Origin of the sequence: Bacillus sp. NPDC077411, from assembly GCF_044543425.1 — a bacterium.
In the GTDB taxonomy this organism is placed as follows: domain Bacteria; phylum Bacillota; class Bacilli; order Bacillales; family Bacillaceae_G; genus Bacillus_A; species Bacillus_A bruguierae.
On sequence record NZ_JBITWA010000006.1, the window covers coordinates 115,344 to 173,014 of the forward strand.

General features: G+C 36.9%; 63 protein-coding genes and 1 pseudogene (1 of these 64 only partly in view). 14 read left to right on the forward strand and 50 right to left on the reverse strand.

Annotated features, from left to right (window positions below; translation table 11 throughout):
• Positions 1 to 133 precede the first annotated feature (133 nt).
• Together ACIGHG_RS10435 and gpr are read right to left on the reverse strand one after the other, a co-directional pair.
• Entirely contained in the window at positions 134 to 475 is a 342-nt protein-coding gene (locus tag ACIGHG_RS10435) for a DUF3679 domain-containing protein (protein ID WP_336471200.1), read from the reverse strand.
• Between the two features lie 21 nt (positions 476 to 496).
• Positions 497 to 1,600, reverse strand: a complete 1,104-nt coding sequence (gpr, locus tag ACIGHG_RS10440) for a GPR endopeptidase (protein WP_336471199.1) — start codon at positions 1,598 to 1,600, stop codon at positions 497 to 499.
• 182 nt (positions 1,601 to 1,782) lie between these two features.
• On the opposite strand from gpr, the gene rpsT reads away from it, so the two are divergent.
• Positions 1,783 to 2,040 carry a 30S ribosomal protein S20 gene (gene rpsT / locus ACIGHG_RS10445; RefSeq protein ID WP_020062230.1) on the forward strand — a complete coding sequence of 86 codons (258 nt, stop codon included), beginning with the start codon at positions 1,783 to 1,785 and terminating at the stop codon, positions 2,038 to 2,040.
• Positions 2,041 to 2,121: 81 nt separating this feature from the next.
• On the opposite strand, the gene holA is transcribed toward rpsT, so the two are convergent.
• Positions 2,122 to 3,135, reverse strand: coding sequence for a DNA polymerase III subunit delta (holA, locus tag ACIGHG_RS10450; RefSeq protein ID WP_336471198.1), 1,014 nt, complete (start codon positions 3,133 to 3,135; stop codon positions 2,122 to 2,124).
• A 367-nt stretch (positions 3,136 to 3,502) separates the two neighbouring features.
• Here holA and ACIGHG_RS10455 point away from each other — a divergent pair, with 367 nt between their 5' ends.
• Positions 3,503 to 3,637: a YqzM family protein gene (locus ACIGHG_RS10455; RefSeq protein WP_020062228.1), complete on the forward strand. Its 135-nt coding sequence runs from the start codon at positions 3,503 to 3,505 to the stop codon at positions 3,635 to 3,637.
• Here ACIGHG_RS10455 and ACIGHG_RS10460 read toward each other — a convergent pair.
• From ACIGHG_RS10460 to ACIGHG_RS10470, 3 genes are all read right to left on the reverse strand, one after another.
• Positions 3,624 to 5,981, reverse strand: coding sequence for a DNA internalization-related competence protein ComEC/Rec2 (locus ACIGHG_RS10460; protein WP_336471197.1), 2,358 nt, complete (start codon positions 5,979 to 5,981; stop codon positions 3,624 to 3,626). The two genes, ACIGHG_RS10455 and ACIGHG_RS10460, sit on opposite strands and share 14 nt — an antisense overlap.
• A 19-nt stretch (positions 5,982 to 6,000) precedes the next feature.
• On the reverse strand, positions 6,001 to 6,558 hold the full coding sequence (locus ACIGHG_RS10465; RefSeq protein WP_336471196.1) for a ComE operon protein 2: 558 nt from the start codon (positions 6,556 to 6,558) through the stop codon (positions 6,001 to 6,003).
• A 67-nt stretch (positions 6,559 to 6,625) separates the two neighbouring features.
• A complete protein-coding gene (locus ACIGHG_RS10470; RefSeq protein WP_336471417.1) occupies positions 6,626 to 7,219 on the reverse strand; it encodes a helix-hairpin-helix domain-containing protein in 594 nt (197 codons plus the stop codon).
• Positions 7,220 to 7,301: 82 nt separating this feature from the next.
• Here ACIGHG_RS10470 and comER point away from each other — a divergent pair, with 82 nt between their 5' ends.
• On the forward strand, positions 7,302 to 8,126 hold the full coding sequence (gene comER, locus ACIGHG_RS10475; RefSeq protein ID WP_336471195.1) for a late competence protein ComER: 825 nt from the start codon (positions 7,302 to 7,304) through the stop codon (positions 8,124 to 8,126).
• A gap of 95 nt (positions 8,127 to 8,221) precedes the next feature.
• On the opposite strand, the gene ACIGHG_RS10480 is transcribed toward comER, so the two are convergent.
• The 8 genes from ACIGHG_RS10480 to ACIGHG_RS10515 form a co-directional block, all read right to left on the reverse strand.
• A complete protein-coding gene (locus tag ACIGHG_RS10480) occupies positions 8,222 to 8,971 on the reverse strand; it encodes a methyltransferase domain-containing protein (RefSeq protein ID WP_336471194.1) in 750 nt (249 codons plus the stop codon).
• On the reverse strand, positions 8,968 to 9,324 hold the full coding sequence (gene rsfS / locus ACIGHG_RS10485) for a ribosome silencing factor (protein ID WP_090916730.1): 357 nt from the start codon (positions 9,322 to 9,324) through the stop codon (positions 8,968 to 8,970). The genes ACIGHG_RS10480 and rsfS overlap by 4 nt, the downstream gene beginning before the upstream one ends.
• Entirely contained in the window at positions 9,321 to 9,890 is a 570-nt protein-coding gene (gene yqeK / locus ACIGHG_RS10490; RefSeq protein ID WP_336471193.1) for a bis(5'-nucleosyl)-tetraphosphatase (symmetrical) YqeK, read from the reverse strand. The genes rsfS and yqeK overlap by 4 nt, the downstream gene beginning before the upstream one ends.
• On the reverse strand, positions 9,880 to 10,449 hold the full coding sequence (locus ACIGHG_RS10495) for a nicotinate-nucleotide adenylyltransferase (protein WP_090916734.1): 570 nt from the start codon (positions 10,447 to 10,449) through the stop codon (positions 9,880 to 9,882). The genes yqeK and ACIGHG_RS10495 overlap by 11 nt, the downstream gene beginning before the upstream one ends.
• Positions 10,450 to 10,552: 103 nt before the next feature.
• Complete coding sequence (gene yhbY, locus ACIGHG_RS10500; RefSeq protein WP_335514217.1) at positions 10,553 to 10,852, reverse strand: ribosome assembly RNA-binding protein YhbY; 300 nt, start codon at positions 10,850 to 10,852, stop codon at positions 10,553 to 10,555.
• A gap of 4 nt (positions 10,853 to 10,856) precedes the next feature.
• Positions 10,857 to 11,690 carry a shikimate dehydrogenase gene (gene aroE / locus ACIGHG_RS10505; RefSeq protein WP_336471192.1) on the reverse strand — a complete coding sequence of 278 codons (834 nt, stop codon included), beginning with the start codon at positions 11,688 to 11,690 and terminating at the stop codon, positions 10,857 to 10,859.
• Positions 11,691 to 11,704: 14 nt separating this feature from the next.
• Entirely contained in the window at positions 11,705 to 12,811 is a 1,107-nt protein-coding gene (gene yqeH / locus ACIGHG_RS10510; RefSeq protein ID WP_336471191.1) for a ribosome biogenesis GTPase YqeH, read from the reverse strand.
• A 3-nt stretch (positions 12,812 to 12,814) separates the two neighbouring features.
• Positions 12,815 to 13,327: a YqeG family HAD IIIA-type phosphatase gene (locus ACIGHG_RS10515; protein WP_090916742.1), complete on the reverse strand. Its 513-nt coding sequence runs from the start codon at positions 13,325 to 13,327 to the stop codon at positions 12,815 to 12,817.
• A 384-nt stretch (positions 13,328 to 13,711) separates the two neighbouring features.
• Here ACIGHG_RS10515 and sda point away from each other — a divergent pair, with 384 nt between their 5' ends.
• Positions 13,712 to 13,867: a sporulation histidine kinase inhibitor Sda gene (gene sda / locus ACIGHG_RS10520; protein ID WP_139207688.1), complete on the forward strand. Its 156-nt coding sequence runs from the start codon at positions 13,712 to 13,714 to the stop codon at positions 13,865 to 13,867.
• Between the two features lie 143 nt (positions 13,868 to 14,010).
• Here sda and ACIGHG_RS10525 read toward each other — a convergent pair whose 3' ends face one another.
• The 3 genes from ACIGHG_RS10525 to ACIGHG_RS10535 form a co-directional block, all read right to left on the reverse strand.
• Positions 14,011 to 14,790: a phosphatidylserine decarboxylase gene (locus tag ACIGHG_RS10525; protein ID WP_090916743.1), complete on the reverse strand. Its 780-nt coding sequence runs from the start codon at positions 14,788 to 14,790 to the stop codon at positions 14,011 to 14,013.
• 217 nt (positions 14,791 to 15,007) lie between these two features.
• A complete protein-coding gene (gene sigK, locus ACIGHG_RS10530; RefSeq protein WP_336471190.1) occupies positions 15,008 to 15,721 on the reverse strand; it encodes an RNA polymerase sporulation sigma factor SigK in 714 nt (237 codons plus the stop codon).
• A 144-nt stretch (positions 15,722 to 15,865) separates the two neighbouring features.
• Positions 15,866 to 17,350, reverse strand: a complete 1,485-nt coding sequence (locus tag ACIGHG_RS10535; RefSeq protein WP_336471189.1) for a YcdB/YcdC domain-containing protein — start codon at positions 17,348 to 17,350, stop codon at positions 15,866 to 15,868.
• Positions 17,351 to 17,788: 438 nt separating this feature from the next.
• Between ACIGHG_RS10535 and ACIGHG_RS10540 the strand changes: the two genes are divergently transcribed.
• Entirely contained in the window at positions 17,789 to 18,439 is a 651-nt protein-coding gene (locus ACIGHG_RS10540) for a GTP pyrophosphokinase (RefSeq protein WP_336471188.1), read from the forward strand.
• A 30-nt stretch (positions 18,440 to 18,469) separates the two neighbouring features.
• On the opposite strand, the gene ACIGHG_RS10545 is transcribed toward ACIGHG_RS10540, so the two are convergent.
• Both ACIGHG_RS10545 and ACIGHG_RS10550 read right to left on the reverse strand, forming a co-directional pair.
• Positions 18,470 to 18,949, reverse strand: coding sequence for a hypothetical protein (locus ACIGHG_RS10545; protein WP_336471187.1), 480 nt, complete (start codon positions 18,947 to 18,949; stop codon positions 18,470 to 18,472).
• Between the two features lie 62 nt (positions 18,950 to 19,011).
• Positions 19,012 to 20,397, reverse strand: a complete 1,386-nt coding sequence (locus ACIGHG_RS10550) for an alkaline phosphatase (RefSeq protein ID WP_336471186.1) — start codon at positions 20,395 to 20,397, stop codon at positions 19,012 to 19,014.
• A gap of 238 nt (positions 20,398 to 20,635) precedes the next feature.
• On the opposite strand from ACIGHG_RS10550, the gene ACIGHG_RS10555 reads away from it, so the two are divergent.
• Together ACIGHG_RS10555 and ACIGHG_RS10560 are read left to right on the forward strand one after the other, a co-directional pair.
• The gene (locus ACIGHG_RS10555; RefSeq protein ID WP_336471185.1) at positions 20,636 to 21,475 is read left to right on the forward strand and encodes a GNAT family N-acetyltransferase; all 840 of its coding nucleotides are present in this window, start codon (positions 20,636 to 20,638) and stop codon (positions 21,473 to 21,475) included.
• 15 nt (positions 21,476 to 21,490) lie between these two features.
• Positions 21,491 to 22,369 (forward strand): alpha/beta fold hydrolase, encoded by an 879-nt coding sequence (locus ACIGHG_RS10560; RefSeq protein WP_336471184.1) that lies wholly within the window; start codon positions 21,491 to 21,493, stop codon positions 22,367 to 22,369.
• Positions 22,370 to 22,437: 68 nt separating this feature from the next.
• Here ACIGHG_RS10560 and ACIGHG_RS10565 read toward each other — a convergent pair whose 3' ends face one another.
• Together ACIGHG_RS10565 and ACIGHG_RS10570 are read right to left on the reverse strand one after the other, a co-directional pair.
• The gene (locus ACIGHG_RS10565; protein WP_336471183.1) at positions 22,438 to 22,938 is read right to left on the reverse strand and encodes a DoxX family protein; all 501 of its coding nucleotides are present in this window, start codon (positions 22,936 to 22,938) and stop codon (positions 22,438 to 22,440) included.
• A 341-nt stretch (positions 22,939 to 23,279) separates the two neighbouring features.
• The gene (locus ACIGHG_RS10570) at positions 23,280 to 23,855 is read right to left on the reverse strand and encodes a histidine phosphatase family protein (protein WP_396548375.1); all 576 of its coding nucleotides are present in this window, start codon (positions 23,853 to 23,855) and stop codon (positions 23,280 to 23,282) included.
• Positions 23,856 to 24,068: 213 nt separating this feature from the next.
• On the opposite strand from ACIGHG_RS10570, the gene ACIGHG_RS10575 reads away from it, so the two are divergent.
• Positions 24,069 to 24,563 (forward strand): GNAT family N-acetyltransferase, encoded by a 495-nt coding sequence (locus ACIGHG_RS10575; protein WP_396548377.1) that lies wholly within the window; start codon positions 24,069 to 24,071, stop codon positions 24,561 to 24,563.
• 539 nt (positions 24,564 to 25,102) lie between these two features.
• Here the strand turns inward: ACIGHG_RS10575 and ACIGHG_RS10580 are convergent.
• Positions 25,103 to 25,414, reverse strand: a pseudogene (locus tag ACIGHG_RS10580) (translocation protein TolB); the annotation flags it as partial.
• Positions 25,415 to 25,423: 9 nt separating this feature from the next.
• Positions 25,424 to 25,729: a hypothetical protein gene (locus ACIGHG_RS10585; RefSeq protein WP_396548379.1), complete on the reverse strand. Its 306-nt coding sequence runs from the start codon at positions 25,727 to 25,729 to the stop codon at positions 25,424 to 25,426.
• A 268-nt stretch (positions 25,730 to 25,997) separates the two neighbouring features.
• On the opposite strand from ACIGHG_RS10585, the gene ACIGHG_RS10590 reads away from it, so the two are divergent.
• Both ACIGHG_RS10590 and ACIGHG_RS10595 read left to right on the forward strand, forming a co-directional pair.
• On the forward strand, positions 25,998 to 27,755 hold the full coding sequence (locus ACIGHG_RS10590) for an aromatic amino acid hydroxylase (RefSeq protein ID WP_396548381.1): 1,758 nt from the start codon (positions 25,998 to 26,000) through the stop codon (positions 27,753 to 27,755).
• Positions 27,733 to 28,044, forward strand: coding sequence for a 4a-hydroxytetrahydrobiopterin dehydratase (locus ACIGHG_RS10595; RefSeq protein ID WP_098307926.1), 312 nt, complete (start codon positions 27,733 to 27,735; stop codon positions 28,042 to 28,044). The genes ACIGHG_RS10590 and ACIGHG_RS10595 overlap by 23 nt, the downstream gene beginning before the upstream one ends.
• A gap of 55 nt (positions 28,045 to 28,099) precedes the next feature.
• Here the strand turns inward: ACIGHG_RS10595 and ACIGHG_RS10600 are convergent, their stop codons facing one another.
• Positions 28,100 to 28,504: a DoxX family protein gene (locus tag ACIGHG_RS10600; RefSeq protein WP_336471178.1), complete on the reverse strand. Its 405-nt coding sequence runs from the start codon at positions 28,502 to 28,504 to the stop codon at positions 28,100 to 28,102.
• Between the two features lie 155 nt (positions 28,505 to 28,659).
• Between ACIGHG_RS10600 and ACIGHG_RS10605 the strand changes: the two genes are divergently transcribed.
• Positions 28,660 to 29,202, forward strand: coding sequence for a helix-turn-helix domain-containing protein (locus tag ACIGHG_RS10605; RefSeq protein WP_336471177.1), 543 nt, complete (start codon positions 28,660 to 28,662; stop codon positions 29,200 to 29,202).
• A 26-nt stretch (positions 29,203 to 29,228) separates the two neighbouring features.
• Here ACIGHG_RS10605 and ACIGHG_RS10610 read toward each other — a convergent pair whose 3' ends face one another.
• Both ACIGHG_RS10610 and ACIGHG_RS10615 read right to left on the reverse strand, forming a co-directional pair.
• A complete protein-coding gene (locus ACIGHG_RS10610; protein WP_336471176.1) occupies positions 29,229 to 29,738 on the reverse strand; it encodes a GNAT family N-acetyltransferase in 510 nt (169 codons plus the stop codon).
• A complete protein-coding gene (locus ACIGHG_RS10615) occupies positions 29,707 to 30,762 on the reverse strand; it encodes a LacI family DNA-binding transcriptional regulator (RefSeq protein ID WP_336471175.1) in 1,056 nt (351 codons plus the stop codon). The genes ACIGHG_RS10610 and ACIGHG_RS10615 overlap by 32 nt, the downstream gene beginning before the upstream one ends.
• A 59-nt stretch (positions 30,763 to 30,821) precedes the next feature.
• Here ACIGHG_RS10615 and ACIGHG_RS10620 point away from each other — a divergent pair, with 59 nt between their 5' ends.
• Positions 30,822 to 31,577, forward strand: a complete 756-nt coding sequence (locus tag ACIGHG_RS10620; RefSeq protein WP_336471174.1) for an HAD family hydrolase — start codon at positions 30,822 to 30,824, stop codon at positions 31,575 to 31,577.
• Positions 31,578 to 31,828: 251 nt separating this feature from the next.
• Here ACIGHG_RS10620 and ACIGHG_RS10625 read toward each other — a convergent pair whose 3' ends face one another.
• From ACIGHG_RS10625 to ACIGHG_RS10650, 6 genes are all read right to left on the reverse strand, one after another.
• Positions 31,829 to 32,065, reverse strand: coding sequence for a YrhC family protein (locus tag ACIGHG_RS10625; RefSeq protein WP_336471173.1), 237 nt, complete (start codon positions 32,063 to 32,065; stop codon positions 31,829 to 31,831).
• Between the two features lie 298 nt (positions 32,066 to 32,363).
• The gene (gene adhE, locus ACIGHG_RS10630; protein WP_336471172.1) at positions 32,364 to 34,967 is read right to left on the reverse strand and encodes a bifunctional acetaldehyde-CoA/alcohol dehydrogenase; all 2,604 of its coding nucleotides are present in this window, start codon (positions 34,965 to 34,967) and stop codon (positions 32,364 to 32,366) included.
• Between the two features lie 390 nt (positions 34,968 to 35,357).
• Entirely contained in the window at positions 35,358 to 36,491 is a 1,134-nt protein-coding gene (locus tag ACIGHG_RS10635) for a bifunctional cystathionine gamma-lyase/homocysteine desulfhydrase (RefSeq protein WP_336471171.1), read from the reverse strand.
• A gap of 1 nt (position 36,492) precedes the next feature.
• Positions 36,493 to 37,416, reverse strand: coding sequence for an O-acetylserine dependent cystathionine beta-synthase (locus ACIGHG_RS10640; RefSeq protein ID WP_090916782.1), 924 nt, complete (start codon positions 37,414 to 37,416; stop codon positions 36,493 to 36,495).
• Between the two features lie 84 nt (positions 37,417 to 37,500).
• A complete protein-coding gene (gene mtnN / locus ACIGHG_RS10645) occupies positions 37,501 to 38,196 on the reverse strand; it encodes a 5'-methylthioadenosine/S-adenosylhomocysteine nucleosidase (RefSeq protein ID WP_336471170.1) in 696 nt (231 codons plus the stop codon).
• 14 nt (positions 38,197 to 38,210) lie between these two features.
• Positions 38,211 to 38,849 carry a class I SAM-dependent DNA methyltransferase gene (locus ACIGHG_RS10650; protein ID WP_336471169.1) on the reverse strand — a complete coding sequence of 213 codons (639 nt, stop codon included), beginning with the start codon at positions 38,847 to 38,849 and terminating at the stop codon, positions 38,211 to 38,213.
• Between the two features lie 137 nt (positions 38,850 to 38,986).
• Here ACIGHG_RS10650 and ACIGHG_RS10655 point away from each other — a divergent pair, with 137 nt between their 5' ends.
• Positions 38,987 to 39,202, forward strand: a complete 216-nt coding sequence (locus ACIGHG_RS10655) for a YrzA family protein (protein ID WP_336471168.1) — start codon at positions 38,987 to 38,989, stop codon at positions 39,200 to 39,202.
• A gap of 34 nt (positions 39,203 to 39,236) precedes the next feature.
• Here the strand turns inward: ACIGHG_RS10655 and ACIGHG_RS10660 are convergent, their stop codons facing one another.
• The 14 genes from ACIGHG_RS10660 to ACIGHG_RS10725 form a co-directional block, all read right to left on the reverse strand.
• Positions 39,237 to 39,881: a YrrS family protein gene (locus ACIGHG_RS10660; RefSeq protein WP_336471415.1), complete on the reverse strand. Its 645-nt coding sequence runs from the start codon at positions 39,879 to 39,881 to the stop codon at positions 39,237 to 39,239.
• A gap of 84 nt (positions 39,882 to 39,965) precedes the next feature.
• Positions 39,966 to 41,723, reverse strand: coding sequence for a peptidoglycan D,D-transpeptidase FtsI family protein (locus ACIGHG_RS10665; RefSeq protein ID WP_336471167.1), 1,758 nt, complete (start codon positions 41,721 to 41,723; stop codon positions 39,966 to 39,968).
• 95 nt (positions 41,724 to 41,818) lie between these two features.
• The gene (locus ACIGHG_RS10670) at positions 41,819 to 42,523 is read right to left on the reverse strand and encodes a hypothetical protein (RefSeq protein ID WP_336471166.1); all 705 of its coding nucleotides are present in this window, start codon (positions 42,521 to 42,523) and stop codon (positions 41,819 to 41,821) included.
• 285 nt (positions 42,524 to 42,808) lie between these two features.
• Positions 42,809 to 43,285, reverse strand: a complete 477-nt coding sequence (gene greA / locus ACIGHG_RS10675; RefSeq protein WP_090916796.1) for a transcription elongation factor GreA — start codon at positions 43,283 to 43,285, stop codon at positions 42,809 to 42,811.
• Positions 43,286 to 43,565: 280 nt separating this feature from the next.
• Entirely contained in the window at positions 43,566 to 44,204 is a 639-nt protein-coding gene (gene udk / locus ACIGHG_RS10680; protein ID WP_336471165.1) for a uridine kinase, read from the reverse strand.
• A 17-nt stretch (positions 44,205 to 44,221) separates the two neighbouring features.
• A complete protein-coding gene (locus ACIGHG_RS10685) occupies positions 44,222 to 45,502 on the reverse strand; it encodes a peptidase U32 family protein (RefSeq protein WP_090916800.1) in 1,281 nt (426 codons plus the stop codon).
• Between the two features lie 17 nt (positions 45,503 to 45,519).
• A complete protein-coding gene (locus ACIGHG_RS10690) occupies positions 45,520 to 46,449 on the reverse strand; it encodes a peptidase U32 family protein (protein ID WP_336471164.1) in 930 nt (309 codons plus the stop codon).
• Positions 46,450 to 46,455: 6 nt separating this feature from the next.
• On the reverse strand, positions 46,456 to 47,103 hold the full coding sequence (locus ACIGHG_RS10695) for an O-methyltransferase (protein WP_336471163.1): 648 nt from the start codon (positions 47,101 to 47,103) through the stop codon (positions 46,456 to 46,458).
• Between the two features lie 197 nt (positions 47,104 to 47,300).
• Complete coding sequence (mltG, locus tag ACIGHG_RS10700) at positions 47,301 to 48,371, reverse strand: endolytic transglycosylase MltG (protein ID WP_336471162.1); 1,071 nt, start codon at positions 48,369 to 48,371, stop codon at positions 47,301 to 47,303.
• A 230-nt stretch (positions 48,372 to 48,601) separates the two neighbouring features.
• Complete coding sequence (locus ACIGHG_RS10705) at positions 48,602 to 48,889, reverse strand: DUF1292 domain-containing protein (protein WP_090916807.1); 288 nt, start codon at positions 48,887 to 48,889, stop codon at positions 48,602 to 48,604.
• A gap of 12 nt (positions 48,890 to 48,901) precedes the next feature.
• Complete coding sequence (gene ruvX / locus ACIGHG_RS10710; RefSeq protein ID WP_090916809.1) at positions 48,902 to 49,315, reverse strand: Holliday junction resolvase RuvX; 414 nt, start codon at positions 49,313 to 49,315, stop codon at positions 48,902 to 48,904.
• A 3-nt stretch (positions 49,316 to 49,318) separates the two neighbouring features.
• On the reverse strand, positions 49,319 to 49,585 hold the full coding sequence (locus ACIGHG_RS10715) for an IreB family regulatory phosphoprotein (protein WP_035434175.1): 267 nt from the start codon (positions 49,583 to 49,585) through the stop codon (positions 49,319 to 49,321).
• 73 nt (positions 49,586 to 49,658) lie between these two features.
• Positions 49,659 to 52,301: an alanine--tRNA ligase gene (alaS, locus tag ACIGHG_RS10720; RefSeq protein ID WP_396548390.1), complete on the reverse strand. Its 2,643-nt coding sequence runs from the start codon at positions 52,299 to 52,301 to the stop codon at positions 49,659 to 49,661.
• Positions 52,302 to 52,785: 484 nt separating this feature from the next.
• The gene (locus ACIGHG_RS10725) at positions 52,786 to 53,862 is read right to left on the reverse strand and encodes an AI-2E family transporter (protein WP_336471414.1); all 1,077 of its coding nucleotides are present in this window, start codon (positions 53,860 to 53,862) and stop codon (positions 52,786 to 52,788) included.
• A gap of 197 nt (positions 53,863 to 54,059) precedes the next feature.
• On the opposite strand from ACIGHG_RS10725, the gene ACIGHG_RS10730 reads away from it, so the two are divergent.
• Positions 54,060 to 54,275: a hypothetical protein gene (locus ACIGHG_RS10730; protein ID WP_336471160.1), complete on the forward strand. Its 216-nt coding sequence runs from the start codon at positions 54,060 to 54,062 to the stop codon at positions 54,273 to 54,275.
• Positions 54,276 to 54,513: 238 nt separating this feature from the next.
• Here ACIGHG_RS10730 and ACIGHG_RS10735 read toward each other — a convergent pair whose 3' ends face one another.
• The 4 genes from ACIGHG_RS10735 to ACIGHG_RS10750 all read right to left on the reverse strand — a co-directional run.
• Positions 54,514 to 54,642: a YrzQ family protein gene (locus ACIGHG_RS10735; RefSeq protein WP_090916815.1), complete on the reverse strand. Its 129-nt coding sequence runs from the start codon at positions 54,640 to 54,642 to the stop codon at positions 54,514 to 54,516.
• Between the two features lie 17 nt (positions 54,643 to 54,659).
• Positions 54,660 to 54,848, reverse strand: a complete 189-nt coding sequence (locus ACIGHG_RS10740) for a hypothetical protein (RefSeq protein ID WP_020060848.1) — start codon at positions 54,846 to 54,848, stop codon at positions 54,660 to 54,662.
• Between the two features lie 108 nt (positions 54,849 to 54,956).
• The gene (gene recD2, locus ACIGHG_RS10745; RefSeq protein ID WP_336471159.1) at positions 54,957 to 57,287 is read right to left on the reverse strand and encodes an SF1B family DNA helicase RecD2; all 2,331 of its coding nucleotides are present in this window, start codon (positions 57,285 to 57,287) and stop codon (positions 54,957 to 54,959) included.
• Between the two features lie 19 nt (positions 57,288 to 57,306).
• Positions 57,307 to 57,671, reverse strand: the 3' portion of a protein-coding gene (locus ACIGHG_RS10750) for a tetratricopeptide repeat protein (RefSeq protein WP_090916820.1). 292 nt of this gene lie beyond the right edge of the window; 365 of the gene's 657 nt are visible here — the last part of the coding sequence; its start codon lies off the right edge, out of view; its stop codon occupies positions 57,307 to 57,309.

Here is a 57,671-nt window from a genome sequence, read left to right on the forward strand (position 1 = left end):
AACTGGTGTTACGTTATAAGCAAGTACTCTTACTTTTATCATATGCAATTCGTAAACAATAGACAAACCTTTCCTAAAAATACAATAAGCTATCCTACTCGTACGTAGGATAGCCCTTTTTTTACACTTTACATTAATGAAATGCACCTTTTATTTTATCAACAATGGTATATGTTATGCTGCGAGTGACATTTTGCACCAAAGAAGCCAAACCTTTCCCCACACTCTCAAATATATTAAAGCTTTTTAATTCTTCTAGTTGTTTTTGTTTTTCTTCAATGGAAAATGCATTTCCAATAATTGTTTTTTCTATCTCTCCGTAGTTTGTTCCTGTTATGTGAGCAATTTGCTCATATGTCGGATCGTTATAGCCTTTCATTCGTTTCAATCCGCTATTGGCAACTTGTATACCCGCTAACGTTATAAGAAATGCACTAACAACGACAATGATGCATTTGCGTGTAAACTGCTCCACTTCTTATTTCTCCTTTTCCAATCAATGCGTATATGCCCCTGTGTTGTCTTGATCAACTTGATGATGAAGAGCTGCGTTCAAACCACTCGCAATTAGATTCGCCATATCTTCAATAAACGCATCCACTTCTTTAGGTGTTACCATTAAATTATGTCCTAGCGGCGCTAGCACTTCATAAATTAACTTTCTCTTCTCTTCTTCTTCAAGCGTACCAACAACTCCCAAAAACATATTGCGGCTTTTTTCATCCGGCATATCTTCTTCTGTTAACTTCTTCTTCTCTCCAAATGTAAAACCAGCTGGAAGTAAAGAACGAGCTGGTTTTCCCCCTTCACGTATCTCACGTCCAAAATGCTTTAAAATATAATCAATTGTATCACTTGTAATCGAAACCGCATCTACAACAGTCGGAACACCAATTGCAATCACCGGTATACCTAGCGTATCTTTACTCAATTCTTTTCGTTTATTCCCAACACCAGAACCAGGGTGAATACCAGTATCCGAAATTTGGATGGTACTATTTACTCGTTCAATAGAACGAGCAGCAAGCGCATCAATCGCAATTACAAAGTCTGGTTTTGTCTTTTCAATGACACCATAAATCATATCGCTCGTTTCAATCCCTGTAATTCCCATAACCCCCGGTCGAATTGCACTGACAGGCCGAAACCCTTCCTCAACACTTTCCGGCTGCAGCTTAAACAAATGGCGCGTAACAAGGACATTCTCTACAACAATTGGCCCTAAGGCATCCGGCGTTACATTCCAATTACCAAGACCAACAATTAAGCAACTCGCTTCTTCACTTATGCCAATTTCTTTTAGAAAGTGCGCAAATTCCTTTGCAAAAATCCCTTCTACTTTTTGTTGCAATGCGGTATCTTGCTGACGAATTCCTTGTACTTCTAAAGTTAAATAATTTCCAGGTTTCTTTCCCATCGCCGGAGCGGCACTTTCATCAATCGTCACCTTTGTAATTGTAATCCCTTCTTCTTCGCGCTCTTTTACAATTACACCTTGAATAGCAGTTTTTTCTTCTTGCTTCTCTTGCAGCATTTGGTGAGCTTCTAATGCAAGATCTGTTCGAATCCCGTATTTACTTAAATCAAGCGGTTCGCTCATACAATCTCCTCCACTATTTATAATCAATATTCATTAGAATTCCCCAATTTATTTTCAGACATTCTTTTCCTATATTGAAATTTCATCGTTCTCACTATTGCAATTCTCTTCTTCGTTTGATAGAATATCACTTGTTCTATGTAAGAATCGAGTCACTCGATCGCACCAGGGAGGTGAAATATATGGCAAACATTAAATCTGCTATCAAACGCGCTAAACTTAGCGAAGAGCGTCGTGCACATAACGCTTCTATCAAGTCTGACATGCGTACAGCTGTTAAAACTGTAGAGGCTTTAGTTAACAATAACGATCTTGAAACAGCAAAAGAAGCATACAAAGTAGCTTCTAAAAAACTTGACAAAGCAGCTCGTAAAGGTCTTATCCACCAAAACGTTGCATCTCGTCAAAAATCTCGCTTAGCGAAACAAGTAAACGCGTAAGGCGTTTAAAAACGATCCGTATGGGTCGTTTTTTATTTACAAAAAAATGTTCATGTAGTTGTCTACATGAACATTTTTCCACTATTCAATATGATTTAAACGCATGAGAAAAAATTCTAGCACAAGACGTTTATCCATTCTTCCTGTCTTCATATTATAATCTGCCTCAGCAAGTTCGTGAATTACTCGTTTTAACGCTTCAAAGGAAAAAGAATTTGTTTGATTCATAGCCAACTTCACACGATATGGATGCACACCAATATGCGATGCAATTTGATTTTGCCCATAACCACGCTGCTGAAGTTCTTTCACTTGATATAATAAACGAAATTGACTTACAAGAAGCGCAAGCAGTTTAATCGGCTCTTCTTGCTGTGTAAATAAGCCTTCTAAAATACGCATCGCACCTGTGATATCTTTTTTTACTACCTTTTCTGTTAAAGAAAATACATTTTGTTCAACAGACTTTGGAACGAGTTCTGCGACAAGCTTTGCCGTAATTTCACCGCCTGTTCCAACATATAATGTCAGTTTATCCATTTCCTTAGCAAGCATCGTTACATTGCTTCCAACAAGCTCTAATAGTAAACTAACTGCCGCCTCTTCTATTTGAATATGCATTTCTTCCGTGCGGCTTATAATCCATTTACGTACATCTTGCACTTGCATAGCATTTGCTTCTACTACATCCGCTGTTTTTTTCAAGAGCTTCGTGACTTTTTTACGCTCGTCCAATTTTTCAAACGGAGCAATAAACACAAGGATAGAAAACGGTGAAGGTTCAGCAATATATTCTTCTAGCACTTTGACGTTTTGCTCAATTTTTGCTTTTTGCGATGTTAAAAACAACGGTGATTTGACAACAATAATTTTACGTTCTCCAAAAAAAGGAAGCGTCCTTGCGTCCTCAATAACTTCCTCTATGTACACTTCTTCCAAGTCATACGTAACGACATTGAACTCACGATCCTCTTCAACTAACGCTGCTGATGTTAAAAGCCGAAGCGTTTCATTGATAAAATACGCCTCCGTTCCATATAACAAATACAACGAAGCGAATTGCTTTTTCTTTATTTTTTTATGTATATCACTCATGTAACTTCCTACTCCCTAACACTTTATATACTTATAGTAATGTGACAGCTACCGTTTTACAAGTCCAAAGGAACAGGTAGCTACCCGTTCCTTGATCTATATAAAACGTTACAAAATAAGCCCCGGGAATCTTATTTCATAACGATGACCACCTTGACCTTATTGTTTGCACCTACCTTACGGGCTATGAATGACAACTGTTAACACACTTGGAAAAGCATTGCACCAATCAAGCTTTTATGAACAGTTGTCCCCCGCTCTCAAAATCTTGAAAAAGGATCTTACTGCCCACGAATAACGGGATAAATTGTAGATTTTTTTCTGACAATATTTTATACTAAAGTGGAATGTTGGGAGGGATTCAAAGATGAATGAATTTGAAAAAAACGTTCAAAGTAAGCGTAATGACGCTGTCGACTCAGGGGTAGGCTTTATCGTTTCATTCGGATTTTTTACCACTTTATTTATCATCGCAACAGTCGTTAAATTTATCGGTTCTTAAAGACTGCACGTGGCAGTCTTCTTTTTTTCTGTGTTTCATCATATGTTAACTTACTGTGAAACGTTCCCGTTTCTCCTCGGAAAACATAAGAAATTGCCCCTTGTTCATCCGTTCTCCACACTTCAATTCCACGCTCCGTTAGACGTTCTAATACTTCAATATACGGATGACCATAACGGTTTTTCTCTCCAACAGAAATAATGGCTTTTGTCGGCTGAACAGTATCTAAAAACTGTCCAGAAGATGACGTTTTACTACCGTGATGCCCAACTTTTAAAACGTCTGCACGCAGCTCTGGATACCATTGTATGAAGCGTTTCTCACCTACTTCTTCTAAATCGCCTGTAAACAACCATGTTAATCCCCCTATTTTTGTCCAAAGTACAATAGATTGATTATTATCTTCTTTTTCTTCTCCTTCCGGCGATAATACTGAAAACACTGCTTCTCCCACCTTCCAGCTATCTCCCTTTTCTACAATTCGAACAGGTACATTCTTTCGCGCAGCAAGCTGCTGTATTTGTTGTTCAAGTAAGGAGAATTTTATCTTTTTCCCTAACACAACCTCTTTTACCGCAATAGATTGTATTATTTCTTGCACTGCTCCCGTGTGATCCATATCTCCATGTGTCACAATTAACTTATCAATCATCCGCACGCCCTCTTTTTGTAAAAAAGGAACGAGAATATCATGTCCAACAGAAAATTCATGTTTTTTCTGCTGCCATTCTTCCTTCTTTACCGGAAGCGTTCCACCCGTATCAATTAAATACGTCCCTTGGTTGTATGGAAGGCGAATCAAAATGGCATCCCCTTGTCCGACATCAATATAAGTAACACTTCCGTTTGCATTTACATATGGAAATGCATAGTGGCATGTACTAAGAAAGAAAAAGCTCGATAGAAACAACAGGCGATATTTTCTCCAAATAAGCCCTTCCCATGATAAAAGAACAGTTACAATACTGATACAATATAAAGCAACGAGAAATGGCTGGGTTTGTCCAAAGGTAAGACGTACAAACGGTAAAGCTTCGCACATTTGAAGCATTACATTCGAAACATGTATGCATAGGGATAACAGATTAGCTAACCATTGAGACACAATTGGAAGACATATAAGACATACAAGAATGACAATACAAACCGGTAAAACAAGTAAAGATAAAAACGGGACATAAATCATATTAAGAAGGATACTGTAAGGAGAAACATAGCCGAAGTGATAAAGCAAAATAGGTGTACTTGTTAATTGAGAAATAACGGAAAGGTATATAGAATTTTTCACTATACCGTTTTCGTTAGCTAGCAAACGTGATGAAGATAACAAAAGAGAAAAGCTTCCAACAAATGAAAACTGGAATCCAATGTTAAATAATACATACGGATCATAAAAAAGCATGATGATTAATGTCATACTTAAAGCATCCATTCCAGACACCCGCACTGCTCGCGTAAGGGCTCCGAATACAATAACAGCTGCTATAGATGCCCGAACAACAGATGGTGAAGCCCCTGCAAAAAACATATATAACGGAATACAAACAAGCAGAAGCATCGTTGTGCTTTCACGCGTTACACCAATTCGAAGTGATACAAAATAACATATTGCGGTTAACAAAACAATGTGTGATCCTGATATCGCCAACAAATGAACAAGTCCAAACTGTTGATACTGTTCTTCTACCTCAAACGTCATATATTGACGATCACCAAACAATAAAGCATTCATAAAAGCTGCTGACTGCTCAGAAAAGGTCTCTCCTATATAAGAAACGGCTGCTTGTCGCATCGAAAATAACCAATGAACAAACGAAATATCTTCTTGCATACAATTCGAAATCGATTCCGCTTCAAAAAGAGCATGAATATACTGTTTATATAAATAATCCTTATAATCAAATGCATAAAAATTACGAGGAGATGGTGGTTCTTTCAAAGTACCAGTAAACGTACACACCATACCAGAGTTCAACTGCTTCAATTTTTCTTTTAATTCACGAGAAGGGATTTTGTAAAACAACTGGACTGTTTCATCATTGTTCAGTTGCAACTGGAAAGAAAGGCGATTTCCATTTATAATCGGCGTACTTTGAATTGTACCTATTACGTCTGTTTCCCGAAAAGAAAGCATAGAATCATTTTGCGCATCTACATAGATTGCATATACATAGGTAAGTCCAAACACGAGAATAATCAAGGAGAGCATCGGAAGAGAGGTACGTAAAAAACAAACTACACAATAACAACCAAATATAAGAAAAGGAACGATAAAAAAAGAGGAATAAGCTGTTGCAATCCCAAAGATAACTGAGATTGCAACGCAAATCCATTGCCCGCGCAACACGTACTCACCTCACGGTTTATACCATATTTTTTGCCTGCAGTAATACTTGTTGTAACTGTTCTAACGTCACTTCGTCAGTTTGTAAAGAAGACAAAAGCTGTTTTAGCTCCTGCATTTTCTGTCGTTCTTCTAATGTTGTTACGTCAAATGCAAGAGGAACATGTTTTACTCTTACATTTGCTTGCTCAAACAACTCAAGTGCATACGGATGATTTTTATAATCCTGTGCATAATACACTGCTGTAACACCACTTTGAATAATCGCCTTACAGCAATGTAAACACGGAAAATGCGTGACATAAATTTCCGCACCATCTGTTTTTGCACCAAATTTCGCACATTGCAGCAGCGCATTCATTTCTGCATGAATTGTACGCACACAATGATTATCGATCACATAGCAACCTTCATCTATACAATGCACACCGCCGGCAATCGACCCATTATAGCCACCAGCAATAATACGTTTATCACGCACAATTGTCGCGCCAACCGCAAGCCTTGTACACGTGCTACGAAGTGATAATAAATGACTTTGTGTCATAAAATATTGATCCCAAGAAACTCGTTCCATTATCTTCACCTACTTTTAAAATCTGTTTATAGTGTAGCGAAATAAGAAAAAAGTCGTCAATGTTTATTTAATGAACAATTATTTCATCTTTCATTTTTTCCAGCGATTTTTCACCAATTCCATCGACCTCTAATAAATCTTCAATTTTTTGAAAGGGGCCATGCTGCTCGCGATACTTTATAATATTTTCTGCTTTTCTAGGACCAATGCCAGATATTTTTTCAAGTTGCTCCTTTGTCGCTATATTTATTTGTATTTTCCCTTCTGACAAGGGCGATCCATTCGTAGCGGCTTCTCCTTTTTTCGGCACATAAATCATCATTTGATCTTGTACAAGCTGCGCTAAATTTACTTTTGTTACATCTGCTTCCGGTAAAAAACCTCCTGCCTTTTCAACAGCATCTTTCACCCGCGCTCCGCTTTGTAATTCATATATCCCTTCACGATGCACAGCTCCTTTCGTATCAACAATGATCGTTTTCGATTGCAATTTAGGTTCTGTTACCTTTGTTTTCTCCTTTCTTTCTTCCATCCTCGAATTCGCTTCCACTTTCACTGCCGATTGTTCTTGTCCACCTTTTGTTTGCCATACAAACAAAATACTGATGACACCAATTGCTGCAAACAAAACGAACCACTTTCTTGGCAAATTCATCATCATCATTTTGCACCTCTAATTCATAAATTCCAAATAAACTTCATATTGTTTAGGAGAAAGATGTTACGAAGGAGGGGATGAAACATTGAACATAGGAATAATAGGAACAGGAAATATGGGGAGTATACTTATTGATGCATGTATCGAAGCCCGCGCTGTCAAACCTTCGTGTCTTACCATCATTAATCGTACTTTCGCAAAAGCATATCATATAAAAGAGAAGTATCCTTCTATTCATATAGCAAAAACAATTCAAGAAGTAATCGAACGTTCTGAACTGATTTTCATTTGTGTAAAACCATTCGACATACATCCTGTTTTGACAAAACATGCTTCGATTCTTACCAATGATAAATGTCTAATCTCCATTACAAGTCCCATATCTACCGAGCAATTAGAAACAATTGTATCTTGTCACGTTGCTCGCATTATTCCAAGTATTACAAATCGCGCATTAGCTGGAGTCTCTCTATGCACATTTGGGGAAAACTGCTCACAAGAATGGCAAAGACGCATATTGAACTTGTTTCAAAAAATCTCTAAACCTATCATCATTGAGGAGAATATCACGAGAGTAGCATCTGATATCGCAAGCTGCGGCCCGGCATTTTTCAGCTATTTATTACAACGATTTATTGACGCATCTGTAGAGGAAACAAATATTACACGTGAAGAAGCTACTGTTTTAACGAGTGAAATGATTATCGGAATGGGAAAACTGCTAGAAAAACAAATTTTCACCTTACCGACTTTACAGGAGAAAGTTTGCGTAAAAGGCGGTATAACCGGAGAAGGGATTCGGATTTTAGAAGAACATATTGGAGATATGTTTAACAAGGTGTTAAAACGAACACATGAAAAGTACGAAGAGGATGTAGAGCACATAGAACAGCAATTTAATAAACTTTAATATATCTTTTACGACAAAAACAACTATATTCCTTCATAAAATATTTTATTTTTTGCTATATAATAAAAAAGCAACCATTCTCGGTTGCTTTTTTATTATACATTTTTTGTAGCGACAAAGAAAATACGCTCTGTTTGTTCTGTTACTTCTACTCTTTCGAAGTCCCCTGTCACACGACGAACAGTAAAACCAGCTTTTTCAAGCCACTTCGTCAGCTCTTCAACAGAATATGTACGTTGCATATGCAATTCATCAAACCGATGATACACATCCTCTTCTTCATCTCGTACAAAAAATGTCAAATCATGTTCCACACTGTTTGGCTCTTCACCTGGAAAACAGTTCCAAATGAGAGAAACTTCATCTTCATTCATTGTATACGTTTCATTTTGAAATACATGATGAATTTTATAAAGAGAGTGCACATCAAATAAAAATAAACCATCTGGACGCAAATGATGATACACACGCCTGAATGTCTCTTGGATACCTTCTTCTTCTAATACATAATTTAAAGAATCACAAAAAATTGTCACACAATCGAACTCGCCTGGAACATCTAACTCACGCATATCTTGTTGATAAAAAGGAATAAATTGTCCTTCTTCACCTAACTTTTGCTGAGCAATTGTTAACATTTCTTCTGATAAATCTACTCCCGTTACATCGTATCCTTTTTGCACAAGAGGCAACGTAACATTCCCTGTTCCGCAGGCTACATCGAGAATTTTCGCATCTGTTTTACCAATTTGCTCCAAGCTTTGTTCCGTAAATTCCACCCATTTTTCATATGGGACATCATTCATTAGCTCATCGTATAACAATGCAAATTGTTCGTATCTCATTGACCTAACTCTTCTGTAACATCTTCGCGCGGTACATCGCCCCAAAGACGTTCTAAATTATAATAATTACGCTCATCTTTATGGAATACGTGTACAACAACATCACCAAGATCAACTAGTACCCAACGTGCCTCTTCAAAGCCTTCCATGCGTTTTACATCAACTTGCACTTCATGCGCTTGTTCTTTAATTTCACGAGCGATTGCTTGCACTTGTTTATCTGAGTTACCATGACAAATTACAAAATAATCAGCAAGCGGGGAAATCCCTTGCATATTCAACACAACAATATCTTCTGCTCTTTTATCATCAGCTGCTCGCGCTGCCAATACTAATAATTCTCTGTCCTTCATTTCGTAAGGTCCTCCTTAATGACTGCATTATATGTTTGGAATGTTAATGGATAAATCGTTTGATTCTTTTCCATTAAAAATTGTATCGTATGCTTTAAAGCATATAATAACGCTTGATTAAGATCTTCTCGCGCTAACTTCCGTGCTTCTTCAACGCCCGGAAACTTACGACCAGGTTCAATATAATCAGCCACGTAAATCACTTTATCAAGCATCGTCATCTGTTCATGTCCACTTGTATGATACGTAATAGCTTGTAATATATCAGCGTCTGTAATACCGACTTCTCGTTCTACTAAATATGCCCCGACCGGCGCATGCCATAATTCTTTATTATAAAGCAATAAATCTTTTGGCAAATTTTCTCGCTTAATAATCTCTTCCATTTCTGAAATCGGTCTACACTTTGCATAATCGTGAAAAATCGCTGCCATTTCCGCCTTTTTTTCATCAACACCATATTGCTTTGCAAGTTCGATAGCCGTTTCCATGACACCAAGTGTATGAATATAACGCTTTTCATGCATTTGGTGTTTCACAATTTCAAGCGCTCGTTTACGATCCATATAGCTCATTCCTCTCAATGTATTCCTGTACTCCTTTAGGAAGTAAATATTTGCATGTCTTCTTCTTTGTAAAACGTTCGCGCAGAAGCGAAGAAGAAACAGCAAACTCCGGAATTTCTACCGTTACAATGTCATAAGGCGTAGAAAGTGTATAACCAGGACGAGCAACGCCGACAAACGTAACGAGCTTTAACAATTCATCGATGTTATACCATTTTGGTAAATACTCAACCATATCCCCGCCAATAATAAAATAAAATTGAACGTCTGGATGCTCCTTTGTCAATTGTAACATAGTGTCATATGTGTATGACGGACCTTCTCGTTCCAGTTCCGCTAAACAAGTAGAGAAATGCATGTCTTGTTCAATTGCTAAATGAATCATTTCTAAACGATTACGTACACTTGTAACTTCCTTATCTCGTTTATGAGGGGGGATTTGATTTGGTAGAAACCAAATCTCATCAAGTCCCAATGCATCATACACTTCATTTGCAATTAACAAATGTCCATTATGAGGCGGGTCAAATGTCCCGCCAATAATCCCGATTCTCTTCAAAGAAAACGCCCCTTTACCTCGTTCTTATAGGTGATAGTTCTCATTTATGACAAAACGAGAAACCTATACGAACTCGATTGGTTCAACTAACTTTTAGAAATCGTTACTTTGTTTTTGGTAACACAATACGTTTATTTTCTTTTGATTCCTTATATAAGACGATTGTACTTCCGATGACCTGTACAAGTTCAGCTTTTGCACCTTGTGAAACCTCTTCTGCTACTTCATGGCGATCAAATTCACAGTTTTGCAGTACACTAACCTTGATCAACTCGCGTACTTCTAACGCTTCTGCAATTTGTTTTACCATATTTTCATTTACGCCGCCTTTACCAACTTGAAAAATTGGTGTTAAGTGATGCGCCTCTGCACGTAAAAATCGTTTTTGTTTTCCTGTTAACATGTATTTAGCCTCCAAGCTTTTTCATTACTATTTGTTTCATTCGTTCTATATTCGGCAAACGTCCCGTCCAAATTTCAAATGCAAGTGCGCCTTGAAAGACAAACATATCAATGCCATTTTGTACAATCGCTCCATGCGCCTTCGCGTCTTGCAATAACTTCGTTTCAAACGGATTATAAATAATATCAGACACAATGCTTCCTTTTTTCAAATCTCGAATGCGTAGCGGTGTATCTTCTACACGAGGATGCATCCCTACTGTCGTTGTATGGATGATAATATCATACAGTGCTTGTTTATCTGTTGCTTCTTCTAAAGAAAGCGCCGAAGACACGACCTCACTTCTACAATCTGTAATAAGCCGCTCTGCTTTCTCTACTGTACGATTCGCAATGTCAATCTCTTTCACATCAGCATCTGCAAGTGAATAATAAATCGCACGGCACGCACCGCCGGCTCCGAGCAGTAAAATACGTTTGTTCGTTAACGGCTCTTTACTAATAGATTGCAATGAACGAACATATCCAATTCCATCTGTATTATAGCCAATTAATTTCCCGTCTTTATGAAGCACTGTATTGACCGCACCGATTTGTTCTGCCAAAGGATCAATTTCGTCTAGATGCTGCATAATCGAAACTTTGTGCGGTGTTGTCACATTAAACCCAACAACTCCAAGTGCTTTCAATCCCTGCACCGCTTCGCCTAATTCACTCTCTTGAACGAGAAAAGCATGATAATGGGCATCTATCCCTAAATGAGACAATGCATCATTATGCATAAGCGGTGATAAGGAATGTCCAATTGGATTCCCAATTACCCCATATAATTGTTTCATAAGTCCTCACCACTTTAAATTAAAGATTTACGTAATGAAACACTAACTCCTTTTGGTACATGTGCTGCAATTTTTGCGCCCGCTTCATTCACTGTAACCCATCCTAAACCTGAAAATACAACATCTGTTTTCGGTTCATGAATGGTAAACTCATACTTCACGAGCTCAGGCATGTTTTCAAGTTCTTCTGGTGTTGGCGGATTTAATAATCCCCCGGCATGATTTTCATACAACGCATCTGCTTTTTCAAGCTTCGTACGATGAATCGTAAGACGGTTCGATAAATGACAAATAAACGAGCGACGACCACCACTTATATAATCAAATCGTGCTAGTCCACCAAAGAATAACGTTTGCTCTTCATTCAGTTGAAAGACCATCGGTTTAATTTCTTTTGTTGGCGTAATTATTTTTAAGCTTTGCTTTCCAACGTAATGCGCCATTTGATGATGATTAATAATCCCTGGTGTATCATATAAAGATGAATTTTCATCAAGCGGAATGTCAATTAAGTCTAGCGTTGTACCTGGGAAATGCGATGTCGTAATAACATTTTCCGTTTCTTCACTAAACGTTTTAATAATACGGTTAATAAACGTTGATTTTCCGACATTTGTACATCCAACAACATACACATCTTTTCCATCACGGTATTGTTCAATCGCGTTCGCAAGCTCTTCAATACCTTGACCTTTTGCTGCACTAATTAAGAAAACATCTTCCGGCTTTAAGCCAAGTTGCTTTGCACTATAGCGCATCCAATGTGTAAGTTTTTCCTGTTTTACTGATTTCGGAATTAAATCCGCCTTGTTACCGACAAGAAGTACTTTATTATTTCCAACAAAGCGATGCAGACCCGGAAGCCAGCTTCCACTAAAGTCAAAAATATCAACAATTTTAACAACTAATGCATCAGATTGTCCAATTCCATTTAAAATGCGTAAAAAATCATCATCTGTTAATGACACATCTTGAATTTCATTGTAATGCTTTAAGCGAAAACAACGCTGACAAATGATATGTTCTTTCTCTAACGAAGAAGCGGGTGCATAACCAACTTCATTTTTATTTTCTGTTTGGATGGCAACGCCGCATCCAATACATTTAAATGTCTCAGTCAAACTTTATTCCTCCCAATTAATTAAACCTTTTTTCTTCATGTTACGCATAATTCTACGCTCAATCTTTCGATTAAAACGAGTCATAAATCCATCTGTTTTTGCAACTGGAACAACTAAAATCGTATGCAATCCAACACGATTACCTCCAAGCACATCTGTTAATACTTGATCTCCAATCACAACTACTTCTTCCGCACGTAGATTCATTTTCGTTAGTGCTCGTTTAAAAGCACGAACAAGTGGCTTACGTGCACTATGAATAAACGGAATACCAAGTGGATCAGCAAAATCTTTTACACGTTGTTCGTTATTATTCGAAACAACTGTCACTTGAATGCCGTGTTCCTTCATTTTTGCAAACCATTCTTCCAATTGCGGTGTCGCATTCGGACGATCCCATTCAATCAAGGTATTATCTAGATCAGTAATAATTCCTTTTATGCCTCGGTTTTTTAATTCTTCAGGTTGAATATGATACACGTTTTTCACATATTCATTCGGTAAAAATAAACTCAATATCTTTCACCTCTTTGAGGAGTTTTGTAAAGTTCAACTTCCAATTTGAGAGCGGTTTTCTCTCAAATTGGTTAGCTTGAACTTATCGGGCTCTTACAGAAAGTCATTCTTCTCGTAACTTTCTGTAAGAGCGTGATAAATTATCTAACAGTTACTGCCTGTTAAAGTTAGATAAAATTTTTCGACAGCATTTTTCGATTATGCATCTGTGGATAAACTTGTACACAATTTCCCACCTGTTAAATTCAGGGAATTCGAAAATTATCAACAATTTTTACACATCTTATCCACTACAGAATGTGGATAATCAACAGATTGTGACATAAGACAATTTTTGGTACATTAAATGAGACAAATTTCCTTTTTCGCAGGAGGTGAACCGCCTTGACGGCGAAACATATGGAACAGTTATCTACTGAATTACTCACCGAGTCTTATTATAAAGCAAAAGAGCTAAAATTAAATCCTGACTTCATTTTACTTATTAAACAAGAAATCATTAGACGCTCATTAGAGGACAAGCTTTTAAAATCGTCTTGAGTATATATACAGTAAAACTTCCATAGGTGGCATTTAACCGCTTATGATTAGTTGAACGAGATTCCCTAAAGACTTACTGCCTATTATGCCAGAAATAGATACTGCTTCACCTGTAAAAAGAGCCATCTTATAAGACGGCTCTTTTATAATCGAGTTGCAACTTTCTCACCAACACGAACCTCTTGTCCACTAGCTAATGATTGAACGACTTCAACCATACCTTTTTCAAATAATAGCACGACTGTGGAGCCAAATGTAAAATAGGCCATCTCTTCACCTTTTTGCATAGTTTCTCTCTCATGCAACAGTTCAATACTATTCACAAACATTGCACCTACTTTAACAAGCGCCATCCGCTCGCCTTTGCTCTCTATCTCTGTTACAGATCGATAGTTTTTAGATAACGTATCTTTTCCATATTTCATACCTGCTGCATTAACAGGATATGACTTCCTTCCAAGTACAAAGCGCTCTGTCACTGTACCAGAAAGTGGACTGTGAATACGATGGTAGTGGCTTGGACTTAAATAAATAACCATGTATGTACCACCTGCGTAACGCGTTGCCCTTTCGTCCGTACCAAGCATGTCTACAATAGAATACTGTTTTCCTTTGATTTCAAACATTTTTGCCTCATTAATGGGACCATGATCTGCAAAAACGCCATCAACCGGACTCACAATAGTAGACTCTTCTGTATCAATTGATCGTTTACCCTCTTTTAATTTACGCGTAAATAATTCATGAAGCGTTCGATACTCTTTTAAATCCTTCTCCATCTCATCTTGTTTAATTTGAAATACTTTCGCATAAGATGGAATAATAGTTGAGCTTAAACGAGACTGTGCAAATTTACGCAATATATAGGACGTAAAACGACCGTTTGTAAGTTCAATCAATAATCGATATAACGTACGTCGCAAACTGCGAAACCCCCTACTATGATATATAATGTTGGAATAAGACCCTTACATATAGTTTTTCCTATTCTTGTTTCTATATCATAAATTATTAGCACCTTTTAATATTACAGATAGAACCCATCATTTTCAACCGTGAACATAGATTTATCATAGAAGCTTCATTTTATTTAAAGAAGAAAAGTGCCTGCTTTCGAATAAAAGCAAGCACTTTTCTTCTTTAATGTTTCCCTTTCTTTTCCTTCTCCGCACGAACAAATTCATGAAACATCTTCATTAATGCCCGCTTCTCAATACGTGATACATAGCTCCGCGATATACCAAGTGCTTTCGCAATCTCCCGCTGCGTTTTTTCTTTCTCCATACCAAGACCAAATCGGTTTACAATCACTTCTTTTTCCCGTTCATCTAATATGTCGATATACTCTTTAATTTTCTCAAGCTCCATACTCAGTTGAATCGTATCAATTACATCTTCTGATTCTGACTTTAAAATATCGATTAAGGAAATCTCATTCCCTTCCTTGTCCTGTCCAATTGGGTCATGAAGAGAAACGTCTTTTTTCGTTTTCTTTAATACACGTAAATGCATTAAAATTTCATTTTCAATGCAACGAGCCGCATATGTTGCTAGTTTCGTTCCTTTTCCTTGCGAATAGCTTTCAATTGCCTTAATTAAACCTATCGTGCCAATGGAAATTAAATCTTCTGCATCTTCTCCTGTATTTTCAAATTTCTTCACAATATGTGCCACAAGACGTAAATTATGCTCGATGAGGAGATTTCTTGCATGCGCATCCCCTTGCTCCATAAGCTCTAAGTACTTCCTTTCCTCATCAGGCGACAACGGCTGTGGAAATGCATTATTTTTGACATACGATACGAAAACAAACATTTCACGAATCATATATCCAATTGCGGCGAACAGACTCAACCTCTTCACCCCCGCAAAAATAGTGGTCTTTACTATTTGTATGTGAGCGAGTGATTGTTTGTGTCTGTACAGCTTTATGGACAAGGCGAAAAACATTCCTTAATAGTTTGTTTTTTGTTTATTCATTTTCTAGATACAATCATTTCAAACTTTCCACCAAATTGCTTTTCCCGTACTCGCATCTATATAGCGAATTTCTCGTCTACCGCTATAATCTCCATTATATTTCTCATTGATTTCTGCCGTTGTTTGGCTATAAATAAGTTGATACCGAGGAGACTCTTGTTCACCTTCTTCAAACCACCTTAATTCTGCACGAAGCGATTGACAATACCGCTCTAACGCTTGCTCTTTACTCACTTTCACTTCCTTGTCATAAGTGAGCAGCTTTTGAATAAGACTTTGCGATGTACCACTATACATTCTTATTCGGCCGGTTTCTCCATCCACAACGACGCGCACCAACTCACCTTCTATCCGAATACCATTTACATATACGTAAAAATAAAAGTGTCCTGGATCTTCCTCATTCCGATCGTCTTGATTGCTCCAAACCCGAAGATATTGTTCGTAATTTGGAAATACCTTTCCTAAAAATTGTAGTGCTTTTGCAAAACATTGTTCACGAGTTAATACAGGTTTTCCTCCGTGACTTCCTTGCTCATAATATTCAAGCAATTCATTTGTTTCTTTATCTATTTTCACGATAATTGACGTTTCATACTGCAACATATGAAAATGTTGCTTCCAGTACGCATCGAAAGATTTGTCATATTCTTCTGTATCACCTTGTTTATCTGGTAACTTTGCCCAAACAATTGTCTTCTCTGTTTCCCCCTCTTCTTCACGTACTTTCTTCATGACGTTTTTATCAATATTAAATAAATGATCAATATTTACTTCCAGTTGTGGTTTCTCACTTAAAGCTGGCAATTCCCTTGTTTCAATCACATAATGACTACGATCATGCAAGTCTTCCCCAGTATGTACATGAATAAAAGCATGTGAAGGAATCGGTTCATATACAAGATAATAACCTTCTTCTATTTCGCCATCCTCCCATTCAAACAACGAATTGGAAAGATGTATAAAGATAGGCTCCATACTCTGTCTTTGCTTCAACTGTTTTGTAACAACTTCTTTCTCTACAATAGAACACGGCCACAATGGTTTTTCCTTTATGCCCTCGTTTCTAAATTTAATAACACTCCCATATACATCAACTTCAACTACACAACCTGTTCGAGGCAACGAATACCCATTTACTTCCTGCCTATATTCAATAGAAACACTCTCTTTTCTTTCATTCATATAAATAGCTGTACATTCTTTATATGTATGCGATGCATGTTGCTGCAAGAATGCATCCGCAATGCTTTTTCCTTGCTCTTTACTTACACTTAGCTGCTTTGGGGCACACTCTTTATGTATGGATAATTCCATTAACTCTCCTGTTTCTTTTTGTAAACAGACTTGAATGTATTCTTCAGGATTCTCCTGTTTCTCCCACCATAATAAATGAACATCTTCATTTACTTTTTCATCATCAACAACAAGTTTATAATCATGTGGAATTTCAAGAATATGTGCTACCTGTTGCACTCTCTTTCTATCTACTTGATTCATCATATCCCCCCTATGACAAAAAATATATCTATTTCATATTACACAAAATTATCTTTATTTTGTATAAATGGGGTTAGTAGAAATTTATAAAATTATGGCTGATTCCAAAAAAAGTCCCCATTACAAAAAATATCATAATCACTATTAGCACTATACTGGAACCCCACAAAACCATTTTGTCTTTACCATTTTGCGGACCAACTAAAGAGAATACAAAAAAGACAACAAACTGAAACAATTTGTTCATACGAAATTCACATCAATCGATTAGTATAAAGAGTGTACAGATTTTACATACAATAAATCCCACATATAAAGGAGGAACATCTAATGAAAACACGTTATCGCTTTATGATCTCATCATTCGCAGCATGTGCGTATATGATTTGGTATTTAGTTTAAGCAACCTTACTTTCCAAATAAGAAAAAGGTGTGTATAAAATGGAGTATAACCAAACAACAGTTAATTACTGGAAAGCATTTGTATTGCCTTATACATTTGCTCTTGAAGAACTGAAAACAAAATTCGAAATTATGAACCGGGAAGCGCAGTTTCTAGATGACTACAACCCGTTTGAACATATAAAAACACGATTAAAACAACCAAAAAGTATTATCAAAAAGCTAGAACGAAAAAACTTAGCACCAACTGTCGAAAACGCCCAACAACATTTATTCGATATTATTGGGATTCGAATTACATGTTGTTTCGTGGAAGATATTTATTATTTAAGAAAATTGATAGAAAAACGAACAGATATGGAAATCGTAGAAGTTAAAGATTATATTAAAGTACCAAAACCAAACGGCTATAAAAGTCTCCATATGATTATTAAGTACCCATTAGCATTAAATTCAGGAACACAAGATGTTTTTGCGGAGATTCAATTACGTACGTTAGCAATGGATTTCTGGGCAAGTTTAGAACATAAAATGTATTATAAATATGAAGGAAATATCCCTGAGTATTTAAAAAACGAATTACATGATGCTGCGATGAAAGCTGAAGAACTTGATGATAAGATGGCATCTATCCGCCAAGATATTGATGAAATTGGAGCGTGTTCAGAGCGCATTTTATTACCTGTGTAAAAGAAGTTCTCTATTTTAGAGAACTTCTTTTTATCCTTTCCCAATCACACGCACCTCTTCTACCTTCCATACATCATTTTCTTTCCCTACGGTGTAACGCACTTTCTTTTGAACAGATTCTTCTTTCTCTTTTGTTTCTACAACAGCATACTCTCCTTCAAAATTTTCTACATGAAAATCCAATAGGTCGATTTTTTTATTCTTATTTTTAAACTCTGCTTGTTTTTGGGCTTTTGTATCCTCTAACCCTAATGACTTTGTCGAAAAAAGTGCCATATGCCCCTCAAAGTTTTTCTCATTTATTGTTTGAATATATGAGTCTATTAACTTTTTAATTGTTTGTTCTTCTTTCTCCGGTATAGGCTTTGTCATCTTTTTATTTTTCTCTTTTTTATATACCGTTTCTTCCTTTTTCATTGTATCGTTTTGCACTTTTTCTTGTGAACTGCATCCGCATAATTGAAGACTTATGATTCCTACAATCCCCAATTTTTTTAGTACTCGTTTCATATATCTCCCCTCCAAACTGAAAAAGAAAAAGCAAGGCAAAGCAGCCCCGCTTTTTCTCCATATTAGCGTTTACCTTTATTTGGGTCACCGCCGCCAACAATATCAAATACACGTTTTGCTAAGTTTGTATTTTCTTGAACGCCAGCAAATAAATATTTTCCTGGTCCAAATGCATAGACACCAACATCTTCACCAGTATGACCATCCGTCGTCCATCCTGTATAAGAGCGCTTGTTAAAGATGGATTCAATTGCATTATCAATTTTTGTTACATCTTTTGACGGTGCAACATCATTTACAGACTTCATTTCTTCTGGTGTTAATTCTAAATCAATATACTTTTTCAATGTTTCTTCAACATTTGCCCCTTTAGCAATTTCAGCCGCCATAAAGTCAGGTGTACGTTTTGCTGCTTTAATTGGTTTTACATCAAAATTGTACTCGCCTTTTGTTCCAAGAGAGAAGCCGCCAGTAGAATGGTCAGCAGTTGCTACAACTAATGTATGTTTATCTTTTTTCGCAAACTCAATTGCTGCCTTAAATGCTCTTTCAAAGTCTTCCATTTCACTCATCGCTGCGACAACATCATTATCATGACCAGCCCAGTCAATTTGGCTACCCTCTACCATTAAGAAGAAACCATTTTTGTTTTTATTTAAGCGATCAATCGCTGCGTTCGTCATTTCTGCTAAAGAAGGCGCTTTATCATTGCGATCAATCATTTTATCAAAACCGCCTGGTGCAAATAAACCAAGAATTTGGTCACTCTTATCATTTAATAATTGCTGACGATCTGTTACATAGCTATAACCATCTTTTTTAAATTCTTCTGTAAGATTGCGATCTTTTCTTACAAAGTTATTTACGCCGCCGCCAAGAAGAACGTCTACTTTATGCTTACCATTAATTTTTTCATCGAAGTAATCATTTGCAATCGCATCCATATTTTTCCTACTAACATCGTGTGCACCGAAAGCCGCTGGTGTTGCATGCGTAATTTCAGAAGTTGCAACTAAACCTGTAGATTTCCCGCGTTCTTTCGCTTGCTCTAATACCGTCTTTACGTTTGTTTTGTCATTATCCACTGCTATAGCTGCATTATATGTTTTAATCCCTGATGACATTGCAGTAGCAGCAGAAGCTGAGTCTGTAATATTTTGATGCTCATCTTCTGGATATGTAACTTGTGTTCCTACAAGGTGTTTATCAAATTCCGTTTGCTCCATCTCAAATGTTTTTGGGTTATCTTTCATATAACGATGTGCTGTCATATAAGAAGGTCCCATACCATCCCCTATTAAGACAATTACATTTTTAATCTTTGTATCATTCTCTTTTTCGTCTGCTTTAATAACATCTGAACGCGTCATATTCCATGTAACAATTGAAGTAAGTGCTAACGATGAAACAACTGCAAATGGCCATGCTTTCTTCATAAATTTTTTCACTTTATAAGTCCCCCCTAAATTATTAATTCAATTCCCATTACCCAATGTAATAGAAAACTGTTAAGGTAAAATGAGAAAAATGTAAATGTTTTGTTAATTGTTGATGATTATCGTTACAATGTGCATTTCTTTGTCGTTTTATTTCTTGACCTAACATTATTTTTTTCATGTCAAACTGAATGTTTTAAATGCATATGCTAAAATGGATTAGCATATGGAAATTTAAGGGGGATAATATATGGAAGTAAAAATATTAAATAGATCTGATATATCACAGCTATTATCTCTTTGTAATGATGTAGGATGGTTACACGATATGTCATTTATGAAGGAGCAATTCGAGACATACCTTTCTGTCGGTACTTTATTTGGTCATGATAACGAAGGTCAGCTCGTCTCTTGTATTGCTGTTTTTCCATATAAAACAGGATTTACTTCTCTTGGTATGCTTATTGTCCATCCAGATTTTCAGCGCAGAGGATTAGGGCGTTCTTTGCTAGATATTTGTATGAAAAATTCTCCGCCATTACAACCTGTTACACTCATTGCAACGGATGCTGGCGCGCCTTTATATCATGCATATGGATTTCATACAGTTACTTCTATTCATCGATTTGAACGAAATAAAACAACAACAAAACTCGGTTCCTTTGCTACTCGTACAATCAAAAGTCAGGATCTTAACACACTCATTCAATTCGATTACATAGCAAGCGGCGCTCATCGTTCTAAGCTGTATTCAATACTGTTACATAGAGCACACCTTGCATTAAAAATCGAAAAAAATGATAGACTCGAAGCTTTCGCATTATGTATCCGAAAAGGAGATACCTTATCTGTTACTCCCCTTATCGCTAGCAATGAAGAGGATGCCTTGCATTTACTGCTATCCATATGTAACCAATGGAATGGAACTGTTCGTATCGATGTTCCACATACACAAAAAAGCTTTAGAGATAAACTCCTATCATTTGAGTTTGAAGAAACGCTGCTTTCTCCTTTCATGATAAAAAACGGAGAAAATCTCCCTGGTAAGCGCGATTTTATATTTACTATGATGGATGCAGCACTATGCTAGAAAGGGGAAAACATTTTGAAACGATGGAAGCTTTACATGCTCAGCTGCTTTGTTCTCACAACATTATCGGGCTGCAGTACAATCGAAAAACAAACAGAAAAAGCAACGCAAGTAAAAGAAACAATTGAAACAAAACTAGAGACAAAAGAAAAAATGATTGAAATTGATGGACAAACCATTTACTTCAAACAAATCGGGAAAAATAAACCTCCTTTACTTATGCTTCATGGCTTTGGAGGTTCATCAAATGGATTTAGTGATCTTTATCCCGATTTAGCAAAAAATCATACCGTTATCGCTGTCGATATTTTAGGCTTCGGCCATTCTTCAAAGCCGATGGATTTTCGCTACTCCTTTCCAAACCAAGCAAACTTATATTATAAATTAATGAAAAAATTAGGCTATGATACATTCGCTATATTAGGACACTCTATGGGCGGAGAAATTTCTTTAAATTTAACATACTTGTATCCTGATGCAGTAACCCACCTTATTTTAACGGATGCCATAGGTGCAGAAACTTTACAGCACGGGAAAGGATCTCCAAAACCAAAATTATCAAATGATTTAAGTACAGTCTCTACTCCGAAAGAATTTCGCGAGGAAGAGGTAAAGAATAAACGTGAAGATACAGCACATCATGATGAGCTGGGTAAAATGTGGCCACGCCGTTTACGCATTAACGCTGATGAAATTCAACTACCAACGTTACTTATTTGGGGAAGACATGATCAAAGCGTTTCCTGGCAAAAAGGCGAAACGTATCATCAGTTCTTAAAAAACAGTACATTTCATATTATCGAAGAAGGCGAACATGCACCATTTCGTCAACAGCCGAAAGAGTTTATACAGTATGTTGATGAGTTTTTCAAGAAACATCCTACTAAGTCGTAATTTTTCACAGAAAATCACTTCAAATTCCTTAAAAGGGGTATCTCATGATGAGATACCCCTTTTATACACTAAGCAGCTTGATTTTTATAATTGCGTGATTTTTTATTGAAAATTTTTGATAAAATAAATCCATCTACACCAAATTTGCCAGCATTATAACCTGCAACTAGAATCAACATAGACAAAATTACTAATTGTGGATTCACGCCTGTTGACCCACTAAACATATAGGAAAAGTTCATTAAAAGGCCAAAAAATACAGCTGTTTTTGTTAAACAACCAACAATTAATCCTATTCCAACTAAAATTTCTCCCCATGTAACTAAAAAATTAAATAGCTCTACATTTGGAATTGCTACTTCTTTTAAAAAGGATGCCCACCATGATTGCACCGCTGGCTGAGCTCCTGATGCTTTTTCAATTGCTCCTTTTAAATAACCTGTTGCGTCAAATCCACCACCTGTTAGCTTTTTCATCCCTGCCATAAGCCACGTATATCCAACATAAATGCGCACTACTGCTAGTAAAAAGGAAACGGCTTTGTTCTCTCTTAAAAACTGAATAACCATACAGTCCTCCTGATTTTTGTAATTTAATAAGTTACATGAATACAACAACATTCGTAACCACTTTTTGTTTCATTCATTATGATTGCTTTTTATCAACTTTGACAAAATACTTTTAACGTACGTTATATAACCACTTTTATTTGCAAATAAAAACTTGAACCTATAATAACACAAACGATAATGATTTTCATTATTATTCAAAAAAATATTTTCTCAATATGAAATGTACTTATTCTATGAAAAAGCATATTTTGAGATCGAAGTCTTACTACCCCTTAGAGAAGATAACGCAAATATAAAACACCATTATCTCCTCTTGTTCATGAAACATTTATTTCTTACTATAATTGAATTTCATACACCCCTGTTTCCTCTAAAAAGTCTTCCCTCGTTAACACTTGTTTCATTACATATTGCCTATATGCCGTAATCGTTCCGTCATGAGAAACAATAACCACACGTGATGCTTCTAACGTTTTACACCATTCTATGAAGCTACTAGCAGCTTTACAAAATGCAGGCCCTGCAATCGTATTAACCCCATTTCTCCATAACATTTCATTCTGTTCTTCAGCTAATAAAAATTGTGAAAATAACTGTTGAACATCCTTTTGACTTAATATCTTGTCACAAGGCAACGTTCTTGCGCCTTCTCGATACGGAAAAATACGTGGTGAAATATACGGATGAACAAACTTTCTACAAGCAACTTGCTCACTCCATAGCGCAGCTGTCTGTAATGTTCGGACTGCCGGACTTGCAATCAATATATCACTCTCACGTAAAGGAAGTTGTTCCCGCAGCGCTAATGCCTGCTCTCTCCCCTTATTAGTCAGGGATGGATGCTCCATTCGCAAGCTATCTGGTAAATTGTTTGTATGCTCTCCTTCTCCGTGCCTTACAAAAATAAGATTCATATTAAAATCCCTTTCTCGTATTGAAATGAACTCTCTTCTTCACCGTTATCCTTCTCCTCTTTACAAAAAAATCCTCTCTTTATATAAAAGAGAGGAGCAACGTATATATAAATTTAAGGGGGAAACATAGTAAGATCGTTCCATTCTTACAGGAGTTTACCATCTATACAACGAATGTAATTCGTTACATAAAAATAGAAATGAGTGATAACAATGATTCGCGAAATTACAGAAGCAGATGCAGCTCCCTTTTTGAAACTATGTCAAACGATTGATCAGGAAACAAATTTTTTGTTATTTGAGCCTAATGAGCGAAACTTTACGATTGAGAAGCAAAAATCTATAATTCAAACTCTTCTCTCTCCGTATAATTCAACACTTCTAGTAGCTGAGAAAGACGAGCAACTTGTTGGATATATAATGGCTCGCGGCGGAGCAGTAAAGCGAAAACAACATACTGCATATTTAGTCATCGGCGTGCTTCAAGAGTATTCAGGCCAAGGAATCGGCAAACAATTACTACATGAAATTGAACAGTGGGCCCGCACACAACAATTACTTCGTCTAGAATTAACAGTCATGTCTCATAACGAAATAGCCATTGCGTTATATAAAAAGATGGGATTTGTTATTGAAGGTGAAGCAGTGCATGGTGTGATTGTTGATGGACAGCCAAGAAATGAATATTATATGGCGAAGATTTTATAAAAGACTTAGGTGATGCAAAATGAACCCTTTTTTTATTGATATATGTAAAGTACAGCCAAGTCAATTGTTTCTAAGCAATGACAAAATAATGAGACTGCAACAGACCTTTTGACCATCTGCGTTTGCTTTTCATACACCATTACCTATCAAACAATTAGACGATAAAATTATTTTTACAGATGGTCATACCCGTGCATATTTATATTGGCAAGCAAATATAAAAGAGATTCCTGTCCATTGGGATGACGACCCATTACATTATGACTTATATAAATTATGTGTAGATTGGTGTCTATCAGAAAATATTTTTCATATCAGTCATTTACAGCATCGGATTTTACCTCATTCACAATATGAAGTTCAATGGATACAACGCTGCATAAATGCCGAAAAATCTATGACAAACTATACACTCTTTTAATATGCGTCTCTTCAAACAGAGAACGCATATTTTATTCTTGTACCGATACAACATGTTCCCAATCTCGTTTCTCATAATAGTTTGCTGCTTCATCTATATTGTGAATCCATTTTCTATCAGGTGACCATTGATAGTTTATCGCATCCGCTCGGAAGGGTGTGACCTTTTTCCCATCTGAAATTCGGTATAATTCAAGCTGGTTTGCGTCTTTCCCTTTTGCATAAGTAAGCCACTTCCCATCATATGACCACTTTCGATTCACAATATGTTCTCCTTTTGTTACCTGCTTTTCTTTTCCATTTATTTCTATCTATAGTTGATGATTACGAATAAAAGCAACTTGTACTGGTACACTTTCCGCATAACTACTTGAAACTGCGCTAAAGAAAACACAAACAAACATGAAAAACTGAAACATACTTTTAAGCATATAAATACCTCACTTTATAAGCTTTGCAATTCTCTGCATTCCTTTTATAAAAAATAGCATGCTAATTCCCCATGATGAGCCGGCAAGTCCAATATAAAGCGAATTATATTCCGACTCCATCCCCTCTCCAACAGGCGGTTCTTGTAAAATATATACCCAAGCTGCAATCCCAAAACTTAGAAATATAAGATGACTAAAAAACCATCCATATACACTACATTTTGTTTTCCACCATAGCAGTGCAGCAATAACAAAAGACAACATTAAAAAGATTGTTGCCCCGTGTATTAATAATGATAATATCTCTTGCTCCATTGCCACAATTATCCCCTACTTTTTTCTTATAGCATTTCGCTACTCAAACGAAGAGTATGCAAAATTTATTAAAAACAAATCTTTATCACGTTTACCTAAAAAACTACAAGTAGGTTAGTACTACAATTTTTTTCTATTTGCACCAAAAGAAATGTTAAACAATTCGGAATCTTGTGATAAAATTAAAAGCGCTTACATTATTCTGAAAGGAGCTGCGCGTATACCACATGTAACATCTTATTTTTTCACTTAAAAGGAGGATGTATATATGACCAAAAAAACAGAAATTCCATCACATTTAAAACCGTATGTATCAAAGCAGCATTACGATCAATACACACCAGTTGATCATGCTGTATGGCGCTACATTATGAGACAAAATCATAACTTTTTAAAAGACGTTGCACATCCAGCTTATGTAAATGGATTGCAATCTTCCGGGATTAACATAGATGCCATTCCAAAAGTAGAAGAAATGAATGATTGTTTAGCACCAAGCGGTTGGGGTGCTGTGACAATTGACGGATTGATTCCTGGCGTCGCATTCTTTGATTTTCAAGGACATGGGCTTCTGCCCATTGCGACAGATATTCGCAAAGTAGAAAATATTGAATATACACCCGCTCCGGATATCGTTCATGAAGCTGCTGGTCATGCTCCAATCTTACTTGATCCTACATATGCAAAGTACGTGAAATTATTTGGGAAGATTGGAGCAAAAGCTTTCTCGACAAAAGAAGAACACGAATTATTTGAAGCAGTTCGCCAATTAACGATTGTAAAAGAAAGCCGGACGTCTACACCAGAAGAAGTTATAGCAGCAGAAAAAGAAGTGGAAGAAAAACAAAAACATATTTCCGGCCTATCAGAAGCAGAACAAATTTCGCGTCTATTCTGGTGGACAGTAGAATACGGGCTAATTGGGGATCTACAAAACCCGAAAATTTACGGTGCCGGTCTCCTTTCCTCTGTTGGTGAAAGTAAGCATTGTTTAACTGATGCAGTCAAAAAAGTACCTTTCTCTATTGAAGCATGTATTCAAACAACTTATGATGTAACGAAAATGCAACCGCAACTGTTTATTTGTCAATCGTTTGAAGAGCTTATTGACTCCCTTGAAGCATTCTCAGAAACAATGGCATTCAAATTAGGCAATGCAGAAGGTTTAGATAAAGCACTGCGCTCTGAAAATACAGCAACAGTAGAGCTAAACAGCGGATTACAAATTACAGGTACGCTCGCTGAAATCGTAAAAAATAAAAACGGCGAAGCAATTTATATGAAAACAAATAGCCCGACGGCATTAGCAATTCACCATATACAATTACAAAATCATTCTACAGCTGTACATCAAGACGGTTTCGGTACACCAATTGGTTTATTACAAAATGATATCGCATTAGAGTCTTGTACGGATGAAGAATTACGCACATTAGGAATCGTTATTGGTAATAAGGCTGAGCTTATTTTTAAAAGTGGTGTACATGTAATAGGACTAGTAAGTGATATGATTAGAAATAAAGAAAAAGTCGCTGTCATTTCGTTTACAAACTGTACAGTAACGCTAAAAGACCGCTTATTATTTGATGCATCATGGGGTACATTTGACATGGCAGTTGGCTCGGCTATTACTTCTGTATTCCCCGGGGCAGCAGATCCAGCAGCATTCTTCCAGGCGGATGACGAAGAAGAAACAACACCTGCACCGCGTATTCAATCAGAACTAGAAAACATGTACGAAGCAGTTCGTAACATTCGTGGTGAAGGTTCACTACATGAACAGCACATAGAACAGCTTGTCGCGATTTATCACGTACTAGAACGATTTTATAAAAAAGAATGGTTACTGCGCCTTGAAATTTTAGAGTTGTTACAAGAACATAAAGTGGAGAAGCCAGAACGTGCAACATTGGTCCAACAACTTTCATCCTTTACAGATAATGAAGCTGTGCAGCGTTTAATCAATAATGGACTTGCTTTACTTCCCATAAAGGATGTGACAAATAATGCAACGACTAACCAATGAAGAGGTACAAGAAGAGTTAATGAAGTTGGATAAATGGACAGTAAAAGACGAAAAATGGATTGAACGAAAATACATGTTCTCCGACTACTTAAAAGGTGTAGAATTTGTTTCTGAAGCGGCCAAACTATCAGAAGAACGCAATCACCATCCATTTATCCTTATCCAGTATAAAGCAGTGATTATTACATTGTCATCATGGAATGCAAAAGGATTAACAAAACTCGATTTTGAAATGGCAAAGCAGTTTGATGAGATGTTTTTACAGAATGAAAAAGCAATAGTACGATAATTTACAGTGAACCAGACAGAAACTTTTCTGCTGGTTCCTTTCATTTTATGTTAAATTAGTCTTTCTTCAAAATCGTAGCTTTTAAGAAACGATCTACAAACCCTTCTGCTTTTACAACAAATAAATACAGACCCATTGTTAATAACGCTAAGTCTAATTCATATCCAGGATGTTTTCCATCTCCTAATAAACCAAACGGTCCGTTTACCTTTACAATTGCTCCAACTAAAATAAGTGCAAATAATAATCCTACGTATCTTACACCTAAACCGATAATTAATAACGCACCGCCAACTACTTCTACTGTTGCAACACCATAAGCAAGACCACCTGGTAAACCAATACTTGTAAACCAACCTGCAATATTATCGATTCCTGCTTGAAATTTCTTTAAACCATGAGCAAAAAATATAATTCCTAATACAACTCGAATAATTAAATTACCAATATATTGATTCATCTTTTCTCTCCTTTTTGTTTTGTAATACAAAACTTTTATTAACATTACAAAACATACACTAAAAATTTTTATCCGTCAATTTATTTTTATTGAGAAAATATAAAAAAGATTTGCTATGATACAACTATCTGTTAATAAAAAGGAGCAGGGTCATTATGAATATCGGTTCGACAATACGTGAAATTCGCCAGCGCAGAGGAATTACAATTGCGCAAATTTGTGAAGGAACAGGGCTTTCTAAAGGATTTATGAGTCAAGTGGAAAACAATAAAACCTCTCCATCTATTCTTACTCTTGAAACAATCGCTCATTTTTTAAATGTTCCTCTTCCTTATTTATTGTTAGAGCAAAAAGATCGGATGAAAATTATAAAAAAAGAAGAACGGAAATATAGTATTTACGGAAAAGATCAACAAAAAATTGAACATGTAGCCGAGCAAGGCGGACTGCGTTTATCATTAGTAGAAATTCCTGTCGGCTTTCCGAAAGAAAACACACCAAATGCTCATGAAGGTGAAGAATGTCATCTTGTCTTACGCGGAAAATTAGAAGTACAACACGGAGAAGATATTGCCATTGTAGAAGAAGGAGATTCGTTTTCTTGGAGCGCATGTGTACCACATATCGTTCGTAATATTGGTGATGAAGCTGCACTTCTTCTTATTTCAAGCCATACTGAAAATCGAAAACATGTATAATAAAATAAAACGAGCAGATCGTTACTTCACTCTCCTGCTCGTTTCATTGCATATACGAGAACATCCATATCGTGGAATAAAACTGTCTTCTCATAAACCATACCTGTTTTTCTTGCTACAAAAATAGAAGCTGGGTGATTCGGATTAATAAGAGAAATAAGTTTCTGAAGCTTAAGTACTTGAAAGCCATAATCTCGAAAAGCCGCCGCCGCTTCTTTCGCAAATCCGTTTCCCCAATACTCTGGGAGTAGCCAGTAGCCAACTTCAATCTCTTCTTTTCCCTCAACGCGTTGCCGAACAAGTCCCGCATGTCCCATTGGTTCTCCCGTTTCTCTATGCAACATTAGAAATAAACCAAGTCCACGTTCGTATCCCGGTAAGACCCAGCTTTCAAGACTTTTTTTACATTGTTCATACGTTTTTGGTGTTCCTTTCCCGATATAACGAATTACTTGATCGTTCCCCCATAAAGAAGCGTAAAAATCTAAATCATCCATTGTATATTTACGAAACTGTAAGCGGTCTGTATGAAACATGTCCTTCCTCCCTTCTTGTCGATTCTCTTTCTATAACCGAAATAGGTAATTGTATCCTTTGCACACCTTCACCTTGTGATTGTTTATGTAATAAAATAATAGAATGCTTTGCCATACTTGCAATCGAGGTGGAAACTGTCGTTATACTAGGACTCATCATCACTGACAGCTCCTGATTATCAAATCCAATCACACCAAAATCTTTTGGAATACAAATCCCCATTCGCTGTGCTTCCATAATCATTCCAGCAGCTATTTCGTCACTACCTGTAAACATTGCATCAGGGGCATTTTTCATGGATTGCATCATCTGTATCATCCGTTTTCCATCCTTTAATCCATAACAATTGCGAAATATCCATTCCTGTTGCAATGATAAATGATGCTCACATAAAGCTTTTTTATATCCTTTATATCTTTTTCGCTGCGCCTTACTTTTTAATGTGTCGTAACAAAATGCAATGCGTGTATACCCTTTTTCTAAAAGATGCTTTGTTCCTAAATACCCTGCCCGTTCTTCGTCAAATTGAACTGTTGATATCAATTCTGTTTCTACATGTTCATTGCATATAACAATCATACCTGAGGTACTTACACATTCAACCTCCTCTATTGACAAAGAAAGTGTCGTAAAAATAAGCCCATCTAGCTTCTTCGTTCTTACGTAATGGATAAATTCCCTTTCTCTCTCTGGAGCATAATTGGATTGTAATATCACAACATCATAACAATCTTCTTTTAAAATATTACTGATTTCTTGAATTAATTTACCGAAAAATGGATGATGTAAATTTGGTACTACTACACCGATTAAATTCGTTTGAAGACGACGTAAATCTTTTGCTACCGCTACAGGGACATAATTTTTTTCATCAATAATCGCTTGCACTCTTTCTCTTAATTCTGATCGAACATACGGATGATGATTGATTACACGAGAAACGGTCGCTTTCGAAACTCCAGCTAATTTGGCGATATCTTCAATTGTAGAAATTTTGACTCTCCCCCTTGACCTGTAACGCATTTCAGAATGTACAGTATATAGTAAGTTATATATCTATTATAAATGGAGTGAACTTAAATATGGGGAAAATTCAAATTTCAGGAGAAATTATTAGTGCAAAAGCTGTTGCTTTCGATAAGGATGGTACATTATTTCAAGCTATCCCGTTTTGGTATGAAATTGATAGACTGCGAAAATATAAATTTTCACAAATTGTCGGAGAGGAATACGAGTCACTTTGGGAAAAAGCAGTTGGTTTCGTACATCCTGATCAGGTTGATTTTAAAGGATTATTAGCAGTTGCACCTGAAGAAGATGAAATCATTGTTACTGCGAGCTTGTTATACCAAATTACAAAATATCCATGGCATCACTGTAAAGAACTTGCCGCTGCGATTTTTAAAGAAAGCGATGAAGAGTTATGTATCGAAAATGCTTTTCATCCGATTCAAGGAGCAGCTAATTGTATAAGTTCCTTGCAAAGCGAAGGAATTTATACAGGTATTTTAACATCAGACAATAAATTACGAACAAAAAAGTGTATCGAACTTCTTCGCGTGCCACCTCTGCATTTTCTGCTTACTCCAGAAGATGTAACATGCGGAAAGCCAAACCCAGAGATGATTATAAAAACATGTACACAACTTGGAATTCAAACAAAGGAGCTCATTATGATAGGAGATACTGTTGTTGATGTGAAAATGGCTAAAGACGCAGGTAGTATTGCTGTAGGGATTGCAAATCACGAACATGCAATAGAAGAGTTAACACCGTATGCTGATTTTATTATTACAGCTTACACTGACATTCAAGTTTTAGCTAAAAAAACGCAGTAGGAACAACTGTCTACTCTACTGTATTCGTATCATAACTATATATATATCCAAATTAAAAAACCGACATAAAACCATTTTTTTAGGTGGGCGAGAGCATCTGGTCATGCGTAGAAGCGATCAGGGCCTTTTTCTGCCACATGCGCAGTGAAAACAAGAGATAGCAGCAATCTATATGTCGAAACATTAAAGTGGATTTATATAAATAAAAAAACGTTACTCAAAGATACACATTCTTTAAGTAACGTTTCTATTTATAGCGACTGTTCATGTTCGTTCTCCTCTAGTTTGTCACGCAGCTCTCTTGCACGGTAGAAAAAATAAAATGAGCCGCCTAAAAAAGCAGCAATCACACCCATCATGGCAAATATTTGCACCGTTTCTTTTTGTCCATTTGGGAGTAATAAACCGAGCATTAAAAATGCACCTAGTGCTAACATGACTTGACCGAAACGAATATAATCAGCAATTTTTTGCTGTAATTCTTTCATTCTTTAATCACTCCTCCTTTTCACTGTATCATATTTTCATCGTTTCGTAGGCAAGTAAATACAGCCAATGAGGGAGAAGTTTTCCATACTATTTAAACACAAATTGAAAAAGTAGGATAAAAATCCTTTTCTTTTTAAGGGGGAGCGAGAGTATTTGGCCATGCATAGAAGCGGTCAGAGCCTTTTCATGCCACGTGCCATATGAAAACAAAGAGAGAAAGCAAGTAGCGGTCACTAAGTGACTTACATGTTGAAAGATCAAAAAGAAAGAGCCGTAATCAGTACGGCTCTTTCTTTTTTATACACCTTTATATGCTTGCTTATATACTTCTTTTAATTCTGAAATAAGCGGTAATTTCGGATTTGCTGTTGTACATTGATCTTCAAATGCTCGTTCAGAAAGTACATCAACAACCGCTTCAAATGCTTCTTTTTCAACACCTTGGCCAGCAATGCTCATATTAATATTTAATTCTTTTCCAAGAGCGATAATAGCTTGTACTAATGATTCTACTCCTTCTTCCACTGTACGTGCTGGAAGTCCAAGCACTCTTGCAATATGTGCATAGCGCTCATCTGCAACAAAGTGCTCATATTTTGGGAATAGTGCATGTTTTCTTGGTTTAATTGCATTATAGCGAATGACATGCGGCATTAAAATGGCATTGGCACGTCCGTGCGGAATATGGAATTCCGGTCCCAATTTATGTGCTAAGCTATGGTTAATACCAAGAAATGCATTTGCAAATGCCATACCAGCCATTGCTGATGCATTATGCATTTTTTCACGAGCTTCTTCATCATTGCCATCTTTATATGCGCGTGGTAAATATTTAAACACAAGTTCCATTGCTTTTAAAGCTAATCCATCTGTGTAATCATTTGCCATAATTGATACGTACGCTTCAATCGCATGTGTTAAAACATCCATTCCTGTATCAGCAGTGATATGCGGCGGTACTGTCATAACAAACTGCGGATCCACAATGGCAACATCTGGTGTTAATTCATAATCAGCGAGCGGATATTTGATATTGTTCTTTTTATCTGTAATAACCGCAAATGGTGTCACTTCTGAACCTGTTCCAGATGTTGTCGGAATCGCAACAAACTGCGCCTTGTCTCCTAGTTTTGGATATTTACATGTACGTTTTCTAATATCTAAAAACTTTTGTTTTATACCAAAGAATTCTGTTTCTGGGTGCTCATAAAATAGCCACATTCCTTTTGCTGCATCCATCGCTGATCCGCCACCAAGAGCAATAATAACGTCTGGTTTGAAGCTTCTCATCATTTCTGCACCTTTAAATACAGTTTCATCTGACGGATCTGGTTCTACTTCAGAGAATATTTCTACTTTTACATCATTTCTATGTTGAGCTAAATAATGCGTCACTACATCAATATACCCAAGCTGCACCATTCCAGGATCTGTTACAATGAATGCGCGTGAAATGTTCGGCATACTTGCTAAATATTGCGTAGCGTGTTTTTCAAAATAAATTTTTGGCGGCAACTTGAACCACTGCATATTCTTTTTTCTATTTGCAAGTCTCTTTACGTTCATTAAATGTGTTGCCGTTACGTTTTGAGAAACAGAGTTCTTTCCGTATGATCCGCATCCAAGTGTAAGCGATGGAATGAAAGCATTATATATATCACCAATTCCGCCTTGTGCTGACGGAGCATTTATAATAAGACGACATGCTTTCATACGTAGTCCAAACTGTTTTTGTACTTCTTTATTTGTAGAATGAATTACAGCAGAATGCCCTAATCCGCCAAGCTCTAACATATTTTCACAATGCTGTAATCCATCTTCTAATGAACTCGCTTTTATACAAGCTAATACTGGACTTAATTTTTCACGAGATAACGGATAAGCTGCACCGACTCCTTTAATTTCAGCTACAAGCATCTTTGTGTCTTCAGGCACTGTAATCCCTGCTAATGCTGCAATGTAATGTGCGGATTTCCCAACAATATCACTATTTACTGCACATGTATTCTCATTAATAACAAGCTTTTCTAATTTTTTTCGTTCCTCTTCTGTCACAAAGTAACAATTATTTGCGATCATTTCTTGTTTCACATCATTATAGATTTCTTTGTCCACAATAATCGCTTGTTCAGAAGCACAAATCATACCGTTATCAAACGTTTTCGATAAAATCACATCATTTACAGCACGTTTCACGTTCGCTGATTTTTCCATATAGCATGGAACGTTACCTGGGCCTACCCCTAGGGCCGGTTTACCAGTAGAATATGCTGATTTCACCATTCCTGCTCCTCCAGTTGCTAAAACAAGCGCTACACCTTCATGATTCATTAATTGTTTTGTTGCCTCAACAGAAGGCTTTTCAATCCATTGAATACAGTTCTCTGGTGCACCAGCTTTCACTGCAGCATCGCGCACTGTTTTTGCAGCTGCGATAGAACATTGCTGTGCTGAAGGGTGGAATGCAAAAATAATTGGGTTTCTCGTTTTCATCGCAATGATTGCTTTAAACATTGTTGTTGATGTTGGATTTGTTACTGGCGTTACCCCAGCAACTACACCAACCGGCTCTGCAATTTCTATTACTTCCTCATGTGGATCCTCACGAATAACTCCCACTGTTTTATCATTTTTTATACTATTCCAAATATATTCAGTTGCAAAAATATTTTTAATACATTTATCCTCATACACACCGCGGCCCGTTTCTTCAACAGCCATTTTTGCAAGCGGCATATGTTGATCCACACCCGCAAGTGCCATTTCATGTACAATTTTATCAATTTGTTCCTGTGTAAAACCTTCTAATGCTTGTAAAGCTTTTTGACCTTTCTTTACTAACGTCTCAATCATGCCTGTAACTTCTTGCGCTTCATTTACAATTTTCTCTTTGACTACCATGTAATTTCCTCCTATTCTGCTGTTGGACTCATAAAGTCCCTAGGGGTCTAAATATGTCCCTATTAGCTTAAAAAAATAGAACTACCTTTTCTACATGAATTTTATTATTTGTGAAATGTTTCACATAATTATGTGTGAAGCATCTCGCTTTATGTTTTTACTATACACTAGATATTTATATATGTGTGTGTCTAATTTGTGAAAAGTTTCACAAATTTAAGATAGAATAAACGACCGCTACTAGCTTGCTTCTTTTGTTTTAAACCATGGCATGTGGTAGGAAAAGGCCCTGACCGCTCCTATCCACGGCCAGATGCTCTCGTCCTCCCCTAAAAAAGAAAGAGGTTTTTATGTCGTTTTTTAATTTATATACATATAGTGCTTATTCCCTTATGCTAACGCTCGTGCTAAATCTTCAACTAAATCTTCTCCATCTTCAATGCCAACTGAAATACGAATTAATGTATCTGTAATTCCTAGTTCCGCACGGCGCTCTGCTGGAATAGAAGCATGTGTCATTTGCGAAGGAATAGAAATTAAGCTTTCTACTGCTCCTAAACTTTCAGCAAGTGTAAAATATTGTACCTTTTCAAGAATAGTGTTTAATGTTTCTTGACTATCTACATCAAATGAAATAATTGCACCGAAGCCATTTGCTTGTTTTGCTGCCAAGTTATGGTTATGATGAGTGCTAAGTCCTGGATAATACACTTTATTTACTTTCGGATGATTTTGTAAAAACTCAGCAATTGCACGAGCATTTGCTTCATGCTCTTCCATGCGCACTCCTAATGTTTTTAAACCACGTAGTAATAAAAAGCTATCTTGCGGTCCTAAAATACCACCTGTTGAGTTTTGTACAAAGTGAAGATCTTCTGCTAACTCTTCGTTATTTACAGCTACTACACCCGCAACAACATCACTATGACCGCCTAAATATTTTGTTGCACTATGAAGGACAATATCTGCACCAAGAGAGATTGGCGTTTGCCAATACGGTGTCATAAATGTATTGTCGACAATTGTTAATAAGCCTCGTTCTTTAGCAAGTGCTGCAATTTGTTTAATATCCGTAATTTTTAATAGCGGGTTCGTCGGTGTCTCAACATAAATCGCTTTTGTATTTGGAAGAATCGCTGCTTTTACTTCTTCTAAGTTTGTTGTATCAGCAAATGTATGTTCAATCCCAAAGCGATTCAATACTTTTGCCATTACGCGGTACGTTCCGCCGTACACATCATCTGTTAAAACAACGTGATCTCCTTTAGAGAAAAGCATCATTACTGCTGTAATTGCTGCCATACCTGATCCAAAAGCAAAACCCGCATGGCCATTTTCAAGAACAGCAATTGTTTCTTCAAGAGCTGAACGAGTTGGATTTCCTGTACGTGAATATTCATACCCTTTATGATTTCCTACACCTTCTTGTTTGTACGTACTCGTTTGATAAATCGGTACTGTTACAGATCCAGTTGAAGGTTCTCCGATATGAATACCATGAATTAACTTTGTTTTTGTTCTCATTTTATTCCCATCCTTTGTATATATGCTTACTCAAATAGCGTTCGCTGCTATCTGGAAAAATGGTTACAATATTTGTTCCTGGCTTTGCTTTCTCAGCTTCTAATAAGCTTGCATGAAGTACTGCCCCCGAAGAACTGCCAACGAGGAGCCCTTCTTTTTGCGCCAGGTGTTTAACGCTTGAAAACGCATCACGATCCGAAATCGTATGAATGGCATCAAAATATGTTGGATTAAGAAATGGTGGTATAAACTCAAGCCCAATTCCTTCTGTCTCATGAGAACCGGCTTCGCCCCCATTTAAAATAGAGCCTTCTGGTTCAACAATTACTGTTTTAATTTGTTGATTTTGCTCTTTCAAATATGATGCCGTTCCCATAAATGTTCCACCGGTACCAGCACCAGCGACAAATATATCAATATGTCCATCTAGTGCCTCCCACAGTTCAGGCCCTAACGTTTTATAATATGCACGTGGATTTGCTTCATTTGCAAATTGACATGGAGAATACGAATTTGGAATTTCTTTCAGAAGTTCTGCTGCTTTTTCAATAGCACCTGTCATCCCTTGTGACGTTGGTGTATGAACAATTGTTGCACCAAGAGCTTTCATAAGTTCTTGTTTTTCAATACTAAATTTTTCCGGAACGCAAACGATAACATGTAAATCATGCTCAAGTGCTGCCAGTGCCAGTCCGATTCCTGTATTGCCAGCTGTCGGTTCAATAATGGTTCCCCCTGGCTTTACAAGCCCTTTCGTAAGAGCATCCTCAATTAATTCTCGACCTAACCGATCTTTCACACTTCCGCCTGGATTGAAAAATTCAAGCTTTGCAAAAATTCGAACACCTTCTGGAAGTAAAAAGCGCGTAATCTCAACGAGCGGTGTATGTCCGATTAGGTCATGAACACTGTGATACACTTTCATCGTATTTCCTCCTTACCTAACCCCTCAAAAGAAAAGGCAACTGTATGTAGTTTCTATATATGAAACAGTTGCCTTTTTGCTACATTATTGTAACTCTTCTAATACTTTTACAATAAAGTTTGTAGAATGAAGAGCTGCTTGATCTAAAAACTGTTCAAACGAAACATCTGATTCTTTACCAGCAATATCAGAAAGTGCACGAATGATAACAAATGGCACTTTATATTGATAACATACTTGTGCAACTGCCGCAGCTTCCATTTCTACTGCATACAGATCAGTAAACTTCTCACGAATAAATGAAACGCGGTTTGGATCGCTCATGAAAGAATCTCCTGTTGCAATCATACCTTTAACAACTTGAATTCCGTCTGCTGTTTGCATACATTTTTCAGCTAATGCAACAAGTTCTTCATCTGCTGGAAATCCTGCTGGCATTCCTGGTACTTGACCGTATTCATAGTTAAATGCTGTTACATCTACGTCATGATGACGAACTTCTGTTGAAATGACAACATCGCCTACGTTTAAAGAATGATGGAATCCACCAGCTGAACCTGTATTAATAATTTTTTCCGGCTGATAACGTTCTAATAAAATCGTCGTGGACATCGCTGCATTCACTTTACCGATACCAGATTTTAACAAGACCACTTCATGCCCTGCTAATGTACCTTTCGTAAATTCACAACCCGCAACTGTTTCTGTTTCTGCTTGTTCTAACTTGTCACGTAAAATACGTACTTCTTCTTCCATTGCTCCAATTACAGCTATTCTCAATCGAATCCCTCTTTCTATTGCTTCGTTGCCTCCATTACCCAAACATAATGATTCATACGAGTAAATGTGACATGAAAGCCATTGTTTTCAAAAATAGATTGCATGACTGGAATACGCGTATAATATTCCGTTTGTAAATCATTTGCTAACTCATAAAACCCTCGCTCTTGTGCATATTCAATAGTTTTATCATATGCTTCCTGATCTACAAATATCGTGTCAGCAAACACTATTTTACCACCTTTGTTTAGCAATTGACTATACTTCGCAATTGCTACATTTTTTTCTTCATCAAGCAAGTGGTGAAACGCATATGTGCTGACGATTGTATCCACATGCGAAGGAGTGACAAAGTTCAAGAAATCACCTTCTGTAATCGATACTTCTTTTGGAAGCTTTTGCTTCGCAATTGTACGCATTTCTTTTGATGGCTCTATACCGTAGACAGCGCGACCAGCAGCTAATAATCTATTTGTTAAATTGCCAGTACCAACACCAAATTCTAAAACATTGCCAAAAGATTTTTTTACTACATCCTCTAAAATCTCCTCATAATGAGCGAAAACTTCTTTATATTGTATATCTTCACCCTGTACGAAAGAATCGTACGTATGAGCCCATTGATCAAATAGTTCATTAAATTCTGTTCCCATAGAAAATTCCCCTTTTTCTTATCGGATTTATCAGTATAATATGCCTTATTCGTTAAAAAGTCAACAAAAATGCACATGGTATTTCTTAATTTTCTTTGATAAACTAAACTATGAACACGCAGAAAGAGGTGCTCTTCATGTCGTTTACATTCGAAATGATAGAAGATAAAGTTGAGTTTTTCGAGGCAGCTAACTTAGCATTGCTAGAAAAGAAAATCAATGAACAAATTGATAATAATAAGGCACTTATGCTAGAAGTGCATCACGTTTTGCATCAAATGATAATGGATCCTGAAAGCAAACGGCCATATTATAGCGCTGTTGTCCACTTTAAATTAAAAAAATTGCGCTAAAAAAGGAGAGAGGCTCTATCACCTCTCTCCTTTTTTAATTCAGGGTTTGAACAAGCGTTGGTTTCCAGCCCTCATCCTCTACCCAATCAATATTTACATAATATTTGTTTCCAGTTTGTTTATCTGTTACTCTACCGTATGCTTTCTGTTTTCCGCTATTTCCAATTCGGTTAATCACCAACTGATCTTCTGGGATATCAATTGCATACGCAATCGCTTTTTTCATCTCATTCCAATCTACGCTTCCTTGCTGGAACGTCATTGCTGGTGATTGCCCTTGCTGAGTACCAACTGGTTTCCAAGCTGATTTTGTATATGCTTCTTTTGCTTGTGCAATTGTTTTCTCTGCGGATACTTTTTCATTCTCTTTTGCTTTCGCTTCTTCTTCCTCTTTCTTCTTTGCTGCTTCTTCTTTTTTCTTTTGTTCCGCTGCTTTTGCTTCTTCTTTCTTCTTAGCAGATTCTTCTTTTTCTTTCTTTTTTGCGGCTTCTTTTTCTTTTTCAGTTTGCTGCGTTACTTTTTTATCACTAGAAGCAACCTGCTCTGTATTATCAGAAGTAAAGAATAGTTGATATGCTACAATTACTACTGCTAATAGTACGATAGCAATTGCAATATTCAATACACCATTTTGACGACGTTTTTCTTGTTTTTGCTGAAATCTAGATCCACCTGCCATCATTCAAACCTCCATGACGATTTTCATACTTGTTATTGTAACATCAAATGCCAAAAGGGTGAAGAACTATCACTATATTTCTTACTACTTTCTCTGCTGTTCCCACTTATAAATAGCGTCTACATAATCAGCAAAAATGTGTGTGACAGCATTTTCTTGGCGATTCGTCTCCAAATCAACAACAACTAACGCATAGCGAGGGTTTTCATACGGAAAATAACCAGCAAACCAACGATTCTCACGATTTTCTTTCCCTGTTTGTGCGGTTCCTGATTTTCCCGCTACTGTAAATGGCAATGATTGATATGCAGAGCCGGTACCGTTCGGTGCCGTTACAACGCTTCTTAACAGCTGCTGTACTCTCTTTATCGTGCTTCTTGAGAGTGTTTTCCCTCCCAACATATGATCTTCAAAATGAAATAAATTCGTTCCATTTTTATATGTAATATCTCGAACAGCTTTTACTTCTTTCTTTTCGCCTCCCCTCGCAATTGTTGCCATCATATTGGCAATCGCTAAAGGAGAGATCTTCACATCCTTTTGTCCAATTGCTGTTTGAGCAATTGCCTTATGACTCCTCTTAGTTTCTTCTTCATTCCAAACAATTGCTTTCTTTTCTTCTAGCAATTGTTTAAATCGAGGCGTATGAAACAATTGACCTTCCCATCCTACTGTCTCACTCGCTCCTAGCGCCCCTAAATACGTTTCCATGATATGTTTATCTTTTCGCATCAATTCGTCACCAAGTAACGCAAATGTTCTATTACAACTCCTAGAAAAACTATCTGTAAAGCTTAATTTCCCCATCATAACCTGCGGAGCATGTTCGCCATATAAATCTGTATCGCAGTTAAACATACGATGAGATTGAATCATTCCGTTATCAATTACTGCCGTTGCAATAACTGTTTTAAAGACAGAACCAGGAAAATGCGGTGTTAGCATCTGATTTTCCAGTCTCTGTTTATATGTATGTTGATTGTTCATCTGCAATGATGGTTTACTCACCATTGCTACAATTTCACTCGCCTGTACATCCAATAATACTAATCCACCCTTTTGCAATCCATGCTTTTTCATAAGCTCTTCTGCTTTTAGCTGCAACCATTTGTCTATTGTTGTTTGAACCGTAACTGGATAAAAGGGGTTTCCAGGCGCTATATATTTCGCACGTTCTCCAAAAATCGGCTCCCCTTGCCTATCTATTTGATACAACACTTTCGTTTCACCGTCAGTTATTAAAAATTCATCAAATGACTGTTGTAATCCAGAAATACCGATGGGAGTTTTGCTAGATAACTTTTTTAATTTCTCATAACGCGTTTTAAATTCTTTCTCATTTTCTCCGACTACACCGATTAAGTGCTCTGCTTCTCGGCTTCGTTGCATTCTTACTTCGGTTGCTACCATACCTAACATACCGGTACGGTTCACCTTTTCCATTTGTTCTTTTGTTAATGGAAATGAACGATTATCTTTTTGAAATACAAATGGTTTACTTCTACTTTTCATCTGCACTTGAATATCTTTGCGAGACACACCAATTATATGAGCTATTTTCTCTAACATATCATTGTTTATTTGTACAAATGGAAAAACAACTAAAACTGGATATCTTTCTTCTCCAAGATCTTCTCCATTTCGATCAATAAAACGTCCCCTACCGTCGTCCACTGTGACTGCTTGTGTACGCTGAGTGACACTCTTTTCTATTAAATTAATATGTCTATCTGTAAATGACTCAGTAGCTATAAGCTGTATTTGCACCAATCTGCCAATTAGTAATAATATAATGGACATAAAACATAATAAGATGAAGATTATTCTCCGCTTGATTTTCATAAAAAAAACACCTCGTCTTTTCAGTTTAGACGAGGTGTCATTCCTTTTATACAAAGCAAGCTATTATTAGCGTTTATATTTTTCTTGTATAGTTTTTATTGATCTTTTGGCATCTTTAAAAATTTTTTAAGAATCGTTTTATAGTCCTCTTCATCTATTCCTGAATTTTTTGCAGTCTCAATTGAAGCAGTTGTTACTTGAGTTGCCGCTTTTAAATATTCCGAATGTAAAGCATTCATTTCATTTCTTTTTTCACTTGCATTTTCAACTGTTACAGAATCAATACATACAATCATCTTGTCTACTATCTTTAAATAATCATTTTCTGCGTCAATTAGCTTTTGGATTTCACCTTTATTACTTATTTTAGATTGTTTTAAGAAAGTAAACGCTTGATTCACTTCATCTTTGAACAGCTTATCATTATTCTTTGCCTGTTCTTGTAACATCTCCTTCATATCATCTATTGTCTTTTGATCCATTGTACCCTTTAACAAATACTCTGGATTACCAATCGCATAATCATACTTGATCGTTACATCTTGAAACATTCTCATTACAATAGCTAACTGATATGCTGGATCGAAATCTTCAAATTTCTCTCTCTTTTGTTCTTTTCCTAATTCTTGTTTTCCCTTTTCGCTAGTCGAATTTTTTGAAGATGCAGACGCCTCTTCCTTTTTTTCTTCTTGTTTCGGTTTTGATTCATTTGATGCACTTGTTTTATCACTTGATCCACATGCAGCTAATCCTGTCATCATAATACCGCAAGTAAGTGCGACAAATAATTTCTTGTTCATAAATTTTCCCTCTTTCCTATCCCCTTTAAAATTCTTTTGCACTTCAAAACGTAAAGAAATTCTTCAACTATAATATCAAAATTAAAACCCCTGTATTGTCATATTCTGTCGAATAAAATGAAAATTCCTTCAAGGATAGTTCCACCTTCTTCTTTATTGATCACACTACACTATATGGACAATTTAATATAAAATTGGGCATTGTGAATCTTGGGACGAGAGTCTTATTGTCCGTTAATGTGAGATAAATAAAAAAGGTTCACTCTTAGGAGTGAACCTTTTTTATTATTTTACAGAGACGATCTCTACTTGCATTTCTCCACCTGGTGTTTGAATCGCTACTTTTTCACCAATTTGCTTACCTAATAAGCTTTTCGCGATTGGAGAATCGTTAGAAATTCTACCTTCAAATGGATCTGCTTCCGCGCTACCAACGATTGTATATGCTTCTTCTTCTCCATCTGGTAATTCCTTGAATGTTACAGTCTTACCTAGTGTTACAACTGTAGAATCTTCGCCGTTATCTTCAATAATAACTGCATTGCGAATCATGTTTTCAAGTTGTGTAATACGACCTTCCACAAAAGCTTGCTCATCTTTTGCTGCATCGTACTCAGAGTTCTCAGAAAGATCACCAAAGCTGCGCGCAATTTTAATACGTTCTACAACTTCTTTACGTCTTACTGTTTTTAATTGTTCAAGCTCATGTTCTAATTTTTGTTTTCCCTCAAGTGTCATAGGGTATGTTTTTTCTGTTGCCATGTTTTCCACTCCTTTTATATACCGATCCCCCGAAAAAAGAGGAGTTCCATATGAAAACTCCCCCGCCTTATAAAATAGCGAAGGTTTCTAGTACACACAGCACTAGCGGAGTTGTCACATACAACCCCGTATTTCCTTAATTCTTCCTTATATCCAAAAGATATGTATGGAAAGGTAATATAAATATGCCCTCACCTAAATGCGGGTGAGGTTGCATGTTTCATTGTATTCGATAGAAAGGGAGAAAATCCCTTCCTATCGGATATCTTTTACTATGCTATTACAAATTCACTTTTTCTTCAAGAATTGTTGCAATTTTTGTGGCCATAATATCGATTGCAACGTGATTTTGTCCACCTTCTGGGATAATAATATCCGCGAATTTCTTAGAAGGCTCAATAAATTGATTGTGCATTGGACGCACAACATTTACATATTGTTCAATAACAGAGTCCATCGTACGGCCGCGTTCTTTAATATCGCGTTGCATACGACGTAAGATGCGAAGGTCAGCATCTGTATCAACAAACACTTTAATGTCCATTAAATCGCAAAGACGCGGATCTTCTAAAATAAGAATTCCCTCTAAAATAATTACATCTTTCGGTGCAACTGGAATAATTTCTTCCGAACGTGTATGCAATGTATAATCATATACTGGCTTCTCAATTGACTTATACTCCAGCAACTGCTGCAAGTGCTCAATTAACAAGTCATTATCAAATGCTAATGGATGATCATAATTTGTTTTTAAACGCTCTTCCATTGGCAAATGGCTTTGATCTTTGTAATAATAATCTTGCTCCAAAATTAAAATCGAATGACCTTGAAAATGATCAAAGATTGCTTTTGTTACACTCGTTTTACCTGATCCTGAACCACCAGCAATTCCAATTACAACAGGCTTGTTCGTCCCCATTCAACTATCACTCTTTCTTATTGAAGTATGCTTTTTCGCATCATGTTGTTCACATACACTGGTCGATCCACTTTGAATTTCACGATTTGCAACGGATGTCTCGCTGCGTCTAATTCGTTTCCATCCTCATCCCAAATTTTTTCCACCGTTTGTGTAAAGTTTTCAATTTCTGGTCCAAAAAACTCAACTTCCTGACCTGGCTTGAAGTAGTTACGCTGCTCAACTGTCACAATGCCTGTTTCTTCATTATAATCTAACACTAAACCAGCAAAATCATACGTTGTTTTCTTACTATGATTTCCATACATTTGTTCTAAGTGCCCTGGAACTCCTTCAAAGAATGCAGGAGCTGTATCACGATTTGCGCATTTATCAAGCTCTTCTAACCATTCTTGTTTAAACTCGAAGTTGTCTGGATCCCCGCAATACGTATCAATTACTTTGCGGTATACAGTTGCCACAGTTGCAATATAGTGAATAGATTTCATGCGGCCTTCAACTTTCAAGCTGTCAATTCCGATTTCAATCATCTTCGGAATTGATAAAATAAGATTTAAGTCTTTTGGACTCATTGCAAACGGAGCATCCTCTTCCTGGAATAGAGGAAGTTCTTGTGCTTCTTTATGTTGCGATACTGTTTGAATTAAATCATAATCCCAGCGACAAGACTGACAGCAACCACCGCGGTTTGAGTCACGCGCTGTCATATGATTACTTAATGTACATCTTCCAGAGTAAGCAATGCACATCGCACCATGAATAAATGCTTCAATTTCAATATCCACTTTTTCTTTAATTTCTTTCATTTCCTCATAGCTTACTTCACGAGCAAGTACAAGGCGGTGCAATCCTTCTTCTTTCCAATACTGGGACGCTTTCCAGTTTGATAATGATTGCTGTGTACTTAAATGAATTTCCACAGAAGGAGCTACGCGCTTACATGTTTCGATGATAAGAGGGTCTGCAACGATTATACCTGTTACACCTGCTTTTTCAATCCCTCTTAAATATTCTTCTAACCCATCCATGTTTTCATTATGAGCAAAGATATTTGTTGTAACATATATTTTTGCACCGTACTTCTTTGCAAATTCAACGCCTTCAGCCATATCTTCTAACGTGAAGTTCCCTGCATTCGAACGAAGACCAAATTCTTGTCCTCCTAAAAATACAGCATCTGCGCCGTAATGAATAGCTATTTTTAATTTTTCTAGGTTTCCTGCGGGCATTAATAACTCAGGTTTTTTTACAATAACACGCTTTCCGTTAATGACGCGTGAAATTTCTTGAAAACTCATGTGCGTTACCTCCTATTTTAATAAACCGTTTCTTTAAAGAAGAACCCTGTATCTAACGGACGATTTACTGGTTGTAATTCCTCAATCTCTTTATATAAGTCGTCTTTCACATCGTAATATGCGTCGCGATTTTCTACACATAAATCAATCGCCTTACGATATTTCTTTGTCACTTCAATGATATACTCAGAGCTTTTTAATACACCCTCAATTTTTAAACTATCAATTTCTGCATCAATTAACTCTTCTAGCTCGTCGATGAAGCAAATGTCATTTGGACTCATAATGTGCGTACCGTTTTCATCTTCATAAATTGGGTACTTATTGTTACGCTCTGCATCATGCAAGAACATGTTTTCTTCGTATTTCTTCTTCTCGATTTCCATTTCACGACCTTGATATTCGAAGTAGTTTCCTACTAAAGAACGCTTCGACTGGAACATACATGTCATACCGTGAATTTGTACTTCTATTTCTACTTCTGCATGTTCTTTTAACTCAACAATTGCATCTAAGCTTAATTCACGAGCTAACACAGCGCGCTTTGCACCTTTACGTCCCCAGTAATTACATGTAAACCAGTTCGTTGCCGTTGTTTCTGTATTCCAATGCATTTTCATATTTGGAGCAACTTCACGCACCGTCATTAATACAGCTGGATCTCCAAATACAACCGCATCTACGTTTACTTCTTGTAAAAATGAAACGTAATCTTTTAAAGCCTCTACTTTCTCATTGTGGAACATTGCATTCATTGCGACATATACTTTCATATTATTTTCATGTGCAATCGCTACCGCTTCTTTTACATCTTCGCGAGAAAATTCGCCGGCTAAACGTAAGCCAAACTTTTGTTCACCAATCATCACTGCATCTGCGCCTGCTTTTGCAAGTGATTCGATATCCGCCACTGTTCTTGGCGTTACTAACAACTCAGGTTTTTTCATTGCCTGTCACCCTTTCTTTTTACTCACTGCTACTCCGTCACCAATTGGGAAGATGGTTGTATCATATCCTTCATGATTCATGAGCCACTCGTTATACGTTTTAATTCGTCTAATTAAACCCCGTGTACGTCTATTTTCAATGTGTTCCTTTGTCGTCACAAGACCGTGATATAATACATTATCTGAAATAATGACGCCGCCAGGATTTAATAACGGCTCATATATATCGAAAAAGCGACGATATTGTCCTTTTGCTGCATCAATAAAGATAACATCAAATGTGCCATGTTCTTTTACTTTCTCCCCTGTTTCTAAAGCATCTCCAAAAATAACAGAAATGCGCTCTTTTACTGGGGAACGATTTATATATTCAAGTGCTTTTTCATATCGATCTGTGTTTCGCTCTACTGTCACAATGCTTGAATTTGGAATGGCTTGCATCATGCGGATGCTAGAATATCCAATTGCTGTACCAAGTTCTAATATGCTCTTTGGCCCAATTAAACGCAAAAATTGCAACATAAATTCCATGCCAAGGCGATCCATAATTGGTACGTGATGCTCACGTGCATACTGTTCCATCTCAAGAATGAGCTCATCTTTTGGATCGATAAAAGACAGCAAATATTCACAAACTACATCTTGTTGCTCCATAGATAGTCCTCCTTATCGCATGGAGAAGTAAAAAAGAATATTGTCTCTATGTGGACAGAAAAATACAAGCCCGCTCTATCCTTAGCTTGTACGTCCCGTTTCTATATTAAAAACGATTCTTCTACCAGTTTTTAACCCGGTATATTTTATCATAAAAAAGAGGGATATGCGAATTTTTCTCGCTTCCCTCAAAAAATTTACGATTGCTTTTGTGTAATATATTTTTGTTTTAACGCGTTATGTTCTTCTAATGTCTTAGCGTAGTACACTTGGCCATCTGGTGCCGCCAAGAAATAATAATAGTCTGTTTGTGCAGGTTCAAGTGCTGCCTGTACTGATTTTACACCAGAATTCGAAATTGGTCCAACTGGTAACCCTTTTATAACGTATGTATTATACGGAGAGTTTACTTTTAAATCATTATATAATACACGCTCTTTATGTTTACCTAATGCATATAACACTGTTGGATCTGTTTGCAAAGGCATTCCTTTCGCTAAACGATTATAGAACACGCTTGCAATTTTTTGACGATCTGTATAACCTGTTGCTTCTTCTTCAATAAGTGAAGATAAAGTTAATAATTGATGAACATCCCACTTTTTCTCTTTCATCTTCTGTTCATTTTCAACAATGAGCTTGTTTGTTTTCTCTAACATTGAAATAATAATTTCTTCTAACGTTAGGTCTTTTTTATAAAAAGAATACGTTGCTGGATATAAATATCCTTCTAATGGATATTTAATATTTGCATCAAAAATTTTATTTGTTAATAAAACAGGGTATTTCTGTTGTAATTTTTGTACAAACGCTTTATCGTTTAGTTGGCGAATAACATCTTCTTTATTCCATTTCAATTCCTTTGCAATTGTATCTGCAATTTCAACAACTTGTGCGCCTTCTTTAACTGTCACTTTATAAACAACTGGACGATGTACATTACCTGATGACATTTGTCCCATTATTTCCTCTACATTCATCGATGGGTTTAACAAATATGTACCGGCTTGTAAATTTTTTGATTTCATTTTTGCATAAAAACTAAATATAGTCCCGTTTTTCACAATTCCTTTGTCTTCCAAAATCTCTCCAATCTTACTTGTAGAAGAACCTTTTGGAATTTCCACTTCAATTTCCTGTTTACTTGCTGTATTTAGTGGTTTTAAAGCTGATGTAACATACGCATATGCACCACCGCACACAACAAGCAATGCAATGAAAATGACCGCAACTACTCGTATTCGTTTTTTTGTTTTCCTTTGATCCACTACCGTACTTCCTCCTTACTCCCAATTATAGACTGCACGGGCCTACCCTATACAAAATCTACGGAATATTAAAAAACATGTCTACCGTTAGACATGTTTTTTCTTTTTTCTACAATCTGTACTATTATACTACAAAGAACGGTATGCTTTCGATAAAAAAATCTTTCATTTACCTTACAAATCAAACAAACTGATTTCAATATGAAATCAGTTTGTTTGTACTTACCATATTACTCTTCTTCGCCTTCTTCTTCATCAGCAAGAGTGTTAAACATTTCTTGTACCATTTCCCACTCTTCTTCTGATTCGATTGGAAGTAATGTACCGCCAGACTCATCGTCATTTTGCTCGTAAGCCATAGCATCGTAAATTGGGTCTCCATCTTCGTCAACTTCACCGATTGGTGAGAATACTACGTAAGATTTTTTACCGAATTTCTCAGCATCAAAAGTGAAAATAATTTCACATAGATGTTCGTTACCTTTTTCGTCAACAATTGTAATTTGATTTTCTTCCATTATGGTCACCTCTTATTTGCTATCTAAATATCCTTGTAAAATCACGACAGCTGCCATTTTATCAATGACTTGCTTTCGTTTTTTTCGGCTCACATCTGCCGAAATGAGCAGGCGCTCTGCTGCCATTGTTGACAAGCGTTCGTCCCACAGTACAACTTCTAATTGCACAAGCTCATGCAATTTTTCTGCAAATTGCTGACAAGCTTCGCCGCGCGGACCGATTGTTCCATTCATGTTCTTTGGCAATCCTACTACTATCTTGTCCACATTGTACTGTTTTACTAATTCAGAAATACGATTAAAACCAAATTCTCCTCTTTCTTCGTTAATTTTAATCGTTTCTAAACCTTGCGCCGTCCAGCCCATCTCATCGCTTATTGCAACACCAACTGTTTTTGTACCAACATCTAAACCTAATATACGCATAAACTACTCCTCACGATGATGTTTCAAGTAAGACTTTACGAGCTCCTCAATCAATTCATCACGTTCTAGCTTACGAATAATATTGCGAGCATCTTTATGACGAGGTATGTATGCCGGATCGCCGCTTAATAAATAACCGACGATTTGATTAATCGGATTGTATCCTTTTTCTTGAAGTGCATCATACACAGTTAATAGTACGTCATTGACATGGACATTTTGTTTTTCTTCTTGGAAGTTAAACTTCATCGTTTTATCGAATCCGTCCATTTTAAGCACCTCACTTTACTAGGTATAGGGAGAAAAATATTCCTTCTCCCTACTATTGTACACTACTATCTCTTTATTTTGAAACAGATTTAACGTACTCTTCTACAAATACAAGTGCATCCTCTACTTGTGCTGGGTTTTTACCGCCAGCTTGTGCCATATCAGGACGACCACCGCCGCCACCGCCGCAGCGAGATGCCACTTCTTTCACAAGTTTACCAGCATGGTATCCTTTTTCAATTAAATCTTTCGTTACACCAGCAAGAATGTTAACTTTATCATCATTTACAGCTGTAAGTACAATAACTGCGGATTGTAATTTATTCTTTAAATCATCCATCATCGTACGTAAGTTGTTCATATCTGCAACATTAACTTTTGTCGCAAGTACATTTACACCAGCAATTGTACGCACTGCATCTGTTAAGTTACCAGCTTCAATGTTACTTAGTTTTGCTGCAAGAGATTCGTTTTCTTTTTGCAGTTGTTTTACTTCAGTAAATAAGCCATCCACTCTTGTTAAAATGTCTTTCGGATTTGTTTTCATTTTGTTTGCTGCTTCTTTTAATAAACTTACTTGTTCGTTCATTAATTCATATGCAGCTTTTCCTGTTACTGCTTCAATACGACGCGTTCCTGCTCCAATACCAGATTCAGCAACAATTTTGAAAATACCGATAGATGCTGTGTTATCTACGTGGCAACCGCCGCAAAGCTCTAAGCTATAATCGCCTACTTGTACAACACGTACAACATCTCCGTATTTTTCACCGAATAGGGCCATTGCACCCATCGCTTTTGCTTCTTCAATTGCTTTTTGAGAAATATCTACTGTGATACTTTCCCAAATTTTCTCGTTTACAATACGCTCAATTTTTTCAAGTTCATCAGCTTGTACTTGACCAAAATGAGAGAAGTCGAAACGTAAACGTTCTGATGTTACTAGAGATCCCGCTTGGTTTACATGTCCACCAAGAACATCTTTTAATGCTTGATGCAGAAGATGGGTTGCTGTATGGTTCTTCACTACCTCCCCACGGTTTTTCGTATCAATTACCGTTTTTACTGCCGCATCTTTCGTTAATGTTCCTTCTTCTACAACTACTTTGTGTAAGTTTTGGCCATTTGGCGCTTTTTGCACATCTTTTACAAGTACTTTTACGCCATCAGCAAGAATGTAACCACGGTCCGCAATTTGACCACCGCTCTCAGCATAGAATGGCGTTACATCTAACATTAATTGTCCTTCTTCACCAACTTGCAGGCTATCTGTGAACTCACCATTCTTCACAAGTGCAACAACATTACTTTCTGTCCCAACTGTATTGTAACCAACAAATTCGCTCGCTACTTTAATTTCACCAAGAACGCCGCCTTGTACTTGCATAGAATCAACATCTTGACGAGCTGCACGTGCGCGCTCACGTTGTTTTTCCATTTCTGCTTCAAAACCTTCATGATCAACTGTCATGCCAGCTTCTTCTGCATATTCTTCTGTTAACTCAACCGGGAATCCGTATGTGTCATATAGACGGAATGCATCTTCGCCAGAAATAACAGTTGATTTTTCTTCTTTTGCTTTTCCAATCACTTCAGCTAAAATTGCCTCGCCGTCATGAAGTGTTTCATGGAAACGCTCCTCTTCATTTTTCACAACGCGTGCAATGAAATCTTTCTTTTCCAGGACCTCTGGATAGAAGTCTTTCATTACTTCACCAACTACTGGTACTAATTCGTACATAAATGGACGGTTAACGTTTAATTTCTTCGCATAACGTACAGCGCGGCGTAATAAACGACGTAATACATAACCTCGACCTTCGTTTGAAGGAAGAGCTCCATCTCCAACTGCAAATGTTACTGTACGAATATGGTCAGCGATTACTTTAAATGCTGTATCTTGTTCATGGTTACCAGCACGGTATTTTTCACCAGAAATAACTTCTGTTGCACCGATAATTGGCATAAATAAGTCTGTGTCAAAGTTCGTTGGCACGTTTTGTACAACAGATGCCATACGCTCAAGACCCATCCCTGTATCAATGTTTTTCTTTGGAAGCGGCGTATATGTACCGTCAGGGTTATGGTTAAATTGTGAGAATACAAGGTTCCATACTTCTAAATAACGCTCATTTTCTCCGCCTGGATATAATTCTGGATCGCTAAAATCATTACCGTAAGCTTCTCCGCGATCGTAGAAAATTTCTGTGTTCGGTCCACTTGGGCCTTCACCGATATCCCAAAAGTTTTCTTCTAAGCGAATAATGCGCTCTTTTGGTACACCCATTTTTTCATGCCAAATCGTAAATGCTTCTTCATCTTCTGGATGAATGGTAACAGATAGTAATTCTTTATCGAATCCAATCCATTTGTCGCTCGTTAAAAACTCCCAAGCCCATGTGATTGCTTCTTCTTTGAAGTAATCACCAATTGAGAAGTTTCCTAACATTTCAAAGAATGTATGGTGACGAGCTGTTTTTCCTACGTTTTCAATATCGTTTGTACGAATTGATTTTTGCGCATTTGTAATGCGTGGGTTTTGCGGAATTACGCGACCATCAAAATATTTTTTCAGCGTTGCAACACCACTGTTAATCCATAAAAGTGATGGATCTTCATGCGGAACTAATGATGCACTCGGTTCTACTGCATGTCCTTTTTCCTGGAAAAAATCTAAAAACATTTGACGAATTTGTGCGCCTGTTAAGTGTTTCATATGTATTTCCTCCTTCATTAAAATCAATTAAAGTGAAACTTTGATAAGTGGGGGGCTTCTTCCTCCACTTATCATTAGCCCCCACCTATCTCCCTCGCATTTTCTTAATCTTGAGGTGGGGGATTTACTGCTCGTTAATGCGGGATAAAAAACAAAAAACTCCCGTCCCCTATAACAGGGACGAGAGTTGACTCGCGTTACCACCCTGATTATGAAATAAAAAGCGGAAGTGTCTCATTTTTAGACACGACAGCTAAATTGCATATCATAACAATATGCATATATTTCATCACCTCAAGTTGCCGTAACGTGGCAAGACGGCAGGAATTAGCTGCTCTCAGGAATAGCGTTCTGTTACCCTTCATTTGAAGCTTCTTACAGCCTAAGGAAGCCTCTCTCTGCAAAATGGACTGTAACATACTCGTTCCGTCATCAATTTAACATATACTATATGCCCAAATTGTAGCGAATCCATTTCCATTTGTCAATGTTTCCAAAATGGCTTAGTATGCACAATGATCGTACGAAGAATTGCTAGAAGGGGAACGGATAATAAAAGCCCGACAATGCCGCCAACTTCTCCCCCAATAAGTAGCGCAAGCATAATAACAACTGGGTGCATTCGCAGCGATCTTCCCACAATATACGGAGATAGTATATTACTCTCAACAAATTGTAAAATCGCAAGCGCAATGCCAGCTTTAATGACTAAATTCGTCGATACTGTTGCAGCAATCATTAATGTTGGAATCGCCCCTAAAATAGGGCCGAAATACGGAATAATATCAGTAACTCCAACAATAATTCCTAAAAGCAGTGGATATTTCATCCCGATAAACCAAAAGGCTAGTGCAGAAACCCCTCCCAAAATTAAACAAACAAATAATTGGCCGCGAATATAATTCCCAAGAGACTTATCAATTTCTTTTGCTAACTGTTGCCCATCCTTACGCCATTTGGTCGGTATAATCTTCCAAAAAATACAATAAAACTCTGCGTAGTCTTTCAATATATAAAATACGATAAATGGAATTAAAAAAATAATAAGAAGCGAATCAAGTATTCCTCTTGCTGTACTCATTACTTTATTTAAAAGCGCTTGTATCTTCCCTTCAATCCCTGTAAATATTTGCTTCACTTTCTCATTCACGAACTCAGGAAAATTTTCAGTTTGCTCTGTTACTCCATCCGTCCACGTTTCATACATATTTACAATTTGCGGGAATTGTTCGTTCATTTCTTGGAGCTGTGCAATAACGGCTGGTGTTCCTTTATACACACCGTACCCAAGGCCCCCAAAGAAAAGAATATAAATGAGTAAAATGGCAATTGTACGCGGCATACCTTTTTCATGCAATTTTTCAATAAGCGGGTGCAGCAAATAAGCAATAAAGCAAGCGATGAGAAATGGTGTAATAGCAACCTTAAACACAAATAAAATCGGTGCCCAAAGCGGCTTAATTTTCAAAAAGACAAGTAAACATAAAAAAATCAGCAATAATAATCCTAACCGATAGATCCAAATAATTTTAAGATTCTTCAACAGAAAAACCTCCTCTATTTCTTAGTTTGAAAAGAAATGGAGAAGGTTATGTGTAAAAATTAAAAAACCTTGCCGCGTTGCAATATTTTTGTAGGTATTCTTATTGTTTTGTAGAAGAATACATATACTTAAAATAACAAGCACCATTTCATGCGCTATTACGCATGGATGGGCAGTAATATCCCAATTCGTTCCACAAAGTTAGGGGGAATACGATGGTTTGGTTGATGCTAGGTCTTTCCGCACTTTGTATGCTATTAGAATGGGTATGTATTTGTCTTGGCATTTGGAAGGGATTTTTCATTCCCTCTTCAAATCAAGAACGTGCCAGGCATCTCTGGCATTATGGCATTTTAGGACTTGGCTGCTACGGACTTTCCCATCTCTTCTCCCAAATCGGACTGTTTTATCTCCATACAAGTACATATTGAACTACCCCCACCTACAGTTTCGCGCTTGAGATGGGGGTCTTCTCGCTAGATATGATAAAGTGAAACTTTAATCAGTGGGGGTTTTCTTTCCATTGATTATCAGCCCTCACCAATCGGGCTTTTACGGGAAGTAACTTCTTTGCTTTCGCTGAATTTTGAGGCGGGAGTATTACTGCCCGCAAATAGCGAAAAAAAAGCTCCCTAAAATTAGGAAGCTTTTTCGCATGTATAATGTGAATTATAAATAGGACCGAAGCATTTTACGTGCTCTTTTCATATTTCGTCTTGAAAATACATCTTGCTTACGTGCATATTGATATGCTGCTGCTCCTATACCTAATGCAATTAATGATGAACGCAATTTCAAAGTTAACACTCTCCTTATTAGCCGATTGTTCGTTCATTCTCATCAAACAAATCATCTAAAGAACTTAATGAACCATCTTCTTCGACTTGATGTGTATGAATTTTCCCCTTTGAAATCGATAATTCAATAAAACAGTTCCAGCAATAATATTGATTCACACCGATTTTTCCAATATCTTTCCCTTTACAGTTTGGACAACTAAACATATGGCGTTCATCTCCTTACAATCTCCCGTATTCTATTACGCCATTATGTCCAAACTGTATATGTTTATACACGAGAAGAACTGCATTACACTATATAATTTCACCTCATCACATAAAATCATACGGTGAAATGTTTTCCACATCGAGACCTTCCGCAGTTATAACCTCCGTTACTTCTGTCTTTCCTTGCAGGCGGTTGCATAATGTAGTTTGACGAAGCGCGTCATCAAGGCGACTTACGCCAGATTGAAACGCCGATTCTTCGCCGCAAATAATTAAAAACTTTTTACTGCGTGTAATCCCTGTATAAATTAAATTACGGCGCAGCATACGATAATAACTTTTCACAACAGGCATGATTACAATTGGAAATTCGCTTCCTTGTGATTTATGGATCGAACAGCAATATGCGTGTGTAATTTGATTTAAATCTGCTTTTGTATAGGTCACTTCGATACCGTCAAAAGAAACAACAACCATATCTTGTTGTTCCACGTTTTCTTTCGCATAAAACACCGACACAATCTCACCAATATCACCGTTAAACACTTGACTTTCCGGTTGATTGACAAGTTGAAGCACTTTATCTCCATTCCTATACACAACTTCGCCATATGCGATTTCTTTTCTTTTTTCTTTTCTCGGATTAAATACTTCTTGCAGCGCTTCATTTAACGTATTAATACCCGCTGGTCCCTTGTACATCGGAGCTAACACTTGTACATCTCGCGCACTAAATCCTTTTGTTTTTGCGTTTTCACACACTTGCTTCACAACATCCACAATTTGAGTTCCTGTACATGTAATAAACGAACGATCTTTCTTGTTTTGGGTTACATCAGAAGGTAGTACACCTTTTTTAATCGCATGAGCAAGCTGAATGACAGATGAATCTTCTGCTTGTCTATAGATTTCCGTAAGCTTTACCGTCGGAATAACGCCCGCTTCTAATAAATCTTTCAACACTTGTCCAGGACCAACAGATGGCAATTGATCTTCATCTCCAACAATGATGACCTGAATCGTAGATGGCAATGATTTGAACAATTGATTCGCAAGCCAAATATCAACCATGGAAAACTCATCAATAATAAGCAGTTTCCCTTTAACAGGATCGTGCTCATTACGTTGAAACGATCCTTCCGGTGTCCATCCAAGCAAACGATGGATCGTACAAGCAGGCAATCCTGTTGATTCACTCATACGCTTTGCCGCTCTTCCTGTCGGTGCTGTTAATAGAATAGGGAACGGATTGTCATCACTATAATCCTTCGGGTCTAATGATAAACCGTGAAGAGAAGCATACATTTCAACAATCCCTTTAATAACAGTCGTCTTTCCTGTACCAGGTCCACCTGTTAAAATCATCATTGGCTTATAAAGAGCTGTTTGAATACCTTCTTGCTGAAGCGGTGCGTATTGCACGCCAAGTTGTTCTTCAATTTTTCCGAGTGTTAACAACAGCTCTGATTCAGGAAAGGAAGGAAGTTCTTCTTGGCCAAGTAAACGATTAATGGAGGCTACAACACCTTTTTCAGAATAGTACAAGGAGGCTAAATATACACGCTCATCTTCTATAATAATTTTACCTTCTCCTTGCATCATTTCCGCACATTGCAAAACATCTTCTTCTGTAACAGCCATTTCCTGGTTATTTAATAACTCCATTGTTTGCTGCACTAACTGCTCTCTTTTCATATATACATGACCTTCTTGCAGCGACACGTGCTCTAATGTATAAAAGCATCCTGCTCGTACACGATCAGCATGATTACCAGAGATACCAAGCGCTCGTCCAATATCATCAGCCCGGCCAAAACCAATACCATCTACCTCTTCAATAAGCTGATACGGATTATTGCGAATGACTTCCAGTGTCATTTCTTTATACTGTTGATAAATTTTAATAGAAAGCTTCGTTCCAAACCCATAACCATTTAGAAAGCTCATCACTTTTTCAAGACCTTGATGTTCAATAATCGTCTCGTATATTTCTTGTGCTTTTTGCTTATTTACAATCCCGTCCAAAGCTGCGGGATCATCCATAATTTTTGAAATCGCATGTTCACCAAGATGATCAACAATCTTTTCTGCTGTTCGTTTCCCGATTCCTTTAAATAAATCACTCGCTAAATATTGCACCATTCCTGCTTTTGTTTGTGGCAATTCCTTTTTAAACGTTTCAATATGATATTGTTTCCCGTACTTTTGATGATCTTTAAAATGACCCGTTAGTGTAAACACTTCATCTTCATGCATTCGGGGAAAGTGACCTGTTATCATGACCTTTTTTTCGTCATATGTTTCATTCGTTTCAATAATTTTCATACTGACAACGGAATAGAGGTTTTCTTCGTTGTGGAAAATGGTATGAAGAACTTGCGCTTTTATAAACTTTTGCTCTTCCTCAAACAAATCCATTGCATGTTGATTTCCCATTTTGCCCCCTCCTTCCATTTTATGCGTCTTGCTCTAGTAAACGAATGCCATTACCTGCTAAAAAGTGATCTGGCTGAATCGCTACAGCTTTCTTAAACATCGCAAGCGCCTTCTCACGATTTTCTTCAAACGCATACACAACACCTAAATTATAATATGCATCTGCATGTTCTTCATCAAGCGCTACAACTTGTTCAAAATAAGGTTTTGCTTCTTTTACATGCTCTAGACGCGCAAAGCATAATCCGCATTGGAAAATGGCTTCAACGTCATTTCCATCTAACTCAGCTGCACGTTGGAAAAACGGCAGTGCTAAACGGTCGTTTCCAAGCTGCACATATGTAATGCCAAGCATAAACGATACATCTCCTGTCTGTAGTCCCG

Coding starts and splice junctions, on each gene's coding strand:
- ACIGHG_RS10635 (WP_336471171.1), bottom strand. CDS start 36,491: ATGAGAACAAAAACAAAGTTAATTCATGGTATTCATATCGGAGAACCT.
- yqeK (WP_336471193.1), bottom strand. CDS start 9,890: ATGGATCGTAAACGAGCGCTTGAAATTGTGAAACACCAAATGCATGAA.
- ACIGHG_RS10535 (WP_336471189.1), bottom strand. CDS start 17,350: ATGATGAATCAAGTAGATAGAAAGAGAGTGCAACAGGTAGCACATATT.
- ACIGHG_RS10740 (WP_020060848.1), bottom strand. CDS start 54,848: ATGTTTAGTTGTCCAAACTGTAAAGGGAAAGATATTGGAAAAATCGGT.
- ACIGHG_RS10590 (WP_396548381.1), top strand. CDS start 25,998: ATGACCAAAAAAACAGAAATTCCATCACATTTAAAACCGTATGTATCA.
- ACIGHG_RS10545 (WP_336471187.1), bottom strand. CDS start 18,949: ATGAAACGAGTACTAAAAAAATTGGGGATTGTAGGAATCATAAGTCTT.
- ACIGHG_RS10470 (WP_336471417.1), bottom strand. CDS start 7,219: ATGATGATGAATTTGCCAAGAAAGTGGTTCGTTTTGTTTGCAGCAATT.
- ACIGHG_RS10455 (WP_020062228.1), top strand. CDS start 3,503: ATGAATGAATTTGAAAAAAACGTTCAAAGTAAGCGTAATGACGCTGTC.
- yhbY (WP_335514217.1), bottom strand. CDS start 10,852: ATGTTAACAGGAAAACAAAAACGATTTTTACGTGCAGAGGCGCATCAC.
- ACIGHG_RS10655 (WP_336471168.1), top strand. CDS start 38,987: ATGTCGTTTACATTCGAAATGATAGAAGATAAAGTTGAGTTTTTCGAG.
- ACIGHG_RS10585 (WP_396548379.1), bottom strand. CDS start 25,729: ATGGAGCAAGAGATATTATCATTATTAATACACGGGGCAACAATCTTT.
- ruvX (WP_090916809.1), bottom strand. CDS start 49,315: ATGCGTATATTAGGTTTAGATGTTGGTACAAAAACAGTTGGTGTTGCA.
- aroE (WP_336471192.1), bottom strand. CDS start 11,690: ATGAAACAATTATATGGGGTAATTGGGAATCCAATTGGACATTCCTTA.
- ACIGHG_RS10575 (WP_396548377.1), top strand. CDS start 24,069: ATGATTCGCGAAATTACAGAAGCAGATGCAGCTCCCTTTTTGAAACTA.
- rpsT (WP_020062230.1), top strand. CDS start 1,783: ATGGCAAACATTAAATCTGCTATCAAACGCGCTAAACTTAGCGAAGAG.
- ACIGHG_RS10570 (WP_396548375.1), bottom strand. CDS start 23,855: ATGAATCTTATTTTTGTAAGGCACGGAGAAGGAGAGCATACAAACAAT.
- ACIGHG_RS10565 (WP_336471183.1), bottom strand. CDS start 22,938: ATGGTTATTCAGTTTTTAAGAGAGAACAAAGCCGTTTCCTTTTTACTA.
- udk (WP_336471165.1), bottom strand. CDS start 44,204: ATGGGGACGAACAAGCCTGTTGTAATTGGAATTGCTGGTGGTTCAGGA.
- ACIGHG_RS10730 (WP_336471160.1), top strand. CDS start 54,060: ATGGTTTGGTTGATGCTAGGTCTTTCCGCACTTTGTATGCTATTAGAA.
- ACIGHG_RS10660 (WP_336471415.1), bottom strand. CDS start 39,881: ATGGCAGGTGGATCTAGATTTCAGCAAAAACAAGAAAAACGTCGTCAA.
- recD2 (WP_336471159.1), bottom strand. CDS start 57,287: ATGGGAAATCAACATGCAATGGATTTGTTTGAGGAAGAGCAAAAGTTT.
- ACIGHG_RS10690 (WP_336471164.1), bottom strand. CDS start 46,449: ATGAAAAAACCTGAGTTGTTAGTAACGCCAAGAACAGTGGCGGATATC.
- rsfS (WP_090916730.1), bottom strand. CDS start 9,324: ATGAAGGACAGAGAATTATTAGTATTGGCAGCGCGAGCAGCTGATGAT.
- alaS (WP_396548390.1), bottom strand. CDS start 52,301: ATGAAACACTTAACAGGCGCACAAATTCGTCAAATGTTTTTAGATTTT.
- ACIGHG_RS10625 (WP_336471173.1), bottom strand. CDS start 32,065: ATGAAAGAATTACAGCAAAAAATTGCTGATTATATTCGTTTCGGTCAA.
- ACIGHG_RS10555 (WP_336471185.1), top strand. CDS start 20,636: ATGGAAGTAAAAATATTAAATAGATCTGATATATCACAGCTATTATCT.
- ACIGHG_RS10665 (WP_336471167.1), bottom strand. CDS start 41,723: ATGAAAATCAAGCGGAGAATAATCTTCATCTTATTATGTTTTATGTCC.
- ACIGHG_RS10610 (WP_336471176.1), bottom strand. CDS start 29,738: ATGTTTCATACAGACCGCTTACAGTTTCGTAAATATACAATGGATGAT.
- ACIGHG_RS10615 (WP_336471175.1), bottom strand. CDS start 30,762: ATGCGTTACAGGTCAAGGGGGAGAGTCAAAATTTCTACAATTGAAGAT.
- ACIGHG_RS10685 (WP_090916800.1), bottom strand. CDS start 45,502: ATGAGTTTTCAAGAAATTTCACGCGTCATTAACGGAAAGCGTGTTATT.
- adhE (WP_336471172.1), bottom strand. CDS start 34,967: ATGGTAGTCAAAGAGAAAATTGTAAATGAAGCGCAAGAAGTTACAGGC.
- greA (WP_090916796.1), bottom strand. CDS start 43,285: ATGGCAACAGAAAAAACATACCCTATGACACTTGAGGGAAAACAAAAA.
- ACIGHG_RS10480 (WP_336471194.1), bottom strand. CDS start 8,971: ATGAGATACGAACAATTTGCATTGTTATACGATGAGCTAATGAATGAT.
- ACIGHG_RS10605 (WP_336471177.1), top strand. CDS start 28,660: ATGAATATCGGTTCGACAATACGTGAAATTCGCCAGCGCAGAGGAATT.
- holA (WP_336471198.1), bottom strand. CDS start 3,135: ATGAGTGATATACATAAAAAAATAAAGAAAAAGCAATTCGCTTCGTTG.
- ACIGHG_RS10670 (WP_336471166.1), bottom strand. CDS start 42,523: ATGAACAAGAAATTATTTGTCGCACTTACTTGCGGTATTATGATGACA.
- ACIGHG_RS10465 (WP_336471196.1), bottom strand. CDS start 6,558: ATGGAACGAGTTTCTTGGGATCAATATTTTATGACACAAAGTCATTTA.
- ACIGHG_RS10650 (WP_336471169.1), bottom strand. CDS start 38,849: ATGGGAACAGAATTTAATGAACTATTTGATCAATGGGCTCATACGTAC.
- ACIGHG_RS10695 (WP_336471163.1), bottom strand. CDS start 47,103: ATGGAGCAACAAGATGTAGTTTGTGAATATTTGCTGTCTTTTATCGAT.
- ACIGHG_RS10705 (WP_090916807.1), bottom strand. CDS start 48,889: ATGGAAGAAAATCAAATTACAATTGTTGACGAAAAAGGTAACGAACAT.
- ACIGHG_RS10640 (WP_090916782.1), bottom strand. CDS start 37,416: ATGAAAGTGTATCACAGTGTTCATGACCTAATCGGACATACACCGCTC.
- ACIGHG_RS10540 (WP_336471188.1), top strand. CDS start 17,789: ATGGAGTATAACCAAACAACAGTTAATTACTGGAAAGCATTTGTATTG.
- gpr (WP_336471199.1), bottom strand. CDS start 1,600: ATGAGCGAACCGCTTGATTTAAGTAAATACGGGATTCGAACAGATCTT.
- ACIGHG_RS10600 (WP_336471178.1), bottom strand. CDS start 28,504: ATGAATCAATATATTGGTAATTTAATTATTCGAGTTGTATTAGGAATT.
- ACIGHG_RS10620 (WP_336471174.1), top strand. CDS start 30,822: ATGGGGAAAATTCAAATTTCAGGAGAAATTATTAGTGCAAAAGCTGTT.
- ACIGHG_RS10715 (WP_035434175.1), bottom strand. CDS start 49,585: ATGGACGGATTCGATAAAACGATGAAGTTTAACTTCCAAGAAGAAAAA.